Genomic DNA, 57,671 nt, shown 5'->3' on the forward strand with positions numbered 1-57,671 from the left:
GGATTTTCTCAGCGTCAACCATAGCTTGCCAGCGAGCTTCAGGATCATCAAGAAGTTCACCTTTCGCTTGTTCAATTAACTTGTCATATTCAGGATTAGAGTATCCCATTTGGTTATGAGCACCGTCAGTTACGAACATGTCAACGAAAGTCATCGGATCTGGATAGTCAGGACCCCAACCAGCGAATGAGAAGTCATATTGACCTTTTGATTCTAATTCAAGTTTTTGCTTGAATGGTTGCGCTTTAATGTTAACCGTTAAACCTTCAAGATTTTGCTCAAGTTGTTCTTTTAAGAATTCACCAATTTTCTTAGAACTGTCAGAATCATAGTTCAATAGTTCTAATTCAATCGTGTCTTTACCTAACTCTTCTTTAGCTTTAGCCCAGTAATCTGCAGCTTTTTTAGCATCAAATCCACCGAAATCGCCTACCGCTTCACGGTATTCAGTTCCATCAGGACCAGATACGAAATCTTTTGGTACTAGGTAGTAGGCAGGAATCGATCCATTATTAAGAAGAACGTCTACCATACCTTGTTTGTCATAAGCAGCATCAACCGCTTTACGTGCGTTAACATTTTTCATTACTTCGTTACCTTCGTTCAGGCGCAAGAAGTAAACAGATGTATCAGCTTTTGTTTTGAAGTTTTCGTCTGATTTGTATTTGTCAACAAATTCAGCAGATAAAGTAGCTACGTCAACCTTATTTGTTTCATAAAGGTTAACACCAGTAGCGGTATCTTTAACGATATTAAAGTTAACTTCTTTTAGCTTAACAGTTTCAGCATCCCAGTAACTGTCATTTTTCGATAATTTAAAGCTTTGTTCATGCTTCCACTCAGAAAGTGTGAATGGACCATTATAGACAGCCGTGTCAGCTTCAAGACCGAATTTGTCGCCTTGAGACTCAACGAATTTTTGGTTTTGTGGATAGAAAGTTGCGAATGAAAGCAATGCTTTGAAGTACGGTACAGCTGTTTCAAGCTGAATTTCTAAAGTCATATCATCAACCGCTTTAACACCTAATTCTTCAACCGGAACATCACCGGAATTTACTTTAGCAGCATTTTTGATATCGTACATTATGTACGCATACTCTGCACCAGTATCAGGGTTTAAAGCTTTTTGCCAAGCGTAAACGAAGTCGTTTGCAGTAACTGTATCTCCGTTAGACCACTTTGCATCACGTAATTTGAACGTGTATGTTTTACCGTCTTCACTGATTTGTGGCTCTTCAGCCGCCATACCAAGTGCAGGCTCATCATTTTCACCTAAACGGTAAAGGCCTTCAAATACGTTGTTCATTACTTTGAATGAAACAGAGTCAGTTGCCAGAGTAGAGTCCATTGATGGGATCTCAGAACTCTCAAGTAAGTTAAGTACCTGTTCTTTCTTTTCAGCAGAATCTCCGCCGTCACCAGATTTTTCTCCGCTATCAGTCTTCTTGTCGCCGCCACAAGCAGCTAAAAAAGTACTAAGAGCTAGAAGAAGAACCAGCAAGAATGAAAACTTTTTCTTCATCTTGAAATTGACCTCCTCGTAAATCTCATATTTATTTATCTTCTAATTTTCAGAAGATTTGTTACTTATTATACATGATAGAGAAATTATTGCAATATGAATTTAACAGTTTTTTTGCTAAATTATCAGATTAATAGGTATATGGACTGTAAAACCCCGTCATTAAAGGCTTTTTTCTAAACATTTTAGATAGCATGTCCCATTACAATTGTTACAAATGTAAATTACAGTAGGATTTATCTTATGACCATTTTGTGATTTTTCCCTATTTCTCACACTCTCTTTCTATTATAAATATTAAATCTACAGACTAAATATAAATAATAGAAAACATACTTTTTTCTAGTTTCTTTTTTAGTGGGTATAGGGTTATTCTATTGAATCTTCCCTGCCTGAGATATACTGAGGCACCGCACCACTTGGATATATATGCCCACCATTGAATTCTTCCTTGTGCATCAGGTATACTTTTATTAAAAACCACTTAAGGAGCATTATGAAAAAAATCAACTTTTTCTATATACTTACATCACTATTTTTCGGTATTGCGATTGTATCGGGGTTAATTCAGGAGAAAAATCTTCTTCTTTCTATTATAGACAGCTTGTTTATAATCGGGATTGCTTATGTAGCCATCGGGGCCCTCTTATATATTTTTCAAAAAGGATTCTTTAACGGCATCGTGTACGCTCTTAAGAGATTTCGTAGCAGTACGAAACAAGGGAAGTATATTTCTCAGTTCGATGATTTGGATGAAGCAAAGGAACCTCACGAAGAATACAATGTGCAGCGCTCTTATTCCATTACAAGATCCTTCCTTTTGGTCGGCAGTATAACCCTGGTTCTTTCTATATCAATGACTTATATTCTGTACACTTGAATTAAGAACTATTTTTTCATATAATAAAAATATATGAATTAAGAGTATTGGCGAGGATGAAGAGTAGTACTTTTCAGAATGAATCTAAGAGAACTTGTGGTGCTGAGAACAAGTATTCATCTGAAGAAGAATGGACTTCTGAGCTTTATTTGTGAAATAAAGTAGCATATAACGGGGTAACCTCACGTTAAAGGGGTTCCATGCACGTCATGGACTAAGCTGACTCATTGGAGTACTTAGGGTGGCACCGCGGAAGTGAACCCATTCGTCCCTATCTTTCATAGGACGGGTGGGTTTTTATTTTGTGTAAAACTAGGAGGAAATTAGATGAAGACAATTTTTAGTGGGATTCAGCCGAGTGGAACGATCACACTCGGTAATTACATAGGAGCGATGAAACAGTTCACCGAGCTGCAGGAAGAATATAATTGTTATTTCTGTGTGGTGGACCAGCATGCCATAACAGTGGCACAGGATAAAATGGAGCTGCGCAAAAATATCCGCAGTCTTGCAGCACTTTACATTGCTTGTGGAATCGATCCTGAGAAATCAACATTATTCATTCAATCGGAAGTTCCTGCCCATGCACAGGCAGGATGGATTCTGCAATGCGTCACCTATATTGGTGAACTTGAAAGAATGACGCAATTCAAGGATAAGTCACACGGGAAGGAAGCTGTTTCTGCCGGGTTATTAACCTATCCCCCATTAATGGCCGCAGACATCCTCCTGTATGATACTGATTTGGTCCCTGTTGGAGAAGATCAGAAGCAGCATTTGGAATTAACAAGAAATCTCGCTGAGCGTTTCAACAATAAATACAATGATATCTTTACCGTACCTGAGGTTCGCATTCCTAAAGTGGGAGCACGCGTAATGTCATTGCAGGATCCATTAAAGAAAATGAGTAAGTCCGATGTCAACCTGAAATCGTTTATTACATTGCTCGATGACCCGAAACAGATCGAAAAGAAAATCAAGAGCGCTGTAACGGACTCTGACGGCATCGTGAAATACGATAAAGAAAACAAACCAGGAGTCTCAAATCTCCTTTCGATCTATTCGATTCTTGAAGGAAGTACAATAGAAGAACTTGAACAAAAGTATGAGGACAAAGGATATGGTGACTTCAAAGGCGACTTGGCCCAAGTGGTTGTAACTGCCATTAAACCGGTACAGGACCGCTATTACGAGTTGATTAATTCTGTAGAATTAGATGATATCCTCGACCGGGGTGCTGAAAAGGCAAACTTTGCGGCAAACAAAATGTTAAAGAAAATGGAAAAGGCCATGGGATTGGGCCGAAAAGAGAGAAAAAGAAAATAATGATCGTACCCAGAGCTTCTGCAAATAAAGCTCTGGGCTTTTTTGTTTATGGAACAGACAAAAAAACCCCAAGCCCTTCAATGGCTCGAGGTTTCAACTTCTGTTAATTTACCTTAGGACGATTCTCCACTTCCCATAACTTTTCGAAGAATGGTTGTCCCTTAATGAGATTTTCACAGAGGGTTAAGTGCTTGTCTGACCAGCCGTATTGTGTTTCTTCGTATAGCATATGCCATATTTCTTCAAAGTCCATATCCTTGATGGTCCTGTATCGCTGCGGAGCCCATTCAGTGTACCAATAGCGAATTTCTGCTGTATTGTTTGAGCTGTGAAGTTGATCCAGTGCCATGAATAATAGCTGTTTCAACTGTCTTTCTTTCCTAGTCAGTCCGCTCATCATATAAGGACTTGGTGACAGGATATGATAGGAATCTCCCCTCTTAGTTGCAGGTTGTATGACATACTGTGTTGCTTCATGATTATCAACCATTTCATAAACGAGCTGTTCCTGTCTTGGTATGAGCCTGCTTTTTCTGATTGGAACTGTGTATCCGATTGTATCCACTGCAAGGATCCCGATACCATCTGTCACGATGAAGCAGTAATCAAGCTGAATGCGTTCATGGTTTTTACGTAAGTATGCTTTTTGATAAATATTACTAAGCAGTTGTTGAGGTAACTCTGATAAATCATTCTCGATGTAATGATACAGGACACTGTCCACTTTAATGAGAGGAACTTGATCTAATAATTCAATGACGTCCTCTTTTCTCCACTCGTGAAAATGACAAATATTGTAGCCATTTTCTTCTCCTTCGAACCAATTTACCCATACATCATGAAGATATAACATGATTGACCCCTCGCTTTGCTTCAATCTTATTTGTCAATCAGTATGGGCTAATCAGTGTAAATTTATTCCTATTATTCAAGGGTTTTATAGATAGTGATTATTTTTTCTACGGGGTATATAGATTGAGAGCGTAATAACGAAGAGTCCAATCAGGAATAAATAACATTCGATTCGGGTGGATACGAAGAGGATATAGTCTGTGAAACTCATTCCATTCGTAAGCAGGTTTAAATACATAATAAGGCTAACTCCTCCTGAGACAGCAAGTCCAAATCCTATAAATAGTCCAAACAATTGTACCACCATGCCTTCCGCCTCTATCCTTGCATTTAGATAGTGTAGCTCGTCCATCATGCATACTATAGTTTATGAGGGGAAAGGAAAGTTATGACGGCACAGAATGACCAATTTTCATAACCCGTTTCATCATGGCCTATTTGATTGCACCTATTCGTTCAAGATATAAACGATGAAGACGGTTTCCCTATCAGTCTTAAAGTTGATAAATCCTGTTTTTTCAGATGGTTTTGTACGAGTCTGAAGCCTGCAGCATATCCGAGCATAGTAGGATACGACTTCTGTCCAAGGAGCAAGTGATCATGAAGGGGGTTGCTGCGCTTCACATCTAAATTAGGCTGGATCCATTTTTCGTGATAGCCTGACATCTCTTTCTCTCCATATGTCTTGGTCCACGGGGCCATATATTTTTCTCCACAGTACTCTTTAACTGCATATTCAGCCAATCCTTCAAAGATTATAGAGTCCAGTAATGTGTACTGACTATCTTGTTTATTTAAAAGCTTCATCCTGACACAGTGATGATATTCATGGACGAACAAGGCTTCATATTCTTTTGTGTCTTGTTGATCGGTCACGAAAAAGAAGATTTCATTTTTAAAGCATACCCCTGATTTTTTCATTGACGATTGGAACATCCCCCTTTTTTCTTGAACAGGGAATAAATAAATCGGAACACTGGGACCGTTCCACTTACGCCTGTACTTTTTTTCATATAAAGAAAACCGTGCCCAAAGATTGTTCTCTTTCATTTTCTTATAAATATCCTCGGCATGTTGCACAGATCGGTACATGCCATGTTTCATTAGATATTCATAAAACGATTGTTGGTCGTCTTTGCCGTTAATCGTTTTCTTAAGCAATTCCAACGGCTTGTCAATCAAATCACCTAACCATTCATTAGTGGGAACAACGGTCATCTTCATCCCTCTTTTCCGGCTTTTTATTATGTATATGTATAGGTATGAGGATTCACAACAAAAAAAGCCTGCCAACTAATTGGCAGGCACGCATTAATGGTTAGTTTGAATACTTCTTGAATACGATGGTAGCATTATGACCACCGAAGCCTAGTGAATTACTCATGGCAACATTTACTTCTTGTTTTCTTGCTTCGTTGGCCACGTAGTCAAGATCACAATCTGGGTCCGGTGTTTCTATGTTAATGGTCGGTGGCAAAATACTGTCTTTCATGGCAAGCACAGTGAAGATTGCTTCCACCCCACCTGCTGCACCAAGAAGATGCCCAGTCATTGATTTCGTAGAGCTCATGGCTAAATTATAGGCATGTTCTCCAAATACCTCTTTCACAGCCATTGTTTCATATTTATCATTATACGGCGTACTTGTTCCATGGGCATTAATGTAGTCCATTTGATCTGGAAGAATTCCACCGTCATCAAGAGCCATCTTCATCGCTCTCGCACCACCTTCCCCTGCTGGTGCAGGAGCCGTGATATGATAAGCATCGCCCGTACAACCATATCCAACAATTTCAGCATAAATCGTCGCCCCGCGATTCAAAGCGTGCTCAAGTTCTTCAAGAACGACGACACCAGCACCTTCACCCATTACGAATCCATCTCGGTTGGCATCAAAAGGTCTCGACGCTTTTTCCGGATCTGCGTTAGTTGAAAGCGCAGTATTTGCACAGAAACCTGCTACTGACATTTTCGTGATCGGTGCCTCAGCTCCACCTGAAACCATTACATCGGCATCTCCTCGTTGAATGACCTTAAAAGCGTCACCAATCGAGTTGGTACCTGTCGCACATGCTGTGACTGTACAAGAATTGAAGCCTTTAGCCCCAAGCATAATGGAAACTTGTCCCGCTGCCATATCCGGTATGATCATCGGAACGAAGAAAGGACTCACACGGCGGTATCCACGTTTTTGGAATGTTTCATACTGTTGTTCGAAGGTTTCCATGCCACCAATTCCAGACCCGATCCATACACCGACGCGATGAGCGATTTCATCTGTAATGTCAAGCTTTGAGTCTTTTACAGCCATTAATGATGCCGCTATTGCGTAATGAGTGAAGCGGTCCATTTTTCTGGCTTCTTTTCGTTCGACTCCAAAATCCTCGATATTAAAGTCTTTTAATTCTGCCGCTACCTTCGCTGGGTACTCGTCAGCGTTTAATCGTGTTAAAGGTCCCACACCTGTATTCCCTGCCAAAATATTCGACCATGTCGATTCAACGTCATTACCTAAAGGTGTTACACTGCCTAATCCTGTTACCACTACTCGCTTCTTATTCATTCAATCCATCTCCTTTATCTGCCAGTTATATGTGAAGTATTTTTATTATTTACCCCAGCGCATGATAATAGCGCCCCATGTCAAACCGCCACCGAATCCTACCATGACGACTACATCGTTCTCTTTCACTCTTCCGGCTTCCAAATCTTCCACAAGGGAGACAGGGATGGAAGCTGCTGAAGTATTTCCATATTTGTTAACGGTTTTAGACATTTTCTCCACCGGCAATTCTAATCTCTGTCTTGCTGCCTCCATAATGCGGATATTGGCCTGGTGAGGAATTAAGAAATCCACGTCTTCTTTGCTGAGACCTGCCTTTTCGATGACATTTATACTTGATTCACCCATTTGACGAACCGCGAACTTAAATACTTCACGTCCATTCATGATCAGTTTCTCTTCCTGGTATAAGTGCTTTGCTCCAGAACCATCAGATCCGAGTTCGAAGGCAAGAATCCCTTTACCATCTGGAACCTGCCCCATAACCGCCGCTCCGGCTGCGTCCCCGAATAGAACGGCAGTATTTCGATCTTCCCAGTCTGTAATCTTGGATAATTTCTCAACCCCTACAACGAGTACATTCTTATATACTCCATTATCAATGAACTGCTTTGCCGTGATCATACCATACATAAATCCTGCACATGCAGCACTGACATCCATTGCAGCAGCCTTTTTCGCTCCTAAGCGTTCTTGTAGCAAGCATGCTACAGATGGGAAAGGGTAATCCGGCGTGACCGTTGCTACCATTATTAAATCGATGTCTTCAGGCTTAATATTCGCATCAGAGATTGCCTTTTGGGCCGCTTCGAACGCCATATCAGAGGTATTTGTTTCATTATTTGCTATCCTTCTCTCTTCAATGCCTGTTCTTGTACGAATCCATTCATCCGTAGTATCCACCATTTTCTCAAGGTCAGCGTTTGTTAAGATCGTTTCAGGAAGATAACGTCCAATTCCAATAATACCTGTATTCATCGTAGCATTCCCTACTTTCTTTTATATTTTTTTCAAATCTATATAGTTTATTATCAATTATTATGACTTGGTACTAATTTTATCGAAGATTTCTACATTCTGCAATTATTTTTTACTTCTTCCTTTCTTCTACACGTTTGACCATACTCGTACAACCCTTCCATACATAAGGTATGTAGTAGGGTGAGGGGGTGAGAAAGTGTCTGAAGAAAAGAAGCAACATCCATTCGACCAAATGATGTATGGAGAAAAAAACAGAAAAAAAGAACATTCTCCTTCTCAAGAAGAACATGAGGAAGGTTCAGATGGAGGATCATTTCTCGATAGTGTACATTCCATTATGAATTCCATTGATGATTTGAAACCACTTTATAAAAAAATAAGCCCCTTTTTAAACCAAGGGAAAAGTAAATAGGTTTTGGATAGAATCAATTGAAACAAAGTCGTTTGAAAAAACAATAAAAAAACGGTTCATTGAAAATCAATGAACCGTTTTTTCTTCACTTACTCTTTATGTAAGGCATCCTGTTTCCCTAATTCATATGCTTCACCCATGACTTGAGTAAACAAAGTCATAAATGGCTGTAGCATTTCAGGTGAGAACTCTACTCCTGCTTGGTCAAGCTGTTCCTTTGCTTGCGGGAAGTACTTCATTGCGATCTGCATAAATTCCATTGTCTTGTCCTGATTCATTGCTTCGACTCCTGTCCATTTGGTAATTTTCCTGTTTCGATGTAGTGCTTAACATGTTTCTTCATTTCAGCTTGGAATTCTTCAGGAATGAGAGGACTGTATTTCCCCATCGATATGACGCCATCTTCGAAATCAAATTCCAGATTACCGTCCTCCAGTTCTCCGTTGGCGAACCTCTCCGCCACTAGCCCATACAACTTATCGGCATGTTGCACAGTGCTGGTTAAGACGGTTGATTCCCCGAGATCCGATTGATCAGAGACATATCCAATAGCATAAAGTCCCTTTTCCTTCAGCTTTTCGATTACAGCTACATTATAGCCATCACCTGCAGGATACACAACATCCACACCCCGCTGAATTAAATCATCTAATTTTATAAGCGCGATGTCTTGATCGTCCCAGTGATTGGTATACTCTATCATTAATTCAATATCACTGTTTTGGTAGTGTGCCCCATCGATATAACCTTGAACTTCGGGCTGCCAGTCAAACGCAGCAATGACGCCTATTTTATTCGTATTAGACTGATTGGCCGCGGTCATCCCCCCGAAGAATCCCATAGCATATCCTTTAAATTGCAAACTGGTGGTATTTTTCTCTGTTGCCTCCCCATTGAAACTTACAAAGTGAATGCCTGGGTATTCTCTTGAGAAACTATTAAAGACTTCAGCATACTCACTACCGTGACCGAATAACAATTCTACCCCCTCATCATTATACTCTTCTATTGCGTGCTTAATTGATGTATCACTCTTCATACTCTCTTTATAAAAGACGTCTGCATGATAATCCGATTGAATTTCCAATAATCCTTTATATCCTTTTGTTCCCCATACGCCATCATTTATCGTTTCTGGAACAAGTAAACCAACCTTTTCTATATGTGCGCTATTTCCCGATGAACAACCACTTAGTCCAATCATGATGACTATCAAGAAAATCGTGAATAATTTCTTTCTCATGTGCAGCAACTCCTTTAAAGACCGTGCAGCAATTATAAAAAGTATAATAGAAAATTATTACATCATCCCTATTTTACCCTCTTCTGCATCCTCATGAAAAGAGAAATTTTTTCATTCGCGCATTTCAAGCATTCGTATTCCTTTTAATTGCTGTTCGATAATGTACTGGTGCGACTTGGAAGGCTTGACGATAAGCTCTTTTCCAACAGACTGTGAATCCTTGTGTTCCCGTTCAGGAGAAAGGGATTTTTCTGTTACATAGGATAATGCTTCATTCCAGCTTTTGGCCGAGAGAGGTTTTAACGTGAAGGATTCATTTTTTGAAGCTTGGGAAATGATCACATTTGCCGCATCCTTCACATAGATTGCACCACTCGGGTCATCCACATATGAGGCCTCACCTTTTCCCCCCATTAACAGTTGAGCGAACAAAAATTCCTCAGGCTGATGGATTCCGTATAAAGTAGGAAGGTAAAACGCTGAGCCATCCTCAGATTGACTTCGATTCCCATTCGGATAAATCCGAATTATATGGGGGGGTTGTTCAAGTTTTGAAGCAATAGCTTCCACTTCTTCCAAATAACTCACTGTGTTTTCTCTTACCTGGTCATAGTATGGAAGGAACACGTTGCAATCTTCATGCATATTCTTATCCCACTGGTCATATGGAATGTATTGAAGGTTTGCGTTCCTTCCAATTTCTAGCCATTTATCTTTCACTTCTGTGTCTATATCAATTGCTGTAACCGTCCATCCTTTTTCCAAAAGTGCGTCACAAAGTTCAAATCCTAAAAACTGTTGGGCAGCAAATACGAACGCATGATTCAAATCAATCACTCCAATTTATTTATTATAACTCTTTCTCATGTAAGGAAAAGTAAGAAGCAAACTTCACACCAAGAGATCCACGCTTTTCAGGTAGTACAAAGAATAGATCTGTCGATGTTCCATTTTGTAAACGCTCCGTATATATATCTTTTATGAGAGTGAACTGATTTTTATAACGGTTTAGAGTAGTTGGTTGAACAATATATAGGGGAATGGAAATGGTTTTGAATACTTCATAGTCCAGAGATTGTCGGGAAATGAATGTCTCACATTCTTCTTCCCTTACTCCAAGCGTCTGAGATAATTCTTTTATCACTTTCTTATAAAAGAATTTCTGTTCCCTCTCTTGTTCAAGATGGTCATATATTGATACGCATGGTGCGAACATGACTGCACTCCTTATATCTTGTTCCATTTTAGGATACAGATTTTTCAACACTAGCGCTCCCATTCCTTCTGCCAGTATATGAATCTTCCCATTGATGATTTCATTTCGCTTTACATGCTGATAAAGCCGTTTGGCCAGTTGAACAGCCTTATTGCTCCCCCAATTCGCCCCGTAGAGATTACTATAATACACAATATACCCTTTGAACGTCAGGTCCTGAATCCACTTGTGACGTGCCTCGTGCTGAATCCAAAAGCTGCTCTTATTATCTACATAGTGATGAGAGTCCCCAATAATCATGACAGCGAACCCGTTTGGACGTTCAGGATAATGAACCATGCACCACTCTTGCTCTAATTGAAACAATCGCTGATACATTTGAATTTCTCCTTTTACATAGTAAGTCATTATAGTTTATGTAAGGAGACAACTTTGGTAAGGAAGAAAGCCCAATCATGCATGCATATTTATGAATAATTGGATGTTCCCTTCGAATTCATCAGTGATGATACGAAAATGATAAGGTTTACATTTCACAGATTAGTCATTTATTAATTGATTGAGCTGTGGTAAAATAAAAAAGATTGAAATTGGTTACAACCTGCTAATTTAGTTGATTACATAGGAATGAGGTGCCTTGCCGTGAGATTTTTTTGGATGTTTTTCTGGGCTTTTGCTCTGAGTGAAATGTTAACTTACGTTGTAAGCTCTATGAATGGACTTGAATTCCATTTTCAAACAGGATTGATACTATCCGTTTGTGTAACAGTATTAGTGTTTCTTATCACACTTGTTATTCCCAACGAGCCAGTTGAAAAGCACTAAAAAAAGCAGCCAGATGCGGCTGCTTTTTTAATTATTCAATTGTTAATCCATTTTCCCCGGCATCGATGGTGATGGTTTGATTAGGCTTGATGTTACCGGCAATTAATTCCCGTGCAAGTTTCGTCTCGATTTCTCTCTGGAGGTACCTCTTTAATGGCCTTGCACCATATACTGGATCATATGCTGATTGGGCAATGAATTCTTTCGCTGCTTCTGTGAGGGACAGGTTGATCTGTTGATCGGCTACCCGTTGTTGTAAGTCTTCTATGAGCTTATCAATGATTACCTTTATATTTTGAATGGTTAATGGTTTAAAGAGAATAATATCATCCACCCTATTAAGAAACTCTGGTCGAAACGAGGAACGCAGCTGCCCCATCACCAGATTCTTCGTGTCATCGTCAATCTCTCCTTCCCCTTTATTCCGTTCCAGTAAATGAGAGGACCCAATATTGGATGTCATGATGATCACTGTGTTTTTGCAATCAATGGTTCTACCTTGCGAGTCGGTGATCCGCCCATCGTCAAGCATTTGCAAAAGGATGTTGAAGACTTCGGGATGGGCCTTTTCTATTTCATCCAATAATAGGACTGAATACGGTTTTCGCCTGATTGCTTCTGTCAGCTGACCGCCTTCTTCGTACCCTACATATCCTGGTGGTGCACCAATCAAGCGGGATACAGCATGCTTTTCCATGTACTCAGACATATCTATTCGTATCATCTGGTCCTCACTATCAAATAGGGTTTGGGCGAGTGTCTTTGCAAGCTCTGTTTTCCCTACTCCTGTTGGCCCTAAGAATATAAATGAACCAATTGGCCTGTTTGGATCCTTGATCCCTGCCCTCGCACGAATAACCGCATCGCTCACTAATTGAACAGCCTCATCCTGACCAATCACCCGTTCATGAAGGATCCAATCAAGCTTTAATAGCTTTTCTCTTTCCCCTTCTACAAGCTTGGTCACAGGTATACCGGTCCATCTGGCTACAATATTAGCGACTTCTTCTTCCGTCACTTCTTCCCGCAGCAGACGCCCTTCTTGCCCCTTCATCATGTCCTTTTCAACTGATTCCAGCTCTTTTTCCATCGCTGGAATCCGGCCATGTCTTAGCTCAGCCGCTTTATTGAGATCATAATTGCTCTCTGCTTCTTCTAACAGACGTCGCAATTTTTCCAGTTCTTCCCTCTTCCCCTGAACGATTCCTATGCTTTCTTTTTCCTGCTGCCACTTTAACTTCATCGCATTGGCCTTTTCCTTCAGATTACTTAAATCTTCACGGATGCGTTCGAGTCTCTCGAGACTGGCAGGATCTTTTTCCTTATTTAATGCGGCTTCCTCAATTTCAAGCTGCATCACTTTACGAGTCACTTCGTCCAGTTCAGACGGCATAGAGTCAATTTCTGTGCGGATCATAGCACACGCTTCATCGATCAAGTCAATAGCTTTGTCCGGGAGGAAGCGGTCTGAAATATAGCGATCAGACAATCTTGATGCCGCAACAATGGACCGATCATGAATATTGACGCCATGATGGATTTCAAATCGTTCTTTTAACCCTCTCAAGATGGATATCGTATCTTCCACATTCGGCTCCTGTACGAGCACCTGTTGAAAGCGTCGTTCAAGTGCAGGATCCTTTTCGATATACTTTCGATATTCGTTTAGAGTTGTAGCCCCAATACAATGGAGCTCCCCTCTTGCAAGCATCGGTTTCAGGATATTTCCTGCATCCATGGCTCCCTCTGTTTTACCTGCACCAACAATCGTATGGAGCTCATCAATGAATAGAAGAATCCGACCTTCACTTTTCTTCACTTCTTGTAATACAGCCTTTAAGCGTTCCTCAAACTCCCCCCTGAACTTTGCACCAGCAACCAATGAGCTCATATCCAATTCAAAAATGGTTTTATCCTTTAATCCTTCCGGAACATCTTTTCTGACGATCCGCTGTGCGAGCCCTTCAACGATAGCCGTCTTCCCTACACCAGGCTCACCGATTAAGACAGGGTTATTTTTCGTTTTACGGGAAAGGATCCGAATGACATGGCGAATTTCACTATCTCTTCCGATAACAGGATCAATTCTTCCTGATTTGACATCAGCTACAAGATCCCTGCCATATTTTTTTAATGCTTCATATTTCACTTCCGGGTTTTGTGTTGTCACTTTACTCCCTCCTCTTATCTCTTCAATAATGACTAATACGTCCTTTTCTGTTACTTTATGTTTTGATAAGTAAGTGTTAATCTTGTGATTCTTTTGCTTCCATAACGAAATGGCGAGATGTTCAATCGAGATGTAATCATCTTCCCAGTTGTTCTTTAGGTGATCGCTGTCTTGAAAGAGCTGATGAATATCCCTGGAGAGAAACTGTCCATATTGGATACCCTCCCCCTCTACGACAGGAATCTCGTTTAATCTGTCTTCTATCCACTTCATCAAGTCCTCCAGGTTGATCCCTGCTCGTTCATAAATCCTGCCGAGGAAGCTGTCTCCTGAACTAAGAAGCGACTTCCATAAGTGTAGAATGCTAATATCTGTATGTAGTTTTTCCTTGGCGATTTGACCTGAAGAAGCCAAAGCTTCTTGAATGCCATGAGTCATAGTATCGATATTCATTACGTTCCACCTCACTCCTTGACCTTTATTGACCTTTTCATTTATTATATCCCTATCTATAGAAAAGGAAAAGAAAAAAGGAACAAGGATCCTTCACAGAAGACAAATGGCTTGTCCTGACCGGATCCTTGCCCCCTAGGGAGTTAAGGCTTTCGCGTATAGGTCCAAAGACGATTATGATTAGAGTTTTCAGGAAACCGGTCCCCTGCATTCAACCGAAGTTTTTGTGGGTTTTTCACCATGCTGCCTGTTTCACCAATTTCGATATATTCTCCATTATTAGGTGCCTTATCTCCAGCTCTGAATTGTCGCGATTGTCCCATAGTTACTCCTCCTTTTCGAAGCAATGCTTCCTTCTTATTTTTCTACAAGAGGGAGCTTTCATGCATACCAGATGAAGGATAAATATAATAAACAAGTTACGGTTCGGTTAACATTCTGAAAAAGGCTTTACAGTCTTTCCCTTTATGGTGTTAAATTAAAAAATGTGGAGAAAAAAAGCTTGGAGGATACACAATGGATTTTTATCTGATTATGAAATATTTGTTTTTAGGGATTTTTCAAGGGTTTACTGAACCAATCCCGATCTCATCCAGTGGCCATCTGCTGCTTGCTCAGCATTTCCTTGGAATCGATGATGCAACATTAACATTTGAAATGCTGGTCAATACCGCTTCATTACTTGCTGTACTTATCATTTATCGTGAAGACATCATGCGTCTGATCGTGAATGGATTCGGCTATTTCAAGCATAAAACACCTGAAACGAAACGTGACTTTCATTTCATTGTATACTTACTCATCGGTACCATACCTGCTGGGGTTATTGGTGTATTATTCGGTGATGTGATTGAAGAACACCTGACTTCTGTAGTCACTGTAGGAATTACACTTATTATCACAGGTGTTGCCCTCTGGCTGATCCGTAACCTTAGAGGGAGAAAAAATGACGGAGACTTAAATGTAAAAGACGCTATCATCATCGGTCTCGCACAGGCGGTTGCCCTCATCCCAGGAATTAGTCGTTCAGGTGCAACGATTGTTGCCGCTATGGCAAGTGGAATGAAAGCTGAAACAGCACTGCGCTTCTCATTTCTTCTTTATATACCTGTAAGTGTCGGTGTCATGGTATTTGGAATTAGCGACCTGATGAACGATCCAGATTTAGCTTCGAGGGCCATTCCTTATCTTGTTGCATTCATTGCATCACTGATCGCTTCTTACTTCTCTTTGAAGTGGTTCATGAATATTATGGCAAAAGGGAACTTGAAATACTTTGCGATTTACTGTGTCGTGGCTGGAGCTGCTGTCCTGATTTTCGCGTAAATTTCTCTTCTATCTCTCAGGTCCCTTTGCTAAGCTTGAATAAATAAACATTTTGATGGAAATGATGTGATCTCATGAGTGAAATAACCGAAGTTCCTTTCGAGATTAGACAATTATTTATAAATTGGGAGTCATTGAAACACGTGAACAAAGGAAGCTTTTTGTTTCAAGAGGGAAAAACTGCTCACGAGTTATATTTAATCAAAAGCGGACGTGTTCAAATTAGCAAAGTGATTCCAGATGGACGTGAACTTTCACTTCGCGTATGTTCAAGTGATGATGTCATTGGCGAATTGACTCTATTCAGCAAAGAGGCTTACTACATGCTTAGTGCTAAGATCCTTGAAGAAGCGGAAATATACGTAATACCGAAAGCTGTTTTCGAAGAAAGATTGTCAAAAGACAGTGATCTTACGATTAAATGGTTGAAATGGATTCAACTTCAAAATCAACAAAACCAAACGAAATTTCGCGATCTCATCCTTCATGGAAAAAAAGGAGCCCTGTACTCTACCCTGATCCGTTTGACCAATAGTTATGGCAAAATCGTCGATAGAGGAATCCTGATTGATTTGCCTTTAACCAATCAGGAATTGGCCAATTTTTGCGGAACGTCCCGGGAAGTCGTGAACCGGTTATTGAGTGGACTGAAGAAAGAAAATGTTCTGGTATGGGAAAAAGGCTACATTACGATTTTTGATTTGATCTTCCTAAAAGAAGCCATTGATTGTGAAAATTGTCCTGTTTCAATTTGTAGGATTGATTAAGATAAAAGCTGAGAGCACCATCAGTTTACCCACGCTATAAAAAATCCCCTGAGGCTACTTTCTCCTCAGGGGGTTTTTTATATGCGCATTAGGAATTATCTTATCCCTAATGCGATTTTCGCATAGCGTGACATATTATCTTTGCTCCAAGGTGGATTCCATACGATATCCACTTCTGTTTCTTTGACTTCTGGAATATCACCTAAAGCTGTTTTCACCTGTTCGACAATCGTACCGGCAAGTGGGCACCCCATTGAAGTCAGGGTCATGGTTACTTTCGCTTGTCCTTCTTCGTCTAAATCCACGTCATATACTAAACCTAAATTCACAATGTCTATGCCTAATTCAGGGTCTACAACCTGTTCTAATGCACCCATCAAATTATCTTTAAGATCTTGATCCATGCTATCACTCCTTTACTTTCTAGGCTTGTTTCTCTCTATATTCATTACTCATCTTAACAAATAAACGTGTATAAAACAAAAGGTTAGGCTGTTAAATGCTTCTCAAACCATTCGACCAGTCCTAACACGGCGTCCCTGGATACTTTATGATCTGCTTTTTCATCTTCAATGAAGAGAAGTTTGTCTTTATGCTCTTCATAATAAGGCAAAATACTTTCATAGAATTCTCGGGTCAGGTTGAATGGTACAACTTTATCCCGTTTTCCGTGCCAAAACATAAGCGGCCTGCCTGCGAGTTTTTCAGGTTGAAGACTTAGATCATAATGAGACAATTCATATAACATACTCTTGATTTCTTCTTTGCTGAATGAAATATCATACCCCAATGCTTCCACCTGTTCCAACTGGGCTTGAGCAAATTTCACGTATGTAGGATTTCCCATCAACGAAACAGCCGAAGAAATCCATTGATATTGCGTCAGTGCTCCCAATGTGATGATACCGCCCATAGAGGTACCCGCAACGCCAATTCCATTAGGTACTACTAAGCCTTTTTCTTCAAAATGCTCTTTTAGTATCGGTAATTCATGAATGGTGTGTAAGACGATTTTCCAGAAGACTTCGCCTAATTGATGCTCTGATTTTCCCGTCGATCGTTCTCCATGCTCCAGGGCATCTGGAAGAATGACTCTAAATCCCTTTTCAGCGAGATAGTAGGCATAGTGTAGATTATGTTCTTTCGCACTCGTGAAGCCATGAATGAAAAAGCAAAGGGGTACCTTCTTATCTATATTCTCTTCCTTCACTAAATGTAAAAATGGAATGGTTTGAATAGTTGATTTATCAACAAGAATCATATATGTTCTCTCCTTCCTGAATGCATTTCACTTTATTATGATATCCTAGAATTGGTAGTATGTATAATATTTAAACCGTAAGTGTTTGTAAACATTTCTTTAAAATATAGGTGTAAGCTGTGGACAACATTCAATATCTAACGCTAAACTGAAATAGCCGTAATACCAATAAGATTGGGGATTTGCAAATATGAACTCACAAGAAAAACATTTAATTGTTCTGGATCTAGACGGAACTCTTTTAACCGATGAGAAGAAAATCTCATCTAAAACACACGATATATTAAAAAAAGCCCGCTTAAAAGGGCATGAAGTGATGATTGCTACTGGCAGACCCTATCGAGCCAGTGAGTTGTATTATCAACAATTGAAGTTGACGACGCCTATCGTCAACTTCAATGGAGCATTCGTGCATCATCCAACTGATGATTCTTGGGGTGTCTTTCATGAACCAATGGATTTAAAAGTAGCAAAACAAATCATTGAAGCATGCGATGGGTTTAAATTCCGAAATATTGTTGCTGAAGTGATGGATGATGTTTATTTACATTATCACGATGAAAAGATCATCGATGTCTTCATGATGGGCAATCCAGCCATTTCAACGGGCGATATCCGAAATGTCCTGACTGACCATCCTACTTCCATGCTTATCCATGCAGAGGAAGAAGATGTGGCAGACATTCGGGCGCATTTAGATGAAGTTCATGCGGAACTGATTGATCATCGCAGGTGGGCTGCACCATGGCATATTATTGAAATTGTTAAATCAGGACTGAATAAAGCGGTCGGAATCGAGCGAGTAGCTTCTTCCTTACATATTCCACAGGAGAGAATCATTGCATTCGGAGATGAGGATAACGATCTTGAAATGCTTGAATACGCAGGAACAGGCGTTGCAATGGGCAATGCTATCGACCCTCTTAAAGACATTGCGAACGAAGTGACACATTCTAATGAAGAAGATGGCATCGGCCGTTACCTTCAAAACCGTTTTAATCTGTAAACTCTGAATCGACAATGGCAGTGTTGGGTATATATTCTTCCTTTTTTATCTCCCCTTTTAGCCATACTAACAAAGAGCGCATTATGCGTTCCAACTTGCAAAAGGGGTGGATAGTGTTGGGTAGAAATAAATCAAAACGATTTGTACAACAAGGTAAAATTGCTGTATCAAAACATGATGAACGCATTCCGTACCATCTGACTTATGCTGAAGCTGAGGCTAAAAAGCTTGCCTCACACGGTGCAGGTTCAGGAGGAATGGAATAATGAGTAATCCATTATTCCAACAAGCACGCAGCGCTGTAGCTTCTGCAAAGCAAGCTTGCAGTACGGGAGAAAACGCTCAAATGTCCATTGATAAAGCCAAGAATGCTTTGTCATCTGCTTACGCTAACTCAAATGTTGAAGAGCAAAAGCAGCTCCACGCTTTTCAGGATGAGTTAAACCGCCTATCATAAACCAGATCAAAACAGGGTTGTCCTATCTCGGACAACCCTGTTTTATCATGGGATAGTGATGACATATGGATGAATGATCTTCCCATCCCCATCATCCCTCTCATATAAATGGATAAACATCTGATCAGTGCTTCCTTTTATCTCTGGAAGTATTATGGAAAAATCGCTCCAATTAGGTGCTTCTTTATTAACCTTCAGTAACGCTTCTTTCAGCAGCACCCTATGCCCATCCTCCACTGAATAATAAAAGCTTCCATTCGATACACAGGCTTTTCCGGAAACTGTATACCTCCCTTTAACATGTCGTATATTTACATGTCTAAAAGAGTGATTCTCTTTGGGTACGGTAAATGAGGTCACAGCCCGTAAAGGATGGTCGAAACCACTTAAATCTTCCCCCATAAACTGAGCTTCTATTGTGTATCTGCCCTCTGGAACACGTTTACCATCCTGTGTGTAATCCCATTTTTCTTTCCAGATTTTTGTTCCACCTTTTTTCAAGACAATGTTTTGTAAAGCCTGTAAGAACGATTTCCCCTCACTGTACTGATAAACCACTTCCCCCAGGTTATTTTTGATTGTAAAATCAAATATTTGGCTAGTATGGAACGTCAGGTTTTTCTCTCGATCACTATGGTTATAGAGCTGAAGCCAAATGCCGGTCCCTTCTTCTTCAGGAAAAGACGTTACAGAGAAATTCAGGGGTGTTTTCTCCGCATTGGTGGTCAACGGGAAACTGAAAAGTATGAATGTACTAGCGAGTAAATACAATAGTGCCTTCAAGGTGATGCCCCTTTCTAAATAGGTTCACCTCTAGTATTTGTTAAAGCCAGGAATCTAATCTTTTCTAAAAAATCCAAATATGCCTGTCGTTTGAACAATATTCGTGAAGGCATTCGGATCTACATCTTTAATGGTATGTTCTAGCTCATACAACTCATAGCGTGAAATGACGATAATCAACATTTCCTTATCCTCACCTGAAAACGCCCCTTTCGCAGGTAAAGTCGTAATCCCCCTCACAAGCTTGGAATGAATCGCTTCTCTTAATTCTCTCGATTTCTTTGTTACAATCATGGCCGTCAGCTTTTCATGACGTGTATGAATTGCATCGATGACACGAGTCGAAGCATATAATGTTACCAGCGTATACAACGCCTTCTCCCAGCCGTAAAGGAATCCGGCAGAGGTTATAATGACAGCATTCATCAAGAAGAAGTATGATCCAACCGGCTTATCTTTCATTCTCGAAAGAATCATCGCGATGACGTCCATTCCACCAGTGGATGCCCCCCATTTCAATGTGATTCCGACACCTACTGCTGCGATGACTCCACCGAATACCGCATTAAGAAGGATATCAGGTGATAATTTAATAACTGGAATCACTTCTAAGAATAACGTAGTCAGAGTAACAGAAATAAAGCTATACACAGTAAAGGAACGGCCAACCTTAAGCCACCCCAGAATAGTTACAGGAATATTCAATATGAATAATAAGATACCCGTTGAAATATTAAATGGTGCAAATTCTTTTAATACACTTGATAACAGCTGGGCAAGTCCCGTGAAGCCACTAGCATAAACGTTGGCCGGGATAAGAAAAAAATTCATGGCAATGGCGCCTAATAGGGACCCGACCAACACGACGATAAACTTCTTTGCTTCTAACTGAACATGATCTCTCGACATGCACATACCTCCTACATCTAGTTGTTATTTTCTATGTTCCACATTACATCTTAACTAAACTCACTCGACTATTCATCTTTTTATGATAAATTAACGTCCAAGCGATTGTTATTTTTATGAAAAATCGCTAGACTAAAACTATAAAGCTTAGTCAAAGGATGATATGAATGACTGTAAAATTATTTGCTGATAGTGCAAGCGACCTTCCTGCTTCCTATTTCAACGAACACAACATAGAGCTTCTACCACTTAAAGTACATATAGATGGCCAAGACTATGAAGACTTACTCACCATCGAACCGAAAGACGTATTTGAAAAGATCAGGGAAGGTCATATGCCTAAAACCTCTCAAGTCTCACCGGACCTTTTCTTAAAAAAATTCACACAGCTGGCAGAATCAAATCAATCAGGCATTTACATCGCCTTTTCCTCTCAATTGTCAGGTACATATCAAACGGCAGTGATGATCCGGGATCAGGTAAAGGAAGAATATCCGGAACTTGACTTGACGGTCATCGATTCAAAATGTGCATCCCTCGGTTACGGATTAGTCGTCATGAAAGCGGCGGCACTGCTTGAAAACGGCGGTTCAAAAGAGGAAATCATTGACGCCTGTCACTTTAACTCTGAACACATGGAACATTTATTCACTGTAGAAGACCTTGAATATCTTGCAAAGGGAGGCAGGGTTTCAAAAGCATCTGCCTTCCTGGGTGGACTCCTTAATATAAAGCCTTTACTTCATGTTGAAGATGGAAAGCTCGTTCCGATTGAAAAAATGCGTGGAAAGAAGAAGCTCCTCAAACGCATTCTCGAATTAATGGAAGAACGTGGTGAAAACCTTTCAAACCAGGTTATCGCCATCAGCCATGGAGACGACGTGGAACTTGCCCATGAAATGAAAAAGCTGATTGAAGAAAGGTTTTCACCAAAGGAAGTGTACATCAGTATTATTGGATGCGCAATCGGATCTCATACAGGCACAGGTACGTTGGCGATCTTTTTCTTAAATGAACACTCATAATCTCCCCACCACTTTCCCATACTAAGAGTGAAACCCACTATGGAAGGGAGTATCAGCATGCCACATACATCTGATAACGAAAAAAAGGCACGGGATAACAATGCCTTGCGCCAGGAAAAGAATAAAATCAAAGAAGTGAACCGTAAAGAGGGTAAAAATCAATACTCCAAGAAGACGGATCATTTGTAGGGAATCAGCCGGTTGAGGGTACTAGTTCTTTATTGAGCTAGTGCTTTTTTCGTGGAGACGGAGGAGGCGCAGACCCTACTTGATATATTATCGACTCCACCCACTGCTATTTTTAAAAAACCTCCATCATTTCCTTTCAAAGAAGTTGTATGTAACATCATTGCTTGTCTATAATGAAAAGAGAAAAGTTATGGAGGGGTTACATATGGCAAAAGAGAGTTCATTTGACATAGTATCAAAAGTGGATATGTCAGAAGTGAGCAATGCGATTCAGATTGCGTTGAAAGAAGTTCAAACACGCTATGATTTCAAGGGAAGCAAGAGCGACATTAAATTAGATGGGGAAGAAATCGTTCTCGTATCTGATGATGAATTCAAAATGAATCAATTAAAGGATGTCCTGCTAAGTAAACTGATCAAGCGTAATGTTCCTGTTAAAAACCTTGATTACAGTAAGATCGAAGGAGCATCAGGAGGAACGGTCCGTCAACGGGCGAAACTCGTTCAAGGAATCGATAAAGAAAACGCAAAGATAATCAACACCATCATCAAGAATTCAGCCGTAAAGGTAAAAAGTCAAGTTCAGGATGATCAAGTTCGGGTCACTGGAAAAAGCAAAGATGACCTGCAGAAAATCATCGCTGCCATTCGCGAAGCTGATCTTTCCATCGATGTACAATACGTAAACTTCCGTTAATAACGGTTTTGTCAAGAAGTCTAATGGGTACAATAAACCCATTAGACTTCTTTCATTTAGGAGGAATGACATGAAGAAAAAAGTCATCATTATTGGGGCAGTCGGTGGTGGTGCCACAACTGCATCACAAATAAGAAAACTAGATAGTGAAATAGAAATCGTTCTTCTCGAGAAATCATCCTACTTATCTTACGGAGCATGCGGCATGCCTTACTATTTGGGAGATGTGATCAAAGATCGGGAAAGTCTTTTTGCAACCACTCCTGAAAAATTACATACTCAGAAAAATATCGATGTGCGAATGCATCATGAAGCGCTTAAAATTGACCGCAATAATAAGGTCATATCCATAAGGGATCATGGTCAGAACCAGGACTATGAAGAATCATATGACTATCTCGTGATCGCGACAGGAGCTTCGCCTTTTCTTCCGGATATTCCTGGCCTGCATCAACTTCCGTCTTTCCATCTTAGAACAGTGGAGGATATGGACAGAATCAAACAGTTTATTGAAACCTCCAAGCCTGAATCTTGTACGATTATTGGTGGTGGTTTCATCGGGGTGGAAATGGCTGAGAACTTCACCCATCTAGGGATGAAGGTGAGTATCGTTGAACGATCTGAACACGTGATCAGCATCGTTGATGAAGAAACAGCTACTACATTGCAAGATCATATTAGGGAACAAGGCGTCCGAGTGTTTACACATGAAGGGCTGAAAGAAGTGCGTCCAGAGGGTACATTGATACTAGATAGCGGAGAGATTCTTCAATCCGATTTCATTCTCCTCTCAGTAGGTGTGAATCCACGAAATCATTTAGCGAAGGAAGCAGGATTGTCTATTGGTGAGTCAGGCGGTATAGTCATTAATGAATTCATGCAAACAGAAGAGCCCTTCATTTATGCAGTAGGGGATGTTGTAGAGTCCATTGACTTTATTGATGGAACTCAGAAACAAGTTCCACTTGCATGGCCAGCTCACCGACAGGCGTATATCTTAGCCAGGCACCTGTCAGGATCCCCAGTGCCTTTTAAGGGGATGCTCGGGACGGCGATTGCTAAAGTGTTTGACCTCTCCATTGCTTCAACTGGACTAGGGGAAAAGGAATTAATCGAAAAGAACTACACATACAAAACAGCCGTTCATGAAGGAAAGTCCCACGCAGGCTACTACCCTGGGGCCCGTGATGTATATGTGAGAGTCCATTTTTGCCCGAATTCCGGGAAGATCTTTGGAGGGAACGTAGTGGGAGCTGAAGGAGTCGATAAACAGATCGACATACTTGCGACAGCCATTCGTGGGGGACTTACCATTGCGGACCTTCAGGAAATTGAAACATGCTACGCCCCTCCCTTCTCATCGCCGAAAGGCTTATTGAATATGATTGGGTATAAAGGCGCCGGGTTGATGGAGAAGAAATAACGGAGAATCCTTTTAAAATGTAGACTATAGACCAAACACGTTAATTAAAACTTTTTTCGGGTAAACACTATTCTAAGATAACCTAATCTATTAAAGGAGTGTTTTCATTGGCGGATAAGCAAAATCAGAAGCAAACGTTCCCCCCTCAGCATCAGGATCATCAGCCAGGTACGGTGGATGAGATGAATCCACAACCGATTCATACGGATCAAAACTATAAAGGTAGCGGTAAGTTAGACGGTAAGGTTGCTCTTATCACGGGAGGAGATAGCGGAATCGGACGGTCGGTTGCCTGGTATTTCGCACGGGAAGGAGCCCATGTGGTGATTTCGTACTTAGATGAGCACGAAGATGCCAATAAAACGAAGGAACTGGTAGAAGCTGAAGGGGTAAGGTGTGTCCTTTTTCCCGGTGACATTGGAAGTTCGACCTTTTGCAAGGACATCATGAACAAAACGATTTCAGAGTTCGGGAAGCTTGATATTCTTGTGAATAACGCTGCTGAACAGCACCCTCAGGAAGGACTGACGGATATCAGTGACGAACAATTAGAGCGTACCTTCAAAACGAATGTATTCTCCATGTTCTACCTAACGAGAGCCGCCCTGCCTCACCTAAAAAAAGGAGCATCGATAATTAATACGGCTTCGATAACAGCGTATAAAGGGAATAAGGATCTAATCGATTATTCTTCTACAAAAGGGGCCATTGTCAGTTTCACCCGCTCACTGGCAGAAAATATTGCATCTGATGGGATCAGAGTAAATGGAGTGGCTCCTGGACCGATTTGGACACCCCTGATACCTTCCACTTTCAGCTCAAAGAAAGTATCTGAATTCGGAGGAAATACACCCCTTGGGCGTGCTGGACAACCCTTTGAACTTGGCCCCGCTTACGTGTATCTAGCGAGCGACGACTCAAGCTATGTGTCAGGACAGATGATTCATATAAATGGTGGAACAGTCATAAACGGATAAACGAAAAGCGACTGAAGCAAATGATTCCCCCAGAAATAGGAGAGTCATGCAAGTCAGTCGCTTTTCGTTATGATTCCACTTTTCGACCACTACAAGAACTTCTTGTCACCAGTTGATGTGGAACAATAATTCTCTTGATCGGCTCTTTCGGGTTTTCAATTTTTTGGATCAGGCTTTTTGCCGCCTCATTCCCAAGATTGAATATGTTGATATCTACTGATGTAAGAGGCGGTCTCGACATTTCAGCCAATAGGACATTATTAAAGCTTACAATGGAAATATCATCGGGAACACGAATACCCATTTCGTCGAGTGTGTTCAAGACTCCTAATGCCATTAAATCATCAGCTACAACCAGAGCAGTCGGAGGCTCTTCCAATTGCATAAGCTCATTGATAGCCTCACGTCCACCTTCACGAAGAAATTCTTCATGGATGATATAATCGTCCTTCATAACGATTCCAGCGTCACTCAATGCCTTCTCGTATCCTAAGAGACGCTCGACAGTCACGACAAGATTCAGGTCCCCACCAATAAATCCAATACATTCATGCCCAAGCTCCAGGAGATATTCTGTTACTTCCTTCGTTGCCCTGTAGTTATCATTATCTACATGTGTGATTTCTTCACAATATTTATAGGGTTTCCCCACGACAACAAATGGAAAATTACGTTCCCTTAAATAGTTCATCACCTTATCTTCCACTTTCGAGTAAAGCAAGATGATCCCGTCCACTCTTCCCCCTTGAACCATTTGGACGACACCTTCATATATTTCCTCTTCGGACTGGCCTGTGGACATTTGAAGGGCATACTGTTTTTCCTGAGCCCCTTCACTTAGACCTCTCAACACAGTTGGAAAGAATGGGTTTTGTGAAAAAGTACTGGCTGAACCTGGTAATACAAGGCCTAGCACTTGAGTGGACTGATTTGCAAGACTCCGTGCAATAAAGTTAGGATGATATCCCAACCGCTCCATTGCTTCCCTTACTTTTTGTTTTGTCTTTTCACTGATTCTTGGATTATTAGCTATTACCCGTGAAACGGTAGACGGAGCTACATTTGCAAGTTTCGCTACATCCTTTATCGTGACAGCCATTCATTCCACCTCCCCTCTTATGAAACGGCAACTTCTATTTTAAGAAAAGTTCCCATCCATTACATACTAATTAAAACGCTTCCAATTTGTTTTTTAAAAAAACATGTAGTAGGGCTCTTTGAAAGTGCCCTACTGTTCATTTATTTCTGCTTCTTTCCTTTTCCACGTTTCCATACGAGATAGAGAAAGAGAAGGAATAGAGTATACATGATACCTAGTGCGAATAAGTAAGGATAATTCAAGCCACTCTTGTTCTTAAGCATGTAAATCTCTGCTTCTTCCCGGTCAAGTACAAGCTGATAGTTCCCATCCTTGTCACTTCGTACCAGGTCATCACTGATTAATCCTTTTAATTCATTATTATCCGCTAAATCTTCTTTTGTTAATTGAACATTTTGTGTTTCACTCGTATTGTTAATGGCGATTACCACGGTTTGTTCCTTGTATGTTCGCTTGTAGACACCCATTCCGTCTTTATCGTAGAGAGGCTCGATATCCCCTCGTGTAAGCGCGGGGTATTGTTGACGAAGTTCTCCTAATCGACTGATATAATCAATTAATTCTTCATCTGCCCTAAAGTTCATAAAGCGGCGATTATCAGGATCATTCCCACCATCCACGGCAATTTCAGATCCATAGTATACGATTGGGATACCAGGTGTAGTGTACATGTACGTTAGAGCGAGTTTCCACCTTGTTCCAGGGAAAAGCTTCTCTTGAACAAGCAATCTTGTAAACCGTTCCATATCATGGTTATCAATGAAAGTACCCATCATATATGGATTATCATAATACGTTTCATTGTATTTCCAAAAGTTAAAGAGGCGATCCATTGACGTATCCGGCTTCTTGAATACAGAACGCAATTCTTCTGCTTGAGGGACATTTACGAATCCATCGATTCCTACACCATTGTACTCAGCAATCTTCTCCGGGTCCTGATCAAACACTTCACCTAACAGGTAGAAGTCTTCTTTAACTGACTTCACCTCATCACTGAATTCGGTCCAGAATTCTTGAGGGACATGGCGGACAGTGTCCAGCCGGTATCCATCAATATCTGTCTCTTCGATCCACCACTTCGCAGCATCAAATAAGTAGTCTCTCACTTCGGGGTTTTCTGTATTTAAATCGGGAAGGTCGTATAACCACGCATTTTTAAGACTTTCTTCATTATCAAAATTCATTGGCTGCTTCTCATGGAACCAATCTTCTTTTTCCGGGTCATTTACCCATGGGTGCTCCGGTCCTACATGGTTCACAACAAAGTCTAGCATGACTTTCATATCACGTTTATGTGCTTCTTCCACAAGCTTCTTGAACGTCTTCATTGAACCAAAATGTTCTTCCGTCTTATAGAAATCTGTAATCCAGTAGCCATGATACCCCATTGGCTGATTATCAAAGATCGGGGTCAGCCAGATAGCGGTGAATCCCATATCCTTAATATAATCCAGCTTATCGATTACACCTTGGAAATCCCCACCTTGATAGGCTTTGGGATCTTTCGTATTTACATTCTTGTCATTGTTCGTATCCCCGTCATTAAAGCGATCGACCATTAGAAAATAAATGGTCTCATCCTGCCATTTTCGTTCTTCTTTTTCAACTGCACCTACCGGAAGGGCGTAAAAAAGAAGAAACGGGACTAAAATGAGAGATAATACTCTTCTTTTCATCTCCGCTCCTCCTCGAATGTTAGTAACGCCTATAAGATTATCCTTTTGTACCCCCTGTCGTCAATCCTGAAACGAAGTATTTCTGGAAGAACAGGAATAATAGAGCAATCGGTACAGCAATGAGTACCGATCCGGCAGCGAAGGTTGTAAATTCTGCTCCGAATTGTTTTGCTACCATATCATAGAGGGCAACCGGTAATGTATACATCTTTTCTGATCGTAACAGGATACTTGCAATGATAAAGTCTGCGAATGGCGCAATGAATGAAAACAGTGCAACAACCGCAATGATCGGTTTCGCAAGAGGCATGACGATCTGGAAGAAGATACGTAAATGCCCTGCTCCGTCCATTTTGGCCGATTCATCAAGTTCTTTCGGAATCGTATCCAGATACCCTTTCATCAGCCATGTGTTCATCGGAATTTGACCTCCAACATACACAAGGATCAATCCGATATGAGTATCTAATAATTTCGTTAGTAATGCTAATACGAATATCGCAATTAAGGCAGCAAAGTTCGGGATCATTTGTAAGATCAAGAATGTCATCAATCCATTTTTGCGTCCAGCAAAGCGATAACGGGAAAAAGAGTATGCCGTTAAACTGACAAGTAATACGGTGAGTGCCATCGTTGATAAACTGACCTTCAACGAATTCCAATACCAAAGCATATAATTACTTTTTTCTAAATCGAATAATTCCTTATAATGTGCCAACGTTGCATTTTTAGGAATGATGGATGAACCTGATAAGCTTTGTCCCGGATTAAAGGACGATCCAATGATCCAGGCAACTGGATAAAGAATTATGGCAAACATGATTCCGATGGCTACGTATGAAAGTGTTAAACGTATGAGTTTCTGTCTCTTCATATTCATATTACATCATATCCTCTTCTTGGAATGATTTCGTTCTCTTGAACTGCACAATCGCCACTGTGATAACGATAATAGATAATAATAATGTAATGGCAGCCGCTTTCGAATATTGCGCGGATGTCATAGTCAGACTATAGATCCATGAGATGAGGATGTCTGTTCCACCTGCGTTTTGCCCAGTTAAAGCAGGGCCACCACCATTGAATAAGTAAATGACATTGAAGTTATTAAAGTTAAACGTGTATTGCGTTATGATGATTGGTGCCGTTGCAAAAAGGACAAGAGGTAGCGTAATGTTCTTGAATTTCTGGAAGGCTGATGCCCCGTCGACTGTCGCTGCCTCATAAAGCTCATCAGGTATCGATTGAAGAACCCCCGTTGTCATGGCAAAAATGAATGGGAAACCTAACCAAGCCTGAATACCAATAAGGGCAATTCGTGTATACATCGGTTCGGTCATCCAAGGAAGATCGCCTATGCCGAAAAACCCAAGAATATCACGGTTGATCGTTCCGAACGATTCATTGAACATACCGGCGAACACAAGGACGGAAACGAAAGCCGGGATTGCCCAAGGCAGGATGAATACCGTACGGATGATTGCTTTTCCTTTTAAATCCTTTTGATTGACAAGGATGGCCAGGAATACACCAAGTGTCACTTGAAGCGTTGTCGCTCCGAATGTCCAAACGAGTGTCCAGGCAAGTACGGTAATAAATGTTTCTCGCCAAATATCAATCTTGAAAATATCAACAAAGTTTTGAATTCCTACCCAATCGACTAATTTCGCCGGTGGTGAGTGATACAAATCGTAGTTTGTAAATGCCAGTAAAACAACAAAGATAATCGGGAAGATGACCACGAATACGAGTAGTAAAAATCCAGGTGACATAATAAGATATGGAAAACCGTTGTCTACCAGGTTTTTGTACTGCTCACGGATCGTACTAAGCTTCTCTCCTCTGTCTCTCTTTTCTCCGTTCTTATATGCGTCCCGAAGATTGAACCAATAAAAGCCGATTCCGAAAATGGATACTATGATTGCGAGGATTCCATAAACCATTAAGAAAATGGAATGATCTCCATATGAGATATCTGTCCCAAGGGTTGTAATCCCCCATAATCCGTATCCGATCAAATCTCTAAAGACAAGAATGAAAGCGGCTGTCATAACAAGGAAGAATCCGCCCTTTAAAAACTGTCTATGATACATCTGACCTAAACCAGGGATTAGGGAAAGGGCCAGCGCTTTTTTTCTATGATTTGTTTGATAGGATTGTCGTTCCATTCTGTATTCCCCTTTCTACGTTCACTATTTGACAAGCTTCAAGATCTTTTTAAGAAAAGAAGTGTTTATTTCCTTAAAAAGCCCTTGAATTGGTCTTTAAAAGGATAGCAGTACCTCTCAAGATGAGAAGTACCGCTATGTTCATTCATTAGTTAGAGTGATTTGCATCAATATTTTGCTCGATTTGTTTCACTGCAGCATCAAGAGCCGCTTTCGGTTCTTGTTTACCAGTCACTACCGTTTGAAGTGAGTCAGCCATTGGTCCCCATACTTCTCCCATTTCTGGGATGTTTGGCATTGGAACTGCATTTTGTGATTGCTCAGCAACCGCTTTTGCACCTGGGTTGTCAGCGATCGCGGGATCGTCGATCAGCCCTTGGTTTGTTGGTACTTCTTGTGTTTGTTCAAAGCGTAATTTTGCATACTCGTCTTGAGTGATGAATTCGATGAATTTTTGAGCCCACTCTTTATTTTTAGAGTAGCCAGATACGTGCCATCCTTTAACACCCATGAATGTTTTCATAGGCTCACCGTTTGGAAGCTTAGGCATAGCAGAAATACCAATGTCAATACCAGCATCTTTATATCCTTGGAACGACCAAGGTCCGTTCATGACAGAAGCAACTTTTCCTTCACCAAACAGACCGTCCATTGCAGATCCGCCATTTTCTCCGATGATACCTTTAGGGAATAATCCATCTGTGTACCATTTTTGAATATATTCAGTACCTTCTACAGCACCGTCATTGTTTAAACCAAGATCTTTCGCATCTAGTGCCCCGTCGTTTTCAGCAAATACATATCCGCCGAATCCACCGATCGGTGCATGTGCGAAATAGAAGTTGTCCCAAAGAGCTAAGAAACCATAGTTTCCATCTTTCGTGAAATCTTTAGAGAATGTGTAAACTTCATCCATTGTTTTTGGCGCTTCTTCCATCAACGCTTTATTGTAAACAAATACAGGTGTTTCAGAAGATTTTGGAAGACCATATAATTTCCCATCATAGCTTTCAGCTGTCATGGAAGATTCAGTGAATCTATCTCCAATTTCCCCATCCACTTCTAAAGCAGCAATATGACCTGCAAGAGCAAGCTCACCGATTTGATCATGTGGTAATGTTAATACGTCTGGACCCGTTCCAGCAGGACCGTCTAAACGTAGTTGTTCTTTCATCTTAGTAGCCATTTCTACTTCTTTCACTTCAACCTTGATGCCAGTCTCCTCTTCGAACTTAGCACCAACTTCATCTAGCCATCCGGATTTCTTCTCATCTTCCCAGACAACCAATTTTTCAGGTTTGTTTGAATCGTCAGCTTTTTTCTCCCCGCTGTCACTTCCCGATCCTTCCTCACGGTTTGGACCACAAGCAGCCAACGCCCCTAATACAAGCATAATTACCATAAGTAATGATAACGCTTTCTTCATCTTGACCCCTCCTAAGTATGATAAAAATGGTGATAATTTAGTAGACTGAACAAACGCTTGCACATACTAAGACTTAAACCCCTAAGATACCGCTTACATTAACTGTGAAAACGATTGCACAACCTATTTCTAATTATACAAACTATCTTCCTTTTGACAATACTTTTTTGAAAATTATTTATGTTCTACGAAAATATAGAAAACGATTTACTTGTTTGTATGCGTTTTATTGACAAGCTTCAAAGTTTAGAATACTCTTTAAATGAATTAACAAAGAGGAGGATATTAGATGTTGCTGGAAGCTATTTATCATAGACCAAAGGATAATTATGCATACGCTTGCACTACAGACGAACTACATATCCGTATACGCACTAAGAAGAGTGATGTGAACACTATCACCCTCCTGCACGGTGACCCCTATCAATGGGCGGATGGTAAATGGAAATATGATCGTAAGGAAATGGTGTTAACAGGAACCGACCGTCTGTTTGATTATTGGTTTGCTCCCATCTCCCCTCCTTTCAAACGACTTCGTTATGGTTTTCTGCTTCGTGACGATACAGACGAAATATTCTACGGTGAGAAGGGATTCAATGAATTCCCCTCTACTGATATAGGTGATTACTTCTGCTTTCCGTTCTTGAATGCCATCGACGTCTTTCAGGCTCCGGCATGGGTGAAGGATACAGTTTGGTACCAAATATTCCCTGATCGATTTGCAAACGGGAATAAGAAAAATGATCCTGAAGGGACACTGGATTGGAATAGCACAGATCCGACTCCGACCAATTTCTTCGGGGGAGATTTGGAAGGCGTCATTCAAAACATTGCCTATCTGAAAGAGCTGGGTGTCTCAGGAATCTATTTCACCCCCATCTTTAAGGCGCATTCCAATCATAAATATGACACAATAGATTACTTCGAAATCGATCCTCAGTTCGGGACCAAAGAGACATTAAAGGATTTGATCCGAATCTGTCATGAGAACGGAATTAAAGTGATGCTGGATGCGGTGTTCAATCATAGTGGATTCTATTATCAGCCGTTTCAGGATGTTCTTGAAAACGGGGAGAAATCCCCATATAAAGACTGGTTCCATATAAATGAATTCCCATTGGATATAGAGAGTAATCCGCCTAACTATGATACGTTTGCATTTGAAGCCTCGATGCCGAAGTTGAATACGGAAAATGAAGAAGTTCGGAATTATCTATTAGAGGTGGGACGCTATTGGGTCGAGGAATTTGATATCGATGGATGGCGTTTGGATGTTGCTAACGAAGTGGACCACCATTTCTGGCGTGAATTTAGAAGAGAAGTAAAAAACAGCAAGCCCGATTTATATATTTTAGGAGAAATATGGCACGATTCCATGCCTTGGTTACAGGGAGACCAATTCGACGCGGTTATGAATTATCCATTCACCACCAATCTCTTGAACCTGTTTGCAAAGCAAACCATTACTGCTTCACAATTCATTGAAAATATGACTTCAGTTGTCCACATGTATCCTAAGAACGTCAATGAAGTGAATTTCAATTTAGTGGGTAGTCACGATACACCACGGGTGCTCACAGAATGCGGGGAAGATATCCGCCGCACCAAACAGATTTATACGTTCATGCTCACCTTTACAGGGACGCCTTGTATATATTACGGAGATGAAATTGGTTTGACAGGTGGACAGGATCCCGGTTGCCGAAAGTGCTTCCCTTGGGAAGAGGATCAGCATAGTGGAGAACTTTTCAACCATATCCAAAAACATATTGCACTTAGAAAACAGCATCCACTCTTGAGTAATGAAGGGAATTTGGCGTTTTTACCGGGAGACACTCATGAACATTGTCTCTCTTTCACCAAATCAAATGGCGATGAAACCATTTTTGTTCTATTGAACTGCAGTGAAGAATCAACGAGCTACTCTCTTCCATTTGAATTGAAAGGAAAGAAAATTACGGACCTTTGGAGCGGAGAGGATTTTGCTGCTGAAGCAGACTCTATCGAAGTGTCACTTGATGGCTACGGATTCGCTATCCTTCAATTTTAGCTCGGGGTCAAGTGGGACTAACCCAAAATGGTTAGTCCCCTTCTCTATTTCACTCGAAAACGACCAGGTGCTTCCCCCTGGCAGCCAAGGAAAGGAGAATAACCATGAGTAAAAACCAAAAGAACCTGACCCTATTCGCCTTAACTTGGCCGATATTCATTGAAATCTTTCTCCACATGTTGATGGGTAATGCCGATACGTTAATGCTGAGTCAATACTCCGACGGCTCCGTTGCCGCAGTTGGCGTTTCAAACCAAATTCTATCTCTTATCATCGTAATGTTCGGATTTGTCGCGACGGGTACAGCCATTCTCGTTGCTCAGCACATAGGCGCGGAAGAACATCGCTTGGCCGGAGAAATTTCCATCGTCTCCATTTCTGTCAATCTCGTATTCGGTCTTCTCTTGAGTATCGGCCTTATCTTTTTCAGTGAACCTATCCTTTTATCCATGGATCTCCCCCATACTCTACTGAAGGAAGCTTCTTCTTACTTAAAAATCGTTGGAGGGTTTGCGTTCATCCAAGCTTTGATCATGACGGCCGGAGCAATAATGAGAAGCTATGGCTATACGAAAGATGCCATGTACATCACAATCGGGATGAATTTCATAAATGTGATCGGAAACTACCTTTTTATCTTCGGACCCTTTGGTGTACCTGTATTGGGCGTGGAAGGTGTCGCTATATCAACCATCTTTTCCAGACTTATCGGGTTCATCGTCAGTATCATCGTCATCAAGAAACGAATCCCGACCGCACTTCCAATCAAAAGATTGTTTCAATTACCCGCCTCTCACGTTAAAAATTTACTGAGGATCGGTGTTCCTTCTGCTGGGGAGCACCTATCGTATAATGGCTCGCAAATGGTCATTACCTACTTCATCGCAAGTATTGGAACCAACGCGTTGACAACGAAAGTTTACGCACAAAATCTAATGATGTTCATATTTTTATTCAGCGTCGCCATCAGTCAGGGCACTCAGATCATCATCGGTCATATGATTGGGGCCAAGGAATTCGATAACGCCTACCAACGATGTTTAAAGAGCTTAAAGATTGCGATCGTGATCTCACTCATGATGGCAGGGGTTTTTTCCCTGTTCGCCGAACCGCTTTTTCGCATCTTTACAAGTAATGAAGAAATCATATCCCTTGGGAAAACACTGATTTACTTGACCATTATCCTTGAACCAGGGCGAAGCTTCAACCTGGTGGTCATTAACGCACTTAGGGCTACCGGAGACGTCCGTTTCCCCGTTTATATGGGGATTTTGTCCATGTGGGGGGTGAGCGTCACCCTCTCCTACGTACTCGGCATCTGGTTCGGCCTCGGACTGGTGGGGATCTGGATTTCCTTCATAGCAGACGAATGGCTAAGGGGAATCCTCATGCTTAAACGATGGCGATCAAAAGTCTGGATCCACAAACGATTCACCGAAAGCGAGAAAAGTGCCGGATAGGGGGGTGTACCTCTACCTTGCTCTTCTGAAGACAATGAACATGAGATGAAGTAAGAAAACTACCCAATAATTAATAATACTCAACTAAAAAAGAGTCAGCTTGAAAATACAGCTGACTCTTTTTTAGTTGAGTAATATATTGGATGGGTGAAATGAAACCGCCTTCATGAATTAATGTTAACTTTTTTTACATTTAAGCGTTTTCATTTTAAATTAACACTTGAACTTTTGTTATTTTCTGAATATGATAAATAATATAACTTATTCATGTAATAAAACCTAACATCAATAAGCGTTAAATCGATGAAAATATAAAAGGAGGAAAAAATGATGAAAAAAGTAGAAGCGATCATCCGGGCAGAAGCCTTTTTATCCTTAAGAGAAGCTTTATGCCTACGTGGATTTAGCGGTCTTACTGTATCAGAAGCTGCAGGCTGCGGGAAACAAAAAGGAAAGCAAGGTATTTTCAGGGGAAACAAATTCGAACTTCAGCTCGTGCCAAGGATAAAAGTGGAAATGATTGTGGACGACGGCCAGGTCGAAGATATCATCGACCTCATTGTGGAGCATTGCAGCACTGAAACCGTTGGAGATGGGAAAATTTTTATTTATCCGGTTGAAGAAGTCATCCGCATCCGTACAGGTGAACGAGGAAAGAAAGCAGTCTTATAGAATACCGTGCATTAATCTAAAATCACTTTCGCCACTTATCAACCACATATTGGAGGGATACAATTGATTAAAAAAATTACTACTCTGTTCGTTCTGTCATTGTTCGTTGGCACCACTGCTTTTGCTGCGGCTCCTACACCAGCATCGGTTCAAGCTTCCGTCGACTCCCTATGGGTCATGATCGCTGCCGTTCTCGTATTCTTTATGCATGCAGGCTTTGCCATGGTTGAAACTGGATTCACACGGGCTAAAAATTCACTGAATATTCTGATGAAAAACTTTTTAACTGTAGCGATTGCATCGGTACTATATTTCATCGCCGGATTTGCATTCATGTTCGGCGGGACATCAGGAGGTCTCATTGGAACAGATAGTTTCTTCCTCTCTGGCCGTGAAGATATCGGTTTCTTCCTCTTCCAGTCCGTATTCGCCGCTACTTGTGCTACCATCATTTCCGGTGCTGTAGCTGAAAGGATGAAACTGAAAAGCTATATCCTGTTAACCATTGCCATGACGGGAATCATTTATCCAATTGTTGGACATTGGGTTTGGGGTGGCGGCTGGCTTTCAAAACTTGGGTTTGTCGATTTCGCCGGATCAACCGTTGTCCATTTAACTGGAGCAGTCGGGGCATTCATCACAGTCCTTTTCCTGGGTGCGCGGGTCGGAAAATACAATAAAGGAAAAGTGAACGTTATCCCTGGTCATAATATACCGATAGGTGCACTCGGCGTTTTCATCCTTTGGTTCGGATGGTTCGGATTTAATGGCGGCAGTAGTCTAGCTGCTGACCCAACTCTTGTTCCCCAAGTCATCACGACAACCTTGTTCTCAGCATCCGCTGCCATTCTTTCATCCGCTTTCTACACGTTAATCCGATTTAAAAGGATTGATCCATCTCTTACATTAAACGGTGCACTTGGTGGACTCGTCGGAATTACAGCAGGATGCGCCAACGTATCCCTCATCGGCTCACTCATTATTGGGCTTATTGCTGGCGTGATTCTTGTAGAAGCCGTTACTTTCATCGATTCGAAACTTAAAGTCGACGATCCTGTAGGTGCCATTGCCGTTCATGGAATTTGTGGAGTCTGGGGTACGGTAGCTGTTGGTCTATTCGATGTCCAAAACGGATTATTATATGGAGGCGGCGCTTCTATGGTGGCCATTCAAGCCGTTGGGGTGTTGGCTGTCATCGCTTGGACTTCCATCACCGTAGGTGGATTCTTATTCATCGTAACTCGGGTTTCCGGCATCCGTGTTTCCCGTGAAGAAGAACTTTCTGGACTTGACTTTACAGAGCATGGATCGAATGCTTATGAATTAAAGGATACCGTGTTAGAATCAAACGTTTCTTCCGCTTCTCCGTTCGGATCTGGATTAGTCGAACGATTAAATTCGATTGGAACAGGTAAAGAGAGTGAAACAATGAATCAGCGAAACACGATCTAATTTGTGAGCCGCTTAAAGCGGCTCTTTTCGATTCATAATGTCTCTTCACATTTTTTAGAACTATGAATTTCATAAAAAAATAAGCTCCTATGGAAGGATCCTGTAAAGCTTCCATAGGAGCTTATTTATGAGATGGTCGAAATGATTCTTTCTTTTAAATCTTTTGATACGTTGTGTTTCTCTGAGAAGACATTGTAATGATTATTCCTCACTTCACCTAGGATCGCACGGTATAATAATGCTGCTCCTTTGACAGGGGTTCTTGAATACACTGGATAAAGGTTCAAAGTACGAAAAGCTTTTTCATAATAGTCTTCAGCTAGACTGGCCATTTCTTCCCAAATAGATCTGAATGCCTCGTTGTTTCGATGTTCCATTAAATCTGTTACGGTATACTCATATTTCACTAATAAATCCTGTGGAATATATAACCTTCCTCTTTCCAAATCTTCGCCAATATCTCTTAATATATTGGTGATCTGCATCGCATACCCTAGGTAGATTCCATCGTCTCTAAGTTGCTCCTCTTTGCCTGGAGCAAGAACAGGTAACAGCATCAACCCCACTGTGCTTGCCACATGATACGAATAGTCGAGGACATCACCCATCTTTACATACACTCTGTCACTCAAGTCCATCCTCTGACCCCTTATCATATCCCTGAATGCTTCAATGTCCATGTTGAAATTCTTAAACACATCATCCAGTGCTATCCACATGGCGTCGTTATGATTAAATCCTTTCAGAAACGATTCAAATTCCATCTCGAACTGTCGCAATTCTTCGGAAGGACTTGTACCTTCATCAACAATATCGTCTACCCTTCGACAAAATGCATACACTGCCCATACCGCCTTCTTCTGATTCTTCGGCAAAAGGGAGAATGCTCTGTAAAAAGTTTTGGAGTGTTGTTTAATGATATTCTCACATTGGTCGTACGCTTCCAAGATCTTGTTCATGTAAGGACACATCCTTCCTTTCTGATTCGGTGTTGCAATGTTCTTTAAAGGCTTCCGCAACAAGCTTTGCCCCCTGCATGACAATCGGCACTCCACCACCAGGATGGATTGATGCTCCTACTGCAAAGATATTCTTTTCTGCAAAAGGTTGTACCTGTGGTCTGAAAGGACCCGACTGATTTAGACTGGGTGCAATACCGAAGCTTCCCCCTGAATATAAACCCTCTTGTTCTGCTTCTTCTGGGGTCCTGATCTTCATCCAAGTGATCCGCTCTTTCAAACGATTGAATCCCCTCTCCTCCATTGTATCTAATACATGATTGGAAAGAAATTCCGAAGCCTCTTTCCAGTCCAATTTCTCGGAAACTGGTACCGGAATAAGTACGTATAAAACACTTTTTCCTTCGGGAGCAAGTGTCGAATCCACCTTGGACGGGTTAAACACATAGAATGAAGGATCTTTAGGGATTCTCTTATTCTTGAAAATATCCTCCATATTCCTTGAGAAATTGTCATTCAAGTAGAATTGATGCATTTCCTTGTTTTCAAACCGACCCGCGACTCCCATATATAAAAGGACACATCCTGATGAAGGCTTGTAAGGTTTCGGAGCCTTTTTCTTTACTAATCGGGACGCTGCAGGAAAGTCCCCATTGATAATGACAGCATCTACCTGCTCTCTATGTTCTCCGATGACAAGATGAGTTGCTCTATCCCCTGTAGTCTCGATTTCGGAGACTCGTGAGGAAGTCTTGACGGTGACACCATTTCGATCACATGCCTGTTTCACATGATGCAGTAAACTTGCATAACCTCCTTTAATATAATAAATACCGTGTTTATGTTCGCTAAAGGATACCAAACTGTAAATGGCTGGGGTCGTGTAAGGATTCCCCCCGATGTATAGGGTTTGCAGACCATATGCTGTCCGGAGTTTTTCATGATTAAAATAATACTTTAAATTCCCCATCACATTTCGATAGGCTTTTAACTTAAACAATGACCCTATCGTTTTCCGGTTGAGATAATCCTTCACCTTTAGAAATGATGACTCGAGGAATTGAGGTTTTCCTAAAGTAAATCGGTCATCCATGTCTTTCATAAATCGAAGGAAGCCCTCTTCATCCCCTGGAAACTGTTCCTTGATTTCCTCATATTGCTTATCCATGTCTGTATATTTCCGATATGATTGACCATCCGCAAAATGAACATGATAGAGGGGATCACATCGAACAAATTCAATTTCACTTGTAGTTATCCCTGCTTCTGAAAGAATGGAGAGAAGCATTTCAGGAAGGAGAACGATTGTAGGACCTTTATCAATCTTATAATCGCCTTCTTGAACAAAGGCGAGACGCCCACCAATGGTTGATTCTTTCTCATAAACAGTGACGTCGTGACCATCCTTCGCTACTAACAGCGCAGATATCAATCCGCCAATTCCAGATCCAACGACCGCCGTTTTCATAATGCCTCCTCCATTACCTGACCCTCAGTGAATGAAAAGGCCGGGTCTTCGTTCATCAGCATATTCGTCGTAATCCGCGCTGATTCCAATATGGTTGGCAACCCGCTTCCTGGATGGGTTCCTCCACCTACCAGCCAGCAATGATCAAGCTCTTCAAATTTATTGTGGGGGCGTAACGCCATCATCTGCGTTAATTGGTGACCCAGATTAAAGGTCGCACCTTCATAAATTTGGAAATCAGATTCCCAGTGATGAGGCGAGATGATCTTTTCAACTTGGATATGTTCCCTAATATTCTTAATACCTGTTTTACTTTCAACAATATCGAGGACAAGATCCCGAAACGTGTGTTCATTCTTTTGCCAATCGATACCACTCACATTATTCGGGACGGGAGCAAGGATATACAGAGTGGAATGTCCAATTGGAGCCAGAGTTTTGTCTGTCACCGAAGCATTTTGGATATAAATAGATGGATCTTCTGGAAGCGTATACGTCTTTGTTATTTCCTCAACATTCCTCTTATAGTCTTCAGCAAAAACAATACTATGGTGAGGAAGGTCATACTGTTTATCGATACCAAGATATATCATAAATGTCGAACAGGAATACTTTTTCTTCTTCAGCTTTTCTTTGCTGTATTTCTTAAGTACACCGTCTTCTACAAGATGACTCATGACATGGGCAAAATCTCCATTAATGATGACTTCATCGGCCGATACCTTCTCACCGTCATCTGTGATGATGCCCTTCACTACATTTTGTTGTTCAATCCACAATTTATTTACTCCCCTGCCTAGGTTGATTGTTCCTCCGTGCTCAGTCACTACCTTTGCCATGGCTTTGGATAGCTGATTCACACCGCCGATCGGGTGGAAGATGCCATATTCATGCTCCATGAAAGACAGGATAGAGAAGGCTCCAGGGCACTCCCATGGGGACATCCCTAAATACTTCGATTGAAAGGTAAAGGCCAATCGCAATTCATGATCAGTAAAATAGTCACTTAAGACACTATAAAGAGATCTTCCCAGTGAAAGCTTAGGAAGTGCTCTCAAAACTTTCCAGCTGATATATTGATAATATCGATCCATTGGACTTTGGAGAATTGGTTTCAGACGCTCCATTTTTTTACGGGTATCGTTCATAAAACGGGTATACCCTTCTGCGTTCCCTGGATAATTGTGCTCAATTTCTTCTTTTAACAGTTTAGGATCTTTAAACATTTTTACTCTTTTATCTTTAAATATGAGTTCATACATCATGGAGAGCTCATGTAAATCGATATAGTCATGAAGATTTCTCCCTGATGCTTCAAATAGTTCTTCTGCAATTTCCGGCATGCTCAGGAAAGTGGGACCAATATCGAACGTATAGCCATCCATCGTGACAGAACCATTACGTCCACCAACGAATAATTGCTTCTCATATACTTCTACGTTGTAGCCTTTCCCTGCAAGAAGCATTGCCGCAGCCAAGCCTCCTGGACCTGCACCAATGACGATAATTTTCTTGGCCATCGTTATAGCCTCCAATGTGTTATTTGTTTGTACATTTATTATACAATACTTATACAACTTTTTTCCACCAGAAAGAAAGTTGTAACTCTTTTTTCATATATCACTAGCTTGTACCCATCATTTAATAAACCCCAGATTTGGGAAATTGGATCAGTTTTTACACCTATTCCTTCCGAGTCTACTGGTATCCAAATAAAAGGCATAGTAAAGGTCTCCCCCTTTTACTATGCCTCCCTTTCAAATCTTTATTACTTCAAATCTATGTTTGTCCCAGTCGCTTCATTCCTTGTATCCATACTGAAGCGACTTCTCAGCAAACAAAAAAAGGCAAGCTTCTCAATTACAAGAAACTCACCTTCTTCAAATCGTTATCTATTCCACAATCTCTATATTATAATCCTTAAACCAAACGTGGATCTGAGCGAGATGGGCGAGTAGCTGAGGCCCGGTCATCAGTTGTCCGTACCAGGGAACTTCAAAGGCAGCCCCTCCTGTTGCAACAATTTCCTTCAGCTTTTCTTCATTGAACAGTTCATAGAGAATACTTGATTTGTCTTCGAGAATTTCGTTCAACCAGTCACTGACCATTTGAGTATACCCTGGGTGATGGGTTTTCGGATACGGACTTTTCTTGCGGTAAAGGACTTCATCAGGCAGGATGCCTTCAAGAGCCTTTCTCAGGATGCCTTTTTCTCTATCTTCATGCATTTTCATCTCCCAAGGGATGTTCCATACATATTCTACTAATCTATGGTCAGCAAATGGAACACGGACCTCTAAGCTTGCTCCCATACTCATACGATCTTTACGATCTAACAATGTGGTCATGAACCACAGTAAATTTAAATAGAATAATTGTCTTCTCTTTGTCTCTACCTCATTCTCCCCTTCTAGTAATGGGGTTTCTGCCACAGTACGGTCATATTGCTTCAGCACATATTCTTCCAGATTTAATTTCTTACTCCACTCTTCCTTTAAGAGACCTTGACGTTCAGCTGTCGAACGCATCCATGGGAAGCCTCTCCGATTAAAGTCTTCAGGGCGGTGAAACCAAGGGTACCCTCCAAAGATCTCATCGGCGCATTCTCCCGACAGTCCTACTGTGAAATCTTCTTTGATTTCTCGGCAGAACCATAATAGGGAGGAATCAACATCGGCCATACCTGGCAGATCCCTTACATGAACCGCCTCGATTAAGTGATCCTTTAGCTCTTGCTGACTGATGACACAACGATGGTGGACCGTATCGAATTCCGATGTCATCTTTTCAATCCAGGGAGCATCAGAGTTCGGCTGGAAATCGTTCGCTTTGAAATATTGGTCGTTTTCTTCATAATCGATGGAATACGTATGGAGATTTCCTTTACCCTCTTCTTTATATTTATTCGCTGCTACCGCGGTAATCGCACTTGAATCAAGACCTCCAGATAAGAAGGTACACAAGGGTACATCTGACACAAGCTGTCTTTCAATGGCATCGGTTAATAAGTAACGCACTTTTGCGACTGTTTCAACAAAGGAATCGGAGTGCTTCTGGCTTTTCACATTCCAGTATCTCCATGTGTCCAATCCACTCTTAGAAAATCGCAACGCGTGTGCTGGCCTTAGCTCCTTAACCCCTTTAAATACACCATTTCCTGGAGTACGCGATGGTCCTAGCCCAAGTACTTCCGCTAACCCTTGGTGATCAACCTGAGGTGCTACGTCAGGATGAGACAACAACGCTTTAATTTCCGAACCGAAAAGAATCCCTTCTTCCTTTTCTACATAAAACAAAGGCTTTACGCCCATCCGGTCCCTTCCTATAAATACATGTTCCTTTTCACTATCCCATACAGCAAAAGCGAAAATGCCGTTCAAATGGTGGACGCATTCCTCCCGCCACTCAACATAAGAGGTTAATAACACCTCCGTATCAGAATGGCCATTAAACGTGTATCCTTTCGAAATAAGTACCTTTCTCAAATCCTCTGTATTATAAAGTTCTCCGTTATAGCAAATGGTGAAAAGGTGGTCATTATGCTTTTTGTTCATAGGCTGCTTTCCACCTGCCGGGTCTACTACAATCAATCGTTTATGACCGAATACAACATGTTGACCGGTCCATACATTCGTTTCATCAGGTCCTCTTTTTGAAAGGGTTTCTGCCATTTTTTCTACAACTTCTTTTTGATTCGACAGATCCCGTTTATAATGGATCCAACCTGTAATTCCGCACATAGTGATCATCCTCACTTTCTAGTAAAACGCTCTGGGCTCACTGACACATAAATTATTCTATGCTCTCGTCAAGAAATGGTTAATTGTCTCAATCAATCTTTACATGAATGAAATATGATAATTATGACAAGAAATGTAGTTAAGGAGGGATATTCACTTGAGCAACATATTTCGATCAAACATTTTAAAATCCCAAAAAAGGTCCTATTCCGAGGGCACCGCTCTTTTTGAAGAGGATACGTGGTTCTTTTTCGAAATCGATGCCGAGGAAGAGTCTGAGCTCGAATTTTACCTCAATCATGAATTAAAAGTATATAGAGATGGGGATTGGCTGTCTGGAGTTCTTTTAGAAGACGGTATTCTTGTCACACCGTATGAGCGAATAAGAATCGAGAATGGCGATCGAATCCAAATAAAGAAGAATATACTGTATTCGTTGGAACATTTATTAGAAGAGATTTCTGATGATGCCTTTCATCAGTTTACAACGGCCTTAAACAATCTTGGCTATTCAATTTATGATAGCATCTTTTGCCACAACCATCTCGTTTTCCTCGGAAATCAAAAAATCAAAGAGGGCGTGAATTTCATCACGTTTGATAACGGTGTAGAGGTGTGTGCTGTACAACATCACTTCACCTACTACAAAAAGAAACGGGATCGCTTTGAATTCACACTGAGTACAGGTAGACGGATCGTCATCGAAAGCTTTAATATATGATGGTGTCAACCAATTAAAAAAGCAAATGCAGATATTAACTGCACTTGCTTTTTTATATTATTCCTGAGTGGTCACCAGGTGTGAATTCTTTAAAAATAAGTTCATACTCTCCAAAGGCATAGGCCTTTCAATAAGAAATCCTTGAGCATAATCACATCCAAGCTGCTTTAGTAACTCCAACTGCTCTCTTGTTTCAACCCCTTCTGCTACTACCTTCATTTCCAACCCCTTGCCCATGGTCGTGATGGCTTGAACGATGGCTACATCCGGGCTATAGTCACTCATGTTCTGTACAAAAGAACGATCGATTTTAAGAATATGAAGGGGTAAATCCTTTAAGTAGCTTAAAGATGAGTATCCAGTTCCGAAATCATCAATCGCAAGTTTCACGCCAAGAGCTGCAAGAGATTGCATGACGCTGATTGTATGAGTTGCACCTTGGAGCATGATGGTTTCTGTTAGCTCGAGGCATAGATTTTCCGGTGGGAGTCCGGAAATGTCTAACGCATCCTTCACATCACACTGGAAGGTTGGGTGCTGAAATTGCTGCGCCGAGACGTTGACAGAAATATAGAAATCTTCTACATGCACATCCAGCCATTTCTTCAATTGAATACACGATTCCACCAGTACCCATTTACCGATTTCATAAATCAGCCCGGTTTTCTCAGCAAGGGGAATAAATTCATTTGGTGAAACCATACCCCACGAAGGATGACACCATCTTAGTAAGGCCTCACAACCTATAAGGGATTGATTCGGAATATTGATGATCGGCTGATAAGCGATATAAAGCTCATTTCTTTCAATGGCTCTGCGAAGTTGTGCTTCCATCTCCACTTTACGGGTAATTTCTTCCTTCATATCCCGGGAGAAATAAACCGTATTATTCCCGCCTTTTGATTTCGCCCAATTAAGTGCAGAATCAGCATTCTTCAATAAATCAGCAGACTCTTCTCCATCCCTGGGATAAATTCCTACCCCAATGCTGACTGTTATATAGAACTCTTTCCCTTGATAGGTGAATGGTGCCTGGATTGTGCTCATAATTGATTGGGTGACGGTTGAAATAGTGGATTCATTTACATTCTTCGTGAGTAGCACCGTAAATTCGTCTCCGCTAAAACGCCCTACATACGCGCCTGTAGGAAGAACTCTCTGGATTCTTTGAGAAAGCTCTTTAATAATCAAATCTCCCGCTGAATGACCAAGAGTATCATTGATCATCTTAAATCGATCCATGTCTAGAAACAATACCGCGAGCTCCCGTTTCTTCTTTCTCGCCCTGGTGATTCTATCGTCTATAATTTCCTTAAACTTCATTTTATTAGGGAGATCGGTTTCACCATCATAGTAAGCAAGCTGTGTGATTTTCTTCTCGAATTGACGCTCTTTCGTTACATTCCGTCCGATTCCAAAGATCCCCACACATTCCCCCTCAACGGTTATGGGGATATTCTTGATTTGAAAGTAGTTCACTTCACCATTTTTATTAGTGATGGGTAAATCATAATATTGTTCCCTTCCATCCATGGCCCGGTAAAAATGTCTCCTGACCCGATGAATATCTTCCTTATTTATAAAATGGAGGGCTGATTTTCCCAGAATTTCTTCTTTCGTAATTCCAAACGTTTTCATGAAAGATGGATTGAGTGACGTAAATCTTCCTTTCAAATCCGTACTGTAAACAATGTCAGTATTGTTATCGAAAAGGGACCTATAATATTCTTCTGAGATCTGGATATTTTGTGTCAGTTCTTGAATATCCTTTTCCGCTGTATTGATTAAATTGGTTAGAGACATCATGGCACTGGCTTCAGGCGATAGGGTGAATTCAATCTTCATCCCTCTGATTGATTCCAGAACCCCTTCTGACAACCCAAGATACGTTAAGGAGTGTGCCATCAGTTTCGGCTTGTTATCCCTTCTCCCAAATTCACCAAAAGAGAAAAAACCACTGACTGGGGAAATCCCGTTTAAATAGGATAGCCCTTGATTCGTCACATCTCGTATATACTTCTTCTTGGCTACACAATTGTAAACAAAATGACTTTCCACCGGGTGGCGCTTTAAATGAGTCAGAAGCTTCGTTGTAGAATGAATCAAATCCTGAATGTTTACAAACCCGAACGACACGCTCTCTCCCTCGGTCACTTCCTGACTACACTCCAGACTGCCATTTGACAATACGTTCATAATATAGACTGCCACTTTGTCTTTTTCAGCATGTCGCAGGAACGGAAATTCAATAGATGATTCGGGGAGTCCTCTCACGAATCTTTTCCCTAAATACTTTTCCAGAATGCGTTGAGGTTTCATACCATTAACTTCATCTATAATACGACCTCTCGCTTTAGTAATGTTGAAGGTTGGTCCAACTTCCTGCCATTCTTCTATGGACTGTGTATGAATCATTAAATCCGTCCCGCTCAGGGCGGCTGATACGAAACCTTCACTTGAAATTTCATGATTTGTGAAGACATAGGTAGGCCTTACATGAGGGAGATCAGAAGCAGTTCCACCGACCACGATAGTTCCATCGCCTTCTTCTGAAACACCTTCTAGAAACTCTTGAACATGAAGATGTAAGTGACTTGCGAAAGTGATGAATGCTTTAGTTTCAGATTGACCTATTTTTTTAAAGAGCTGTTTGCCGAGTGATTTGCTTGATAAGGATTTTTCTTGTAAGAGCGACTTGATGTCCGTCTTATCGAATGCAGTGAATGTAAGGACGATTTCTGATACAATCACCCCTTCTATCACTTGTCCGTTTGAACTGCAACCAATGAGGGTTCCTTGAGGCAACAACCGGGTGATATGACTCTGCAAGGCTTGAATGGTTTCAATTGGGGAGCTTCCAACAAAGGCCTGAATCAAAAGGGAAGGACACTGATCTAATTCGTTCTCGATAATAAATTGACTTAAAGATTGTTCATTTATATGCATATACTGAAAGGACTTAACCATTTTTTCACACCTACTTGAAAGACATCGTTTCTATCAAAATACCACAATTCGACAGATTTGGATATTTATTTATTAGAAAAGAAGAATAGTAACCGTTCTTAGGTCCATATAGATCCTTTGGGTGGAAATAGACATATAAAAAAAGTCGACTCATAAGCGAGCCGACTCTTTTATCGATTATGCAAATGGGTGAAAGCCTAACGGTAAGCGTAATCCTAGATATAGAACAATGATTAATGAAACAATTAATAATATCCAGAATACATTTGTGCTCTTCCCTTTGTTCAGACGGACCAGGATCATTTCAAACATTCCGATCACCCAGATTCCAACCAATCCTTTAATGCCGTATAGAGCAGGATTAAGACCTTGATGTTTCCAGAACAAGAAGGCACCGGTTAAAATAATGAGCAAGTAGAATAATCGTAAAATCATATGTACAATTTTCATGCCTTTGTTCTTTCCTGCATTATGCAAGCCAACGGCTACAAAGAAAAGAATGATGGCAACGACCCAAGTTGTAATATGGGCATGTGTAGTATCAAACATAATAAACCTCCTACAGGTAGATAGTATACGCTCATAATATTACCACAGTCTGTACAACAACAGAAATTTTAACTAGGCCTGTAACTGATTTGTCAAAATTCCAATGGATTCAATTTCGACCTCCACCTTGTCTCCCTTTCTTAGGAAGCGTGGCGGCTTGAAACCCTTCCCGACTCCAGCTGGCGTTCCGGTCGCAATAATATCACCAGGCTCAAGTGTCATCCCACTGGACAATGCCGATATGATCATGGGGATGGTGAAAATCATTGCACTAGTATTGGAAGATTGACGGATTTCTCCATTAACCTTCGTTGTAACCGCAAGATTATGAGGATTTGGGACTTCATCCTTCGTCACGAGGTAAGGTCCAATCGGACATGTTGTGTCCAGGCTTTTCCCGATGAAAAATTGACCATGCTTCTTCTGCAGGTCACGAGCGGTAATATCATTCAGAATCGAATAGCCAAACACATAATCCATGGCTTCCTCAGGTGTAATCTTTCTCCCCTTTTTACCTATGATGACCGCAAGCTCTCCTTCATAATCAAGCTCTTCCGTTAGTTCATGATGATGAAGAACCATTTCTTCATGACCAATGACCGTATTGGTCGCTTTCGTGAAAATCATGATGTGTTCGGGGATATCCTGTTCTCCACCCATTTCAATGGCGTGTTCACGATAATTCTTCCCTACGCACATGATATTTCTCTTCACCTTTGGAATCGGGGAAAGCCATTTCACTTCCTTATATGTATAAGAGTTCATTTCTACGTTCATCTTCCTAAGCACATTTTCTACCTCTTGAAGAAAACCTTCCCCCTTCTCGATTCCTTCAAGTAGGTCTACTGGTAGTTGTTCGACACCCGATAGCTCCAGAACGCGACCATCTTGTTCGACACCATACGTTTGTCTTTTCCCGATTTGGAAACTAACAAATTTCATCCATATTCATCCCTTTGTCGTTTTATTCTTCTCTCTTTTCCCCACTGTGCTTCTACCATAGCTTAATACTCGCCACAGCTTTTCCATTGGACCATATTGAAACTTGGACAACCATATTTCAGAGAGAATGACTTGTATCACGTAGATGCCTAGCGCTAACATTGTTCCTGTCGTTAATGTCACTTCCCCATACATTCCAAATCCGTATGAATAGAAAATCATGGTACCGATGATCGATTGCATTAAATAGTTTGTCAGCGACATCTTTCCAACGGAGGCTATTGGCTTGCTCCAATTCATGATTTTTTCATTCAGCAATAATAAAGAAAGGATTATTGCATAAGATACTGATAAGAACGGACCTCCGAAAAAATCTTGAATATAGGCATAAGCAAAGTTGGACTCAATAAATAATGGCAGTGATTTAATCACGATTCCGGTCGCTAATGTGGAGCCACCTATCACCATCCATGTTGTTTTTTGAGTTCGTACCTTTTCCAGTAGTTGCAGTTTACTTGCACCTGCTCCAATTATCATCATCGGGAGGATCGAGAGGATCAGGAATATGAGATTGTCCGGTGAATTCACCACATACCAATCCTGAAAACGTTGTCCCATGATACTTGCATAGTTCCCTGAAGCATAGGCGGAAACAGAGTTCTGAAGTGCGCCAATGTCGGTGTAATGCGTGACGCCCGTTGGATCGGCAAATGTCATTAACACTAGCAATATACTGAAAAATAACTGAGGCAAAAGAAACAGTATTCCCCCTAACCACAACAGTCTCTTACCCGACATTCTCATGAATATAAGTAAAACCAGCCCAAACAAAGCATAATTAATCAGGATATCCCCTGACCAAATAAGAAACGCATGGATACAACCGATCCCTAAAAGAATAAGAAGTCTCCTGATTCCGAACAGATAGAATGATGATCCTTTCATGTCTGCCCGTTGCTGCTGAATACCCAACCCATATCCAAACATCATCGCGAATAGTGGATAAAAGCTCGCTTGAACCAACACATCGATCCAAGGATATAGGGCAGCATCTTCTGGTGTTTTCCACCAGGTATATGGATCAAAATAAAGAAATGGTGAATGAAAGGAAATCATATTGATGATAAAGATCCCAAGTAATGAAAATCCTCTGATGACATCAAGGCTTAGAATACGTTCTGAATGTTCAATTGGCGACATGCTATTCATTAATCGTTCCTCCGGAAAAATAATCTTGGTTCTATTCTAACTTGAAACGCGAAAATAGGCGATTATCACCTATTCATTCTTCTCACATAGAATAACAATAATTAACTTTGTCTTAAAGGTGTGAGTCGTAATGCCCGCAATCGTAGGAATTGCACAAGTCGTAAGCGTCGGTTCCAGTGCCGTCTTTCATATTGGGGATGTGTTTAATATCAGTCCCATTTCTACAGCCAAAACCTTCGCCGGGGCAGGTTCATTCATAACCGGTAAGGGTATTTCCGTGTATAACGAAAGCTCCCTGACCTATACCGTGGATGATGATGGAATGGATCAAGGAATAAACTTTAACCTATGAGTGTGATGCGAAAATGACTAATTATTATGTACAACAATCCATACAGATTCAATTCATCAAGATTGGTGGAATGTCTAATTCCTCCATTCTTCAAATTGGAACATGTGGCCAAATCGCCACAAATGACTTTCTTTACAATACAGGTGGCTACACAGAGCCTGCTCCGAAAGCGGAGAAAAATGGGAATGGGGTAACAACCCCTCCCTCTGTGTCGCCGCTAGTACCTTTACAAACGCCACAATAAGAATGAAACGCGACAATAGGAAGAGGTGACAGGATGAATAATTACTATATGACCCCACAACAACTCTATCAGTATATCGAAATGTTGAACACGAAAATTGTCGCGTTGGAAAAAAAAGTGAATGACCTGTCACAAGAATTAACCACCCTTAGGGATTCCCCTAAAATTAATGTAGAGAAAATTGAATACAAATTTGATCAGCTAAAAGTGGAATCTCTTGACGGAACGCTGAATATTGGATTGAATCCTAATAACTTAAAAGATACAATAGAGGATTTAGCCGTCGAGCAAAATGTAGATGTTAAGTCCATTAAGGATATAAAACCCTATAAAGAAAGAATTACTGCTGAAATAAAGGCTTATATCGATTCAGAATTACCAAGCTTGATCCAGGATAATGAAATGCAATTCCAACGCTCACTGGATCCAAATTACTACGAGATGATCCAACAGGATTTATTGAACCAAATGCCTCAGCGTATTGATTTCTATTTACAAAACATCCCCTATATTGAGTCCAAAAAGAAAGATGGGGAATGGGAACGAAAGATCATCACTAAGATCAAAAAGGATATCGAAACGGCCCTATTCTCCTTTATGTCGCAAATCCCAGATAATATGGAAGGAATGAAGAACAATGAACCTCCAGGTAATCAATCGTGAATTATCCGTTGGAAATATTGAAATAGCAGGAGTGGCGAGCTCTTCCCTTGTCCTCGTTGGAGATGCTGATATCATTCAGCTTGCCTCTGCTTTCGATACGCCGCCTGAATCACTAATCATCGGTCCATTCGTTCCTCTGACCCCTAAGTGATTTATGCTTAAGAGATACTCAATTGTAAATTCTTTAGATGGTATTACATTAGCTTTCAGCTCGCTTTACCAAATAGGGGATTCTCAGAACATTAATGCCTTGTCAAAAGCGTACGCAGTTCAACGTGAAAGAGAATTTTTCTTAACCAGCGAAGGAACCTTTGATTCTGAAGTGTTTACCAGTCCCATTGAGCTTCCTCGTATTAATCCCGATATAAGAGTGAACCGGTTGAATCTATGTCCGATTAAAGTGAATAACATATATATACGTGCTACATCGTTTTCATCCATCATCCATATAGGGAACACCTCGAATGTGTATATGGAAGGCAGAGTCAAAAATATTCGTCAGCTTGAAAAGGATAAGGGTGAAGAGGAACAAAACTTCGAAACCATTGAAAGTCCAAATTAGATGAAGAACCTTCCTCAGAAATTCACATAGGCTACAAGTATAGACAAATAAAAAAGAGGATGTTGATTATGCCCGCTTTAGTAGGTCCTGTCGCTATTCTAAACGTAGGTGGAGGGAATATACAGTTTGGAGACACAGTCATTATCTCACCAAAAAATGCTTCTAAAACTTTTGGTGGCGCTGGTGGCTTCAATACAGGTCCATTCCAATTAAGCTACAATGTGTTCAGCGTAAGCACGACATTTGATTGCAACGTAATTGATCAGCCAATCACTGGAAATAACTAGAGGATTACCATTTTAAATGAAGGGAATTGCTCTTCATTTAATTGACAGCTCGAAGAAAGATGATTTATTGATACTTGTTAGGTCTCATTTTGAAGTTTGCAGGGCCACTTTTGTACTTCATTTGGCCACTTTCCAGTTCTTTAGGTGACTAGCTTACTCTCCTGCACTACCCTTATCGCTAACCACACGACCAAATGTGGAGCACTCATCATACAAAACAAACAAAAAGCCTTATCAAAGGCTTTTTGTTTCGTTTATCCCTTATCTTTTATTCCGAAGATCGACACTTTTCCTCGTTTTCACCAATAATTTACTCAGTTTGGGTATTCCCTTCAATAAGAAGAAAAGAAGTACTTCGATTTGTCTTGCTTTTAAAGCTCCAAAACATGTCCACCATCGAAGAAGTAAAGGTATTTCTCTGAGACGGTTTCCTTCCAAATCGATTCAAGTGCACGGGTGTACAATTCGATCTGTACTTTATACCTCTCTTCGAGTATAGGCCTCGCTTCCGTAAATCCCTCTTTGTAGCGGTCATGGATACCGTCTGTTTTGTAATCCAACAGCACGATTCCAGCCTCATCCCGGAATACACAGTCGATGACACCTTGAACAAGGATGGTTTCTTCCGGAGCACCTTCACCAGTTTCCGATATCTCACTGAGAGGGACGCTCATGCTAAATGGTATTTCCCTTTGAATGGCCATAGCATGTACCATCCGTTGCCCCAGGTCGCTTTGGAAAAATTCCACGATGTTGTCTAAAGAAATCGCTTTTTTCTGTTCTTCAGTCAAGATTTCTTTATGTACCAACCGTGATAACAGCTGTTCCACCTTTTCTCCAGTTGGAACACCATCTGCAAACGAAATATGCTGCATGACTGTATGCATGGCCGTTCCTCTTTCAGCAGGTGAAAGTTCTTTCGATTGCATGAATTGCGGCCGGTTGTATACAGGTTTTTGATGACGGCGAAGAATATCGATGCTTGAAGCTTCATCCCTTATCTCCACCATCCGCTTCAGCTCGGAAACCGATTGTTTGGAACGGAGACTTGTTGCACTAAGGTGAGGATACTTCCATGATAACCTGTTTAATACCTCTTCTTTATAAGATGAGTTACTCTCCACTTCCAGACCATTCTTCACTTTCTCCTGCCAGTAGCTTTCCTCACTATTTTCTTCTTCGTCTTCTGCACCCAGCTCAGACTTATGAATCGTCGTGATATTCCAGCTGGAAGGATGCTGAAAAATCTCTTCATTCATCTTGATTCCCTCAGACAATGACTCACCACCAAGTTCCCCGCCTTGTGGGTGACGCATGAGGGCTGGACCTATCCAATCAAGATAGGAGCTTGCTTGTGCCCGGTCATAATCAGATAACAACCATTCCGTCTGCCCTAAAGCACTTCGCCAATTCTTAAGTGACTTCTCTAAGCTTTTCACCGTACCCACTAAGATTAACTTCTCCTTTGCACGGGTTAACGCCACATAAAGCACACGCATTTCCTCAGAAATCGCCTCCATGCGTTTCTTCCGTTTAAAGGCCAGTTGAGGCAGTGATGGATAGCTGATCCGTTTCTCTGGATCTGTAAACTTTGTTGCCAGCCCCAAGTCTTTATCCAACAAGTAGGAAGCATTCAAATCCATCAGGTTGAATTGTTTAGACGTCCCTGCTACGAATACAACAGGGAATTCAAGCCCTTTACTTGAGTGGATCGTCATGAGTCGGACCACGTCTTCCTGTTCACTCAGGGCTCTCGCAACTCCAAGATCATCCCCTCTTTCCCTCATCCGGTCAATGAAACGCAGGAAGCGGAATAAGCCCCTGAAGGAAGTTTCTTCATATTGCCGGGCGCGGTCATATAAGGCTCGAAGGTTTGCCTGTCGCTGCTTCCCTCCGGCCATCCCTCCTACATAATCATAGAATCGGGTGTCCCTGTACAATTGCCAAATCAATTCGGTGACAGACCCTTGACGTGCCTTTGTCCGCCAATTTTGCAGATGATACAGGAACACTTTAACCTTTTCAAAGGTTTCTTCTTCCCTTGGGTTAGTCGGTTTTTCATCGGCAAATTTCTTCACGGCTTCAAAATACGTTCCGGCCCGGGAATGGATCCGGATGCTGGCAAGGTCTTGCTCGTCCAGTCCTACAATCGGGGAACGCAACACAGAAGCAAGAGGGATATCCTGGTATGGATTATCAATCACTTTCAACAGTGAAAGCATGATGGCAATCTCGGTCGCTTCAAAGTACCCAGTGGATAAATTCGCATAAATCGGTATCCCCTGACGCTTGAATTCTTCCATGATTTCTGCCGCCCATGGCATGGAACGGAGTAATATCACGACGTCCCGGTATTGAACCTGCCGTTCGGTTTTCGTCTTAGCATCATAGATCGGGGTCCGTTCTTCTATCATCATTTTCACTTTGTTTGCCATATAGCGTGCTTCAAGGACAGACTTCTCGATGTCCCCTTCGTCAAAGATGGACAGCTCCTCTTCTTCAGCGGAAGCTTCATTCGATTCTTGATTGATAAGGGCGACTTCAATCGGATACTCCTTCTCTTCCGGATAAGGAGCACCTTTTACAAGCTCTGCTTCCCTGTTATATTCCATTTCTCCGACAGAAGCCCCCATAATTTGTTTGAATAAAAAGTTCGTCCCCTCCAACACTTCTTTTCTGCTTCTGAAGTTTTGAGAAAGATCTATTTTCATTCCAGATTCACCGCTCACCGGTAGAAATCGGGTGTACTTACCTAAAAATAAATTGGGTTCCGCTAATCGGAAGCGGTAGATGGATTGCTTCACATCCCCCACCATAAACCGGTTCCCAACCGCTTCATGTTCTTCTGTTATAAGGAGAAGAATGGATTCTTGTACCATATTCGTATCCTGATATTCATCCACCAATACTTCTTTGAATTTATGTTTATATTGTTCCGCGGCTTCTGAAGGACGTAAAGCATCGGACGCTGGGTCTCTTAAGATAGCGAGGCAAAAATGCTCCAAATCAGCAAAATCAACGAGTCCTTTTTCTTCTTTCACCTGTTTAAAACGACTGCCGAATTCCACCACCACTTCTGCCAGGGAGTGAATCACGTCCTTCATCTTCAACATATCTTCAAGGAATGACTGAGGTCTTCTGGAGAAAAAATCTTCCTGGATTTTTTCTAACGCTTTCTTCCCTTGATCCCGAAGTTTCTTCGCTTCATCTACAATCTCTTTATTGAAGTCGTCACCTCGACATGGTTTTAATTTGGTGAAAGTTAATGTCTGAATCTTCTCATATAACGCATTCCATGAATGGCGATGACTTTCCTCGAGACTTTCAACTACAGTGATATCGTCAAGGAAATTTTCAGCTCTCGGACCCGGTCCCCCTGGAACACGGGTGAGATCCAAAGCGCGCTTAAATAAACTTTTGGCTCCGTGAAGCTGTAGCTGAATGTCTGTTAACAGTGGATGAATAAAGGAAAGTTGATCAATTTCAGCTCCTTCTTCAATCACATACATCTCGTCTAATCCTCTCAGCCATTCGTCGGGGTTCGGATGAGAGCGTGAAAAATCATACAGCTTGCGAATCATGTCCTGCAGGGCACCGTCACTACGATCGTTCGTGAACGTATCCACCAGTTTAAAGAACGATTGATTATCTTCTTTACCGTATTCCTCTTCAAACAGCTCATCAAGCACTTCGTCCCGAAGAAGGTCCCCTTCTGTTTCATTTGCAATCCTGAATCCGGGATCAATATCGATGAGGTAATAATATTTACGAATTACTTCAAGGCAAAAGGAGTGCAGGGTAGAAATGGAAGCACGGTTCAATAAGCTTAGCTGCTTTCGTAGATGATGGGAATGGGGATCCTCATCGATCGCCTTTTCTAACGCCTGTCCGATCCGATGTCTCATCTCTGCGGCTGAAGCATTGGTAAAAGTAACCACCAATAGTTCATCCACATCCATTCTGTCATCTTCTGCAAGGATCTTCTGAATGATCCTCTCTACCAGGACCGCGGTTTTCCCTGACCCTGCTGCTGCTGCTACAAGTATATCCTGACCCTTCGCCCAAATCGCCTTCCATTGATCATCCGTCCATGTCACATGATCAGGTTTGGCTGGAATCATATTTTTACTCACCTGATTCTACCTCCTCTCGCACTTTCGCTAATAAATCTTCCGGTTTTGCTGTCGGCAACACCCTGTACTCGTTCTCTTCCAGAGACTGATCGAATTGACAGACGGAGCGGAAAGAACAAAATTGACATGGTGTCCGGTCCTTCAGCTTGTAAGGGGAAATGTTTGTTTCACCTGAGATGATTCTGTTCCCTGAAGTTTCATAGAGCTTTCGCACATGTTGTCGCATATAGTGGAAGTCTTCCTCTGAAGCAGCTTTCGAACGGGAAGATAATGATCCGTCCTTCTTGATGCCAGCCGAGATGATATCTGAATTCCCAGTCTCTAGCGTTTGATCCATTAATCGGACAATATCTGAATCTCCAAGGACTAATCCCTTCATTTTAAAGCTCTTAAAGATTTCCTGTTCAATCTGATCGAACGTCAAGATTTTCTTACTATTGATCATAGGGTTATGAACATGGAAATAGAGTACGCCGGCAGGCTTTGCTTCCTTCCCGACAAATTGCGTCGAATTCGTTAAGACAATATCTAAATATGTCAGCATTTGGAGAGCCAACCCATAATATACTTCAGTCATATCCAAATCCCTGGCGCTTGATTTATAGTCGACGATTCTGAGATATACTCCGCTAGCATCCTCCGCTTTGTCTACCCGGTCAATCCTTCCTTGAAGCTCCATCCTTGTCCCATTTCTCAACTGGAACTGGAATGGGGAAAGGGTCGCATTGGGTCCGAACCCAAGCTCTACACCGACCGGAACAAAACCGCTCGATTTCGCATGTTGACTAAGAATAAGGCTCGCCCGACTAATGATTTGCTCAAGCTTCTTAGCGATGTAATAATACCGGTTCGAGCTTAAGAGAATCTGATGCTGAAGCTTCGGTGCCAGCATCAGAACGGCTTCTTTCGCCAGCTGAATACACTGGGCTTTCGATAGTGAGGCCCAGGTCAATCCATGACGTTCCACTTCCTCTGATATCCATTTTAAAGCCGAATGGAACATTTCACCGATATCCGGTGCCTCAAGCTTAAAGAAGTCCCTCTCTCTAAGCTTCAACCCATGGCTTGCGAAATGAGAAAATGGACAGCTATGAAATAGCTCCATCCGAGAAACACTGGCCAGGATATGGTCTCCGTACAATTCCTTACTCGTATCTTCTGATAGCTGATCCGCCCGATTCTGGTAAAAGAGACTGGATAAAATATGCTGAGAGTGCCACTTCCAATCGTTGGACGTTGTATAGAAGTTATACACATCCCACCAGAAATCAAAAATCGGGTAGTCCCTCTTCTTCAATTGTAATTGAGACGTTAAATGAGAAATCGTCACATTCGGATGACATACATAATGGAGTTGTTCCTCTTCTGTTAGCTCAGAAGGTTCATTAATCAGAAGCTTTGTACTTGCCTCAGGAAACATTTCATTGAGTCTTTTAATAAACGAGGAAGGCAGTAATGCTTTTCCTTCTTCATTTGCAATCGGATAGCTAATAAACAAACGCTCACTCGGAGTCGTAAAAGCTTTATATGCCACAAACTCCTCATCAAGGAGCTTCGTCCTGTTACTTGGGGCAATCTTAAATCCCCTTCCGATCAATGACTCACG

56 protein-coding genes and 1 other annotated feature (2 of these 57 running past the window's edge) are annotated in these 57,671 nt (G+C 41.3%); of the genes, 25 read left to right on the top strand and 31 right to left on the bottom strand.

All coding sequences use genetic code 11. The features are described from left to right. On the bottom strand, window positions 1-1,522 hold the 5' portion of the coding sequence (locus FGG79_RS08220; protein ID WP_138777220.1) for a peptide ABC transporter substrate-binding protein. The gene continues 131 nt to the left of window position 1, outside the view; only the first 1,522 of its 1,653 coding nucleotides appear in the window; its start codon is at window positions 1,520-1,522; its stop codon lies off the left edge, out of view. Window positions 1,523-2,018: 496 nt separating this feature from the next. Here FGG79_RS08220 and FGG79_RS08225 point away from each other — a divergent pair, with 496 nt between their 5' ends. Next, the gene (locus FGG79_RS08225; protein WP_138777221.1) at window positions 2,019-2,402 is read left to right on the top strand and encodes a DUF3899 domain-containing protein; all 384 of its coding nucleotides are present in this window, start codon (window positions 2,019-2,021) and stop codon (window positions 2,400-2,402) included. Window positions 2,403-2,446: 44 nt separating this feature from the next. After that, window positions 2,447-2,678: a binding site (T-box leader), on the top strand. 51 nt (window positions 2,679-2,729) lie between these two features. Continuing rightward, window positions 2,730-3,728, top strand: a complete 999-nt coding sequence (gene trpS / locus FGG79_RS08230) for a tryptophan--tRNA ligase (protein WP_138777222.1) — start codon at window positions 2,730-2,732, stop codon at window positions 3,726-3,728. Window positions 3,729-3,831: 103 nt separating this feature from the next. Here the strand turns inward: trpS and FGG79_RS08235 are convergent, their stop codons facing one another. From FGG79_RS08235 to FGG79_RS08255, 5 genes are all read right to left on the bottom strand, one after another. Further along, on the bottom strand, window positions 3,832-4,581 hold the full coding sequence (locus tag FGG79_RS08235; protein ID WP_138777223.1) for a YjbA family protein: 750 nt from the start codon (window positions 4,579-4,581) through the stop codon (window positions 3,832-3,834). A gap of 84 nt (window positions 4,582-4,665) precedes the next feature. Beyond that, window positions 4,666-4,935: a YuzI family membrane protein gene (locus FGG79_RS22415; RefSeq protein WP_481747258.1), complete on the bottom strand. Its 270-nt coding sequence runs from the start codon at window positions 4,933-4,935 to the stop codon at window positions 4,666-4,668. A 101-nt stretch (window positions 4,936-5,036) separates the two neighbouring features. Further along, window positions 5,037-5,798 carry a DUF2268 domain-containing putative Zn-dependent protease gene (locus FGG79_RS08245; RefSeq protein WP_171050839.1) on the bottom strand — a complete coding sequence of 254 codons (762 nt, stop codon included), beginning with the start codon at window positions 5,796-5,798 and terminating at the stop codon, window positions 5,037-5,039. A gap of 100 nt (window positions 5,799-5,898) precedes the next feature. After that, on the bottom strand, window positions 5,899-7,143 hold the full coding sequence (gene fabF / locus FGG79_RS08250; RefSeq protein WP_138777226.1) for a beta-ketoacyl-ACP synthase II: 1,245 nt from the start codon (window positions 7,141-7,143) through the stop codon (window positions 5,899-5,901). Between the two features lie 45 nt (window positions 7,144-7,188). Next, window positions 7,189-8,121 carry a beta-ketoacyl-ACP synthase III gene (locus tag FGG79_RS08255; protein ID WP_138777227.1) on the bottom strand — a complete coding sequence of 311 codons (933 nt, stop codon included), beginning with the start codon at window positions 8,119-8,121 and terminating at the stop codon, window positions 7,189-7,191. A gap of 199 nt (window positions 8,122-8,320) precedes the next feature. On the opposite strand from FGG79_RS08255, the gene FGG79_RS08260 reads away from it, so the two are divergent. Then, the gene (locus tag FGG79_RS08260; RefSeq protein ID WP_138777228.1) at window positions 8,321-8,536 is read left to right on the top strand and encodes a hypothetical protein; all 216 of its coding nucleotides are present in this window, start codon (window positions 8,321-8,323) and stop codon (window positions 8,534-8,536) included. Window positions 8,537-8,625: 89 nt separating this feature from the next. Here the strand turns inward: FGG79_RS08260 and FGG79_RS08265 are convergent, their stop codons facing one another. The 4 genes from FGG79_RS08265 to FGG79_RS08280 form a co-directional block, all read right to left on the bottom strand. Next, on the bottom strand, window positions 8,626-8,814 hold the full coding sequence (locus FGG79_RS08265; RefSeq protein WP_138777229.1) for a ComZ family protein: 189 nt from the start codon (window positions 8,812-8,814) through the stop codon (window positions 8,626-8,628). Next, complete coding sequence (locus FGG79_RS08270; RefSeq protein ID WP_138777230.1) at window positions 8,811-9,779, bottom strand: BMP family ABC transporter substrate-binding protein; 969 nt, start codon at window positions 9,777-9,779, stop codon at window positions 8,811-8,813. Before FGG79_RS08270 ends, FGG79_RS08265 begins: the two co-directional genes overlap by 4 nt. Before the next feature lie 111 nt (window positions 9,780-9,890). Then, entirely contained in the window at window positions 9,891-10,607 is a 717-nt protein-coding gene (locus FGG79_RS08275) for a hypothetical protein (protein ID WP_138777231.1), read from the bottom strand. Between the two features lie 22 nt (window positions 10,608-10,629). After that, window positions 10,630-11,373 carry a hydrolase gene (locus FGG79_RS08280; protein WP_138777232.1) on the bottom strand — a complete coding sequence of 248 codons (744 nt, stop codon included), beginning with the start codon at window positions 11,371-11,373 and terminating at the stop codon, window positions 10,630-10,632. A gap of 279 nt (window positions 11,374-11,652) precedes the next feature. On the opposite strand from FGG79_RS08280, the gene FGG79_RS08285 reads away from it, so the two are divergent. Continuing rightward, window positions 11,653-11,820: a YjzD family protein gene (locus FGG79_RS08285; RefSeq protein ID WP_481747271.1), complete on the top strand. Its 168-nt coding sequence runs from the start codon at window positions 11,653-11,655 to the stop codon at window positions 11,818-11,820. Window positions 11,821-11,851: 31 nt separating this feature from the next. On the opposite strand, the gene clpB is transcribed toward FGG79_RS08285, so the two are convergent. Both clpB and FGG79_RS08295 read right to left on the bottom strand, forming a co-directional pair. Next, on the bottom strand, window positions 11,852-14,443 hold the full coding sequence (gene clpB, locus FGG79_RS08290) for an ATP-dependent chaperone ClpB (RefSeq protein WP_138777234.1): 2,592 nt from the start codon (window positions 14,441-14,443) through the stop codon (window positions 11,852-11,854). 143 nt (window positions 14,444-14,586) lie between these two features. Next, entirely contained in the window at window positions 14,587-14,766 is a 180-nt protein-coding gene (locus FGG79_RS08295; protein ID WP_138777235.1) for a YjzC family protein, read from the bottom strand. Between the two features lie 193 nt (window positions 14,767-14,959). Here FGG79_RS08295 and FGG79_RS08300 point away from each other — a divergent pair, with 193 nt between their 5' ends. Further along, window positions 14,960-15,769 (top strand): undecaprenyl-diphosphate phosphatase, encoded by an 810-nt coding sequence (locus FGG79_RS08300; RefSeq protein WP_138777236.1) that lies wholly within the window; start codon window positions 14,960-14,962, stop codon window positions 15,767-15,769. A gap of 74 nt (window positions 15,770-15,843) precedes the next feature. Further along, the gene (locus FGG79_RS08305; RefSeq protein ID WP_138777237.1) at window positions 15,844-16,536 is read left to right on the top strand and encodes a Crp/Fnr family transcriptional regulator; all 693 of its coding nucleotides are present in this window, start codon (window positions 15,844-15,846) and stop codon (window positions 16,534-16,536) included. 95 nt (window positions 16,537-16,631) lie between these two features. On the opposite strand, the gene FGG79_RS08310 is transcribed toward FGG79_RS08305, so the two are convergent. Both FGG79_RS08310 and FGG79_RS08315 read right to left on the bottom strand, forming a co-directional pair. Further along, on the bottom strand, window positions 16,632-16,940 hold the full coding sequence (locus FGG79_RS08310; protein ID WP_138777238.1) for a metal-sulfur cluster assembly factor: 309 nt from the start codon (window positions 16,938-16,940) through the stop codon (window positions 16,632-16,634). Window positions 16,941-17,023: 83 nt separating this feature from the next. Beyond that, complete coding sequence (locus FGG79_RS08315; RefSeq protein WP_138777239.1) at window positions 17,024-17,797, bottom strand: prolyl oligopeptidase family serine peptidase; 774 nt, start codon at window positions 17,795-17,797, stop codon at window positions 17,024-17,026. 190 nt (window positions 17,798-17,987) lie between these two features. Between FGG79_RS08315 and FGG79_RS08320 the strand changes: the two genes are divergently transcribed. The 3 genes from FGG79_RS08320 (at window position 17,988) to FGG79_RS08330 (ending at window position 19,260) form a co-directional block, all read left to right on the top strand. After that, window positions 17,988-18,803: a Cof-type HAD-IIB family hydrolase gene (locus FGG79_RS08320; RefSeq protein WP_138777240.1), complete on the top strand. Its 816-nt coding sequence runs from the start codon at window positions 17,988-17,990 to the stop codon at window positions 18,801-18,803. A gap of 116 nt (window positions 18,804-18,919) precedes the next feature. Continuing rightward, window positions 18,920-19,069: a hypothetical protein gene (locus tag FGG79_RS21720; RefSeq protein WP_171050840.1), complete on the top strand. Its 150-nt coding sequence runs from the start codon at window positions 18,920-18,922 to the stop codon at window positions 19,067-19,069. After that, on the top strand, window positions 19,069-19,260 hold the full coding sequence (locus FGG79_RS08330) for a DUF3813 domain-containing protein (RefSeq protein ID WP_138777242.1): 192 nt from the start codon (window positions 19,069-19,071) through the stop codon (window positions 19,258-19,260). The genes FGG79_RS21720 and FGG79_RS08330 overlap by 1 nt, the downstream gene beginning before the upstream one ends. A gap of 45 nt (window positions 19,261-19,305) precedes the next feature. On the opposite strand, the gene FGG79_RS08335 is transcribed toward FGG79_RS08330, so the two are convergent. Beyond that, window positions 19,306-20,043 carry a BsuPI-related putative proteinase inhibitor gene (locus FGG79_RS08335; RefSeq protein WP_138777243.1) on the bottom strand — a complete coding sequence of 246 codons (738 nt, stop codon included), beginning with the start codon at window positions 20,041-20,043 and terminating at the stop codon, window positions 19,306-19,308. 54 nt (window positions 20,044-20,097) lie between these two features. Further along, the gene (locus FGG79_RS08340; RefSeq protein WP_138777244.1) at window positions 20,098-20,952 is read right to left on the bottom strand and encodes a YitT family protein; all 855 of its coding nucleotides are present in this window, start codon (window positions 20,950-20,952) and stop codon (window positions 20,098-20,100) included. A 167-nt stretch (window positions 20,953-21,119) separates the two neighbouring features. On the opposite strand from FGG79_RS08340, the gene FGG79_RS08345 reads away from it, so the two are divergent. From FGG79_RS08345 to FGG79_RS08365, 5 genes are all read left to right on the top strand, one after another. Then, window positions 21,120-21,977, top strand: a complete 858-nt coding sequence (locus tag FGG79_RS08345; protein ID WP_138777245.1) for a DegV family protein — start codon at window positions 21,120-21,122, stop codon at window positions 21,975-21,977. A gap of 57 nt (window positions 21,978-22,034) precedes the next feature. Beyond that, window positions 22,035-22,166 (top strand): DUF3941 domain-containing protein, encoded by a 132-nt coding sequence (locus tag FGG79_RS08350; protein ID WP_138777246.1) that lies wholly within the window; start codon window positions 22,035-22,037, stop codon window positions 22,164-22,166. 205 nt (window positions 22,167-22,371) lie between these two features. Then, window positions 22,372-22,863, top strand: coding sequence for a YajQ family cyclic di-GMP-binding protein (locus FGG79_RS08355; RefSeq protein ID WP_138777247.1), 492 nt, complete (start codon window positions 22,372-22,374; stop codon window positions 22,861-22,863). Window positions 22,864-22,933: 70 nt separating this feature from the next. Then, window positions 22,934-24,286 (top strand): CoA-disulfide reductase, encoded by a 1,353-nt coding sequence (locus tag FGG79_RS08360; protein WP_138777248.1) that lies wholly within the window; start codon window positions 22,934-22,936, stop codon window positions 24,284-24,286. A 107-nt stretch (window positions 24,287-24,393) separates the two neighbouring features. Beyond that, entirely contained in the window at window positions 24,394-25,263 is an 870-nt protein-coding gene (locus tag FGG79_RS08365; protein WP_138777249.1) for an SDR family oxidoreductase, read from the top strand. Window positions 25,264-25,330: 67 nt separating this feature from the next. On the opposite strand, the gene FGG79_RS08370 is transcribed toward FGG79_RS08365, so the two are convergent. The 5 genes from FGG79_RS08370 to FGG79_RS08390 all read right to left on the bottom strand — a co-directional run bounded on the left by FGG79_RS08370 (window position 25,331) and on the right by FGG79_RS08390 (window position 31,635). Then, window positions 25,331-26,362: a LacI family DNA-binding transcriptional regulator gene (locus FGG79_RS08370; protein WP_138777250.1), complete on the bottom strand. Its 1,032-nt coding sequence runs from the start codon at window positions 26,360-26,362 to the stop codon at window positions 25,331-25,333. Between the two features lie 140 nt (window positions 26,363-26,502). Next, on the bottom strand, window positions 26,503-28,041 hold the full coding sequence (locus FGG79_RS08375) for an alpha-amylase family glycosyl hydrolase (protein WP_138777251.1): 1,539 nt from the start codon (window positions 28,039-28,041) through the stop codon (window positions 26,503-26,505). 37 nt (window positions 28,042-28,078) lie between these two features. After that, window positions 28,079-28,921, bottom strand: a complete 843-nt coding sequence (locus FGG79_RS08380) for a sugar ABC transporter permease (protein ID WP_138777252.1) — start codon at window positions 28,919-28,921, stop codon at window positions 28,079-28,081. A gap of 1 nt (window position 28,922) precedes the next feature. Further along, window positions 28,923-30,209 (bottom strand): carbohydrate ABC transporter permease, encoded by a 1,287-nt coding sequence (locus FGG79_RS08385; protein WP_138777253.1) that lies wholly within the window; start codon window positions 30,207-30,209, stop codon window positions 28,923-28,925. 148 nt (window positions 30,210-30,357) lie between these two features. Further along, on the bottom strand, window positions 30,358-31,635 hold the full coding sequence (locus tag FGG79_RS08390; RefSeq protein ID WP_138777254.1) for an extracellular solute-binding protein: 1,278 nt from the start codon (window positions 31,633-31,635) through the stop codon (window positions 30,358-30,360). A 289-nt stretch (window positions 31,636-31,924) separates the two neighbouring features. Here FGG79_RS08390 and FGG79_RS08395 point away from each other — a divergent pair, with 289 nt between their 5' ends. The 4 genes from FGG79_RS08395 (at window position 31,925) to FGG79_RS08410 (ending at window position 37,269) form a co-directional block, all read left to right on the top strand. Then, window positions 31,925-33,685: an alpha-glycosidase gene (locus FGG79_RS08395; protein WP_138777255.1), complete on the top strand. Its 1,761-nt coding sequence runs from the start codon at window positions 31,925-31,927 to the stop codon at window positions 33,683-33,685. A gap of 104 nt (window positions 33,686-33,789) precedes the next feature. Further along, window positions 33,790-35,145, top strand: a complete 1,356-nt coding sequence (locus tag FGG79_RS08400) for an MATE family efflux transporter (protein ID WP_138777256.1) — start codon at window positions 33,790-33,792, stop codon at window positions 35,143-35,145. 330 nt (window positions 35,146-35,475) lie between these two features. Continuing rightward, window positions 35,476-35,817: a P-II family nitrogen regulator gene (locus FGG79_RS08405; protein ID WP_138777257.1), complete on the top strand. Its 342-nt coding sequence runs from the start codon at window positions 35,476-35,478 to the stop codon at window positions 35,815-35,817. 63 nt (window positions 35,818-35,880) lie between these two features. Further along, the gene (locus FGG79_RS08410; RefSeq protein ID WP_138777258.1) at window positions 35,881-37,269 is read left to right on the top strand and encodes an ammonium transporter; all 1,389 of its coding nucleotides are present in this window, start codon (window positions 35,881-35,883) and stop codon (window positions 37,267-37,269) included. 125 nt (window positions 37,270-37,394) lie between these two features. Here the strand turns inward: FGG79_RS08410 and FGG79_RS08415 are convergent, their stop codons facing one another. From FGG79_RS08415 to asnB, 4 genes are all read right to left on the bottom strand, one after another. Beyond that, window positions 37,395-38,228 carry a phytoene/squalene synthase family protein gene (locus FGG79_RS08415; RefSeq protein ID WP_138777259.1) on the bottom strand — a complete coding sequence of 278 codons (834 nt, stop codon included), beginning with the start codon at window positions 38,226-38,228 and terminating at the stop codon, window positions 37,395-37,397. After that, complete coding sequence (locus FGG79_RS08420) at window positions 38,194-39,696, bottom strand: phytoene desaturase family protein (protein WP_138777260.1); 1,503 nt, start codon at window positions 39,694-39,696, stop codon at window positions 38,194-38,196. The genes FGG79_RS08415 and FGG79_RS08420 overlap by 35 nt, the downstream gene beginning before the upstream one ends. Next, window positions 39,693-41,216: a phytoene desaturase family protein gene (locus FGG79_RS08425; RefSeq protein ID WP_138777261.1), complete on the bottom strand. Its 1,524-nt coding sequence runs from the start codon at window positions 41,214-41,216 to the stop codon at window positions 39,693-39,695. Before FGG79_RS08425 ends, FGG79_RS08420 begins: the two co-directional genes overlap by 4 nt. A gap of 372 nt (window positions 41,217-41,588) precedes the next feature. Next, a complete protein-coding gene (gene asnB / locus FGG79_RS08430; protein WP_138777262.1) occupies window positions 41,589-43,445 on the bottom strand; it encodes an asparagine synthase (glutamine-hydrolyzing) in 1,857 nt (618 codons plus the stop codon). A gap of 148 nt (window positions 43,446-43,593) precedes the next feature. Between asnB and FGG79_RS08435 the strand changes: the two genes are divergently transcribed. Further along, the gene (locus FGG79_RS08435) at window positions 43,594-44,157 is read left to right on the top strand and encodes a DUF2777 family protein (protein ID WP_138777263.1); all 564 of its coding nucleotides are present in this window, start codon (window positions 43,594-43,596) and stop codon (window positions 44,155-44,157) included. A 57-nt stretch (window positions 44,158-44,214) separates the two neighbouring features. Here FGG79_RS08435 and FGG79_RS08440 read toward each other — a convergent pair whose 3' ends face one another. The 4 genes from FGG79_RS08440 to FGG79_RS08455 form a co-directional block, all read right to left on the bottom strand. Next, window positions 44,215-47,124, bottom strand: a complete 2,910-nt coding sequence (locus FGG79_RS08440) for a bifunctional diguanylate cyclase/phosphodiesterase (protein WP_138777264.1) — start codon at window positions 47,122-47,124, stop codon at window positions 44,215-44,217. 177 nt (window positions 47,125-47,301) lie between these two features. Beyond that, window positions 47,302-47,673, bottom strand: coding sequence for a YisL family protein (locus tag FGG79_RS08445; RefSeq protein ID WP_138777265.1), 372 nt, complete (start codon window positions 47,671-47,673; stop codon window positions 47,302-47,304). Between the two features lie 72 nt (window positions 47,674-47,745). Next, a complete protein-coding gene (locus FGG79_RS08450; RefSeq protein ID WP_138777266.1) occupies window positions 47,746-48,615 on the bottom strand; it encodes a fumarylacetoacetate hydrolase family protein in 870 nt (289 codons plus the stop codon). Window positions 48,616-48,621: 6 nt separating this feature from the next. Further along, on the bottom strand, window positions 48,622-49,824 hold the full coding sequence (locus tag FGG79_RS08455; protein WP_138777267.1) for a DUF418 domain-containing protein: 1,203 nt from the start codon (window positions 49,822-49,824) through the stop codon (window positions 48,622-48,624). A gap of 130 nt (window positions 49,825-49,954) precedes the next feature. Between FGG79_RS08455 and FGG79_RS08460 the strand changes: the two genes are divergently transcribed. The 6 genes from FGG79_RS08460 (at window position 49,955) to FGG79_RS08485 (ending at window position 51,932) form a co-directional block, all read left to right on the top strand. After that, on the top strand, window positions 49,955-50,176 hold the full coding sequence (locus FGG79_RS08460) for a spore germination protein (RefSeq protein WP_138777268.1): 222 nt from the start codon (window positions 49,955-49,957) through the stop codon (window positions 50,174-50,176). A gap of 13 nt (window positions 50,177-50,189) precedes the next feature. After that, the gene (locus FGG79_RS08465) at window positions 50,190-50,420 is read left to right on the top strand and encodes a spore germination protein GerPB (RefSeq protein ID WP_138777269.1); all 231 of its coding nucleotides are present in this window, start codon (window positions 50,190-50,192) and stop codon (window positions 50,418-50,420) included. Between the two features lie 33 nt (window positions 50,421-50,453). Further along, window positions 50,454-51,083 (top strand): spore germination protein GerPC, encoded by a 630-nt coding sequence (gene gerPC, locus FGG79_RS08470; RefSeq protein WP_138777270.1) that lies wholly within the window; start codon window positions 50,454-50,456, stop codon window positions 51,081-51,083. Next, window positions 51,058-51,234 carry a spore gernimation protein GerPD gene (locus FGG79_RS08475; protein ID WP_138777271.1) on the top strand — a complete coding sequence of 59 codons (177 nt, stop codon included), beginning with the start codon at window positions 51,058-51,060 and terminating at the stop codon, window positions 51,232-51,234. The genes gerPC and FGG79_RS08475 overlap by 26 nt, the downstream gene beginning before the upstream one ends. 3 nt (window positions 51,235-51,237) lie before the next feature. Continuing rightward, window positions 51,238-51,645 carry a spore germination protein GerPE gene (locus FGG79_RS08480; RefSeq protein WP_138777272.1) on the top strand — a complete coding sequence of 136 codons (408 nt, stop codon included), beginning with the start codon at window positions 51,238-51,240 and terminating at the stop codon, window positions 51,643-51,645. A gap of 68 nt (window positions 51,646-51,713) precedes the next feature. After that, window positions 51,714-51,932, top strand: coding sequence for a spore germination protein (locus tag FGG79_RS08485; RefSeq protein WP_138777273.1), 219 nt, complete (start codon window positions 51,714-51,716; stop codon window positions 51,930-51,932). A 371-nt stretch (window positions 51,933-52,303) separates the two neighbouring features. Here the strand turns inward: FGG79_RS08485 and addA are convergent, their stop codons facing one another. Both addA and addB read right to left on the bottom strand, forming a co-directional pair. Next, complete coding sequence (addA, locus tag FGG79_RS08490; RefSeq protein WP_138777675.1) at window positions 52,304-56,053, bottom strand: helicase-exonuclease AddAB subunit AddA; 3,750 nt, start codon at window positions 56,051-56,053, stop codon at window positions 52,304-52,306. A 4-nt stretch (window positions 56,054-56,057) separates the two neighbouring features. Then, window positions 56,058-57,671: the 3' portion of a helicase-exonuclease AddAB subunit AddB gene (addB, locus tag FGG79_RS08495; protein ID WP_138777274.1), read on the bottom strand. It continues 1,875 nt past the right edge of the window; the window shows 1,614 of its 3,489 coding nt (coding positions 1,876-3,489); its start codon lies off the right edge, out of view — the gene reads right to left on this strand; it ends in the stop codon at window positions 56,058-56,060.

Origin of the sequence: Bacillus sp. BHET2 (genome assembly GCF_005938125.1) — a bacterium.
Lineage (GTDB): Bacteria > Bacillota > Bacilli > Bacillales > Bacillaceae_B > Rossellomorea.

Excerpts from the sequence above, each read along its gene's own strand:
- FGG79_RS08225 (WP_138777221.1), top strand. The coding sequence starts at position 2,019 with ATGAAAAAAATCAACTTTTTCTATATACTTACATCACTATTTTTCGGT.
- trpS (WP_138777222.1), top strand. The coding sequence starts at position 2,730 with ATGAAGACAATTTTTAGTGGGATTCAGCCGAGTGGAACGATCACACTC.
- FGG79_RS08235 (WP_138777223.1), bottom strand. The coding sequence starts at position 4,581 with ATGTTATATCTTCATGATGTATGGGTAAATTGGTTCGAAGGAGAAGAA.
- FGG79_RS22415 (WP_481747258.1), bottom strand. The coding sequence starts at position 4,935 with ATGATGGACGAGCTACACTATCTAAATGCAAGGATAGAGGCGGAAGGC.
- FGG79_RS08245 (WP_171050839.1), bottom strand. The coding sequence starts at position 5,798 with ATGACCGTTGTTCCCACTAATGAATGGTTAGGTGATTTGATTGACAAG.
- fabF (WP_138777226.1), bottom strand. The coding sequence starts at position 7,143 with ATGAATAAGAAGCGAGTAGTGGTAACAGGATTAGGCAGTGTAACACCT.
- FGG79_RS08255 (WP_138777227.1), bottom strand. The coding sequence starts at position 8,121 with ATGAATACAGGTATTATTGGAATTGGACGTTATCTTCCTGAAACGATC.
- FGG79_RS08265 (WP_138777229.1), bottom strand. The coding sequence starts at position 8,814 with ATGAATCAGGACAAGACAATGGAATTTATGCAGATCGCAATGAAGTAC.
- FGG79_RS08270 (WP_138777230.1), bottom strand. The coding sequence starts at position 9,779 with ATGAGAAAGAAATTATTCACGATTTTCTTGATAGTCATCATGATTGGA.
- FGG79_RS08280 (WP_138777232.1), bottom strand. The coding sequence starts at position 11,373 with ATGTATCAGCGATTGTTTCAATTAGAGCAAGAGTGGTGCATGGTTCAT.
- FGG79_RS08285 (WP_481747271.1), top strand. The coding sequence starts at position 11,653 with ATGTTTTTCTGGGCTTTTGCTCTGAGTGAAATGTTAACTTACGTTGTA.
- clpB (WP_138777234.1), bottom strand. The coding sequence starts at position 14,443 with ATGAATATCGATACTATGACTCATGGCATTCAAGAAGCTTTGGCTTCT.
- FGG79_RS08295 (WP_138777235.1), bottom strand. The coding sequence starts at position 14,766 with ATGGGACAATCGCGACAATTCAGAGCTGGAGATAAGGCACCTAATAAT.
- FGG79_RS08300 (WP_138777236.1), top strand. The coding sequence starts at position 14,960 with ATGGATTTTTATCTGATTATGAAATATTTGTTTTTAGGGATTTTTCAA.
- FGG79_RS08305 (WP_138777237.1), top strand. The coding sequence starts at position 15,844 with ATGAGTGAAATAACCGAAGTTCCTTTCGAGATTAGACAATTATTTATA.
- FGG79_RS08310 (WP_138777238.1), bottom strand. The coding sequence starts at position 16,940 with ATGGATCAAGATCTTAAAGATAATTTGATGGGTGCATTAGAACAGGTT.
- FGG79_RS08315 (WP_138777239.1), bottom strand. The coding sequence starts at position 17,797 with ATGATTCTTGTTGATAAATCAACTATTCAAACCATTCCATTTTTACAT.
- FGG79_RS08320 (WP_138777240.1), top strand. The coding sequence starts at position 17,988 with ATGAACTCACAAGAAAAACATTTAATTGTTCTGGATCTAGACGGAACT.
- FGG79_RS08330 (WP_138777242.1), top strand. The coding sequence starts at position 19,069 with ATGAGTAATCCATTATTCCAACAAGCACGCAGCGCTGTAGCTTCTGCA.
- FGG79_RS08340 (WP_138777244.1), bottom strand. The coding sequence starts at position 20,952 with ATGTCGAGAGATCATGTTCAGTTAGAAGCAAAGAAGTTTATCGTCGTG.
- FGG79_RS08345 (WP_138777245.1), top strand. The coding sequence starts at position 21,120 with ATGACTGTAAAATTATTTGCTGATAGTGCAAGCGACCTTCCTGCTTCC.
- FGG79_RS08350 (WP_138777246.1), top strand. The coding sequence starts at position 22,035 with ATGCCACATACATCTGATAACGAAAAAAAGGCACGGGATAACAATGCC.
- FGG79_RS08355 (WP_138777247.1), top strand. The coding sequence starts at position 22,372 with ATGGCAAAAGAGAGTTCATTTGACATAGTATCAAAAGTGGATATGTCA.
- FGG79_RS08360 (WP_138777248.1), top strand. The coding sequence starts at position 22,934 with ATGAAGAAAAAAGTCATCATTATTGGGGCAGTCGGTGGTGGTGCCACA.
- FGG79_RS08370 (WP_138777250.1), bottom strand. The coding sequence starts at position 26,362 with ATGGCTGTCACGATAAAGGATGTAGCGAAACTTGCAAATGTAGCTCCG.
- FGG79_RS08375 (WP_138777251.1), bottom strand. The coding sequence starts at position 28,041 with ATGAAAAGAAGAGTATTATCTCTCATTTTAGTCCCGTTTCTTCTTTTT.
- FGG79_RS08380 (WP_138777252.1), bottom strand. The coding sequence starts at position 28,921 with ATGAATATGAAGAGACAGAAACTCATACGTTTAACACTTTCATACGTA.
- FGG79_RS08385 (WP_138777253.1), bottom strand. The coding sequence starts at position 30,209 with ATGGAACGACAATCCTATCAAACAAATCATAGAAAAAAAGCGCTGGCC.
- FGG79_RS08390 (WP_138777254.1), bottom strand. The coding sequence starts at position 31,635 with ATGAAGAAAGCGTTATCATTACTTATGGTAATTATGCTTGTATTAGGG.
- FGG79_RS08395 (WP_138777255.1), top strand. The coding sequence starts at position 31,925 with ATGTTGCTGGAAGCTATTTATCATAGACCAAAGGATAATTATGCATAC.
- FGG79_RS08400 (WP_138777256.1), top strand. The coding sequence starts at position 33,790 with ATGAGTAAAAACCAAAAGAACCTGACCCTATTCGCCTTAACTTGGCCG.
- FGG79_RS08405 (WP_138777257.1), top strand. The coding sequence starts at position 35,476 with ATGAAAAAAGTAGAAGCGATCATCCGGGCAGAAGCCTTTTTATCCTTA.
- FGG79_RS08415 (WP_138777259.1), bottom strand. The coding sequence starts at position 38,228 with ATGAACAAGATCTTGGAAGCGTACGACCAATGTGAGAATATCATTAAA.
- FGG79_RS08420 (WP_138777260.1), bottom strand. The coding sequence starts at position 39,696 with ATGAAAACGGCGGTCGTTGGATCTGGAATTGGCGGATTGATATCTGCG.
- FGG79_RS08425 (WP_138777261.1), bottom strand. The coding sequence starts at position 41,216 with ATGGCCAAGAAAATTATCGTCATTGGTGCAGGTCCAGGAGGCTTGGCT.
- asnB (WP_138777262.1), bottom strand. The coding sequence starts at position 43,445 with ATGATCACTATGTGCGGAATTACAGGTTGGATCCATTATAAACGGGAT.
- FGG79_RS08440 (WP_138777264.1), bottom strand. The coding sequence starts at position 47,124 with ATGGTTAAGTCCTTTCAGTATATGCATATAAATGAACAATCTTTAAGT.
- FGG79_RS08445 (WP_138777265.1), bottom strand. The coding sequence starts at position 47,673 with ATGTTTGATACTACACATGCCCATATTACAACTTGGGTCGTTGCCATC.
- FGG79_RS08450 (WP_138777266.1), bottom strand. The coding sequence starts at position 48,615 with ATGAAATTTGTTAGTTTCCAAATCGGGAAAAGACAAACGTATGGTGTC.
- FGG79_RS08455 (WP_138777267.1), bottom strand. The coding sequence starts at position 49,824 with ATGAATAGCATGTCGCCAATTGAACATTCAGAACGTATTCTAAGCCTT.
- FGG79_RS08460 (WP_138777268.1), top strand. The coding sequence starts at position 49,955 with ATGCCCGCAATCGTAGGAATTGCACAAGTCGTAAGCGTCGGTTCCAGT.
- FGG79_RS08465 (WP_138777269.1), top strand. The coding sequence starts at position 50,190 with ATGACTAATTATTATGTACAACAATCCATACAGATTCAATTCATCAAG.
- gerPC (WP_138777270.1), top strand. The coding sequence starts at position 50,454 with ATGAATAATTACTATATGACCCCACAACAACTCTATCAGTATATCGAA.
- FGG79_RS08475 (WP_138777271.1), top strand. The coding sequence starts at position 51,058 with ATGAACCTCCAGGTAATCAATCGTGAATTATCCGTTGGAAATATTGAA.
- FGG79_RS08480 (WP_138777272.1), top strand. The coding sequence starts at position 51,238 with ATGCTTAAGAGATACTCAATTGTAAATTCTTTAGATGGTATTACATTA.
- FGG79_RS08485 (WP_138777273.1), top strand. The coding sequence starts at position 51,714 with ATGCCCGCTTTAGTAGGTCCTGTCGCTATTCTAAACGTAGGTGGAGGG.
- addA (WP_138777675.1), bottom strand. The coding sequence starts at position 56,053 with ATGATTCCAGCCAAACCTGATCATGTGACATGGACGGATGATCAATGG.